Source organism: Pseudomonas sp. 58 R 3 (assembly GCF_900006605.1).
In the GTDB taxonomy this organism is placed as follows: domain Bacteria; phylum Pseudomonadota; class Gammaproteobacteria; order Pseudomonadales; family Pseudomonadaceae; genus Aquipseudomonas; species Aquipseudomonas salomonii.
In genome coordinates, this window is record NZ_CVTT01000032.1 from 55,123 (window position 1) to 106,584 (window position 51,462).

At 60.8% G+C, this 51,462-nt stretch carries 46 protein-coding genes (1 of these 46 only partly in view); 21 read left to right on the forward strand and 25 right to left on the reverse strand.

From position 1 onward, the window contains the following. The 3 genes from BFP92_RS04800 to BFP92_RS04810 all read left to right on the forward strand — a co-directional run. Positions 1-729, forward strand: partial view of a M16 family metallopeptidase gene (locus BFP92_RS04800; RefSeq protein WP_065912228.1) — the final stretch only. Its footprint begins 762 nt before the window's first position; only the last 729 of its 1,491 coding nucleotides appear in the window; its start codon lies beyond the left edge, outside the window; its stop codon occupies positions 727-729. Further along, on the forward strand, positions 729-1,346 hold the full coding sequence (gene rsmD, locus BFP92_RS04805) for a 16S rRNA (guanine(966)-N(2))-methyltransferase RsmD (protein WP_056857682.1): 618 nt from the start codon (positions 729-731) through the stop codon (positions 1,344-1,346). Before BFP92_RS04800 ends, rsmD begins: the two co-directional genes overlap by 1 nt. 99 nt (positions 1,347-1,445) lie before the next feature. Beyond that, on the forward strand, positions 1,446-2,441 hold the full coding sequence (locus tag BFP92_RS04810; RefSeq protein WP_065912229.1) for a hydrolase: 996 nt from the start codon (positions 1,446-1,448) through the stop codon (positions 2,439-2,441). Positions 2,442-2,561: 120 nt separating this feature from the next. On the opposite strand, the gene BFP92_RS04815 is transcribed toward BFP92_RS04810, so the two are convergent. Together BFP92_RS04815 and BFP92_RS04820 are read right to left on the reverse strand one after the other, a co-directional pair. Continuing rightward, entirely contained in the window at positions 2,562-3,416 is an 855-nt protein-coding gene (locus BFP92_RS04815; RefSeq protein WP_065912230.1) for a sulfurtransferase, read from the reverse strand. A gap of 33 nt (positions 3,417-3,449) precedes the next feature. Next, positions 3,450-4,121, reverse strand: coding sequence for a TetR/AcrR family transcriptional regulator (locus BFP92_RS04820; protein ID WP_025859550.1), 672 nt, complete (start codon positions 4,119-4,121; stop codon positions 3,450-3,452). A 146-nt stretch (positions 4,122-4,267) separates the two neighbouring features. Here BFP92_RS04820 and BFP92_RS04825 point away from each other — a divergent pair, with 146 nt between their 5' ends. The 5 genes from BFP92_RS04825 to BFP92_RS04845 all read left to right on the forward strand — a co-directional run bounded on the left by BFP92_RS04825 (position 4,268) and on the right by BFP92_RS04845 (position 8,873). After that, entirely contained in the window at positions 4,268-5,695 is a 1,428-nt protein-coding gene (locus tag BFP92_RS04825; RefSeq protein WP_065912232.1) for a coniferyl aldehyde dehydrogenase, read from the forward strand. 28 nt (positions 5,696-5,723) lie between these two features. After that, on the forward strand, positions 5,724-6,269 hold the full coding sequence (locus tag BFP92_RS04830; protein WP_017139473.1) for a hypothetical protein: 546 nt from the start codon (positions 5,724-5,726) through the stop codon (positions 6,267-6,269). Between the two features lie 71 nt (positions 6,270-6,340). Next, entirely contained in the window at positions 6,341-7,936 is a 1,596-nt protein-coding gene (locus BFP92_RS04835; protein ID WP_065912233.1) for a GMC family oxidoreductase, read from the forward strand. A 103-nt stretch (positions 7,937-8,039) separates the two neighbouring features. Next, entirely contained in the window at positions 8,040-8,519 is a 480-nt protein-coding gene (coaD, locus tag BFP92_RS04840; RefSeq protein WP_003195136.1) for a pantetheine-phosphate adenylyltransferase, read from the forward strand. Between the two features lie 102 nt (positions 8,520-8,621). Beyond that, on the forward strand, positions 8,622-8,873 hold the full coding sequence (locus BFP92_RS04845; protein WP_029300613.1) for a YfhL family 4Fe-4S dicluster ferredoxin: 252 nt from the start codon (positions 8,622-8,624) through the stop codon (positions 8,871-8,873). Positions 8,874-8,918: 45 nt separating this feature from the next. Here BFP92_RS04845 and mutM read toward each other — a convergent pair whose 3' ends face one another. Further along, on the reverse strand, positions 8,919-9,731 hold the full coding sequence (gene mutM / locus BFP92_RS04850) for a bifunctional DNA-formamidopyrimidine glycosylase/DNA-(apurinic or apyrimidinic site) lyase (protein WP_065912235.1): 813 nt from the start codon (positions 9,729-9,731) through the stop codon (positions 8,919-8,921). 21 nt (positions 9,732-9,752) lie between these two features. Further along, the gene (locus tag BFP92_RS04855; RefSeq protein WP_170875820.1) at positions 9,753-10,565 is read right to left on the reverse strand and encodes an HDOD domain-containing protein; all 813 of its coding nucleotides are present in this window, start codon (positions 10,563-10,565) and stop codon (positions 9,753-9,755) included. A gap of 292 nt (positions 10,566-10,857) precedes the next feature. On the opposite strand from BFP92_RS04855, the gene BFP92_RS04860 reads away from it, so the two are divergent. From BFP92_RS04860 to ilvD, 3 genes are all read left to right on the forward strand, one after another. Next, positions 10,858-12,054 (forward strand): class I SAM-dependent rRNA methyltransferase, encoded by a 1,197-nt coding sequence (locus tag BFP92_RS04860; protein ID WP_003213799.1) that lies wholly within the window; start codon positions 10,858-10,860, stop codon positions 12,052-12,054. Positions 12,055-12,196: 142 nt separating this feature from the next. Then, on the forward strand, positions 12,197-13,387 hold the full coding sequence (locus tag BFP92_RS04865; protein WP_065912239.1) for an MFS transporter: 1,191 nt from the start codon (positions 12,197-12,199) through the stop codon (positions 13,385-13,387). Between the two features lie 242 nt (positions 13,388-13,629). Continuing rightward, complete coding sequence (gene ilvD, locus BFP92_RS04870) at positions 13,630-15,471, forward strand: dihydroxy-acid dehydratase (RefSeq protein WP_017139479.1); 1,842 nt, start codon at positions 13,630-13,632, stop codon at positions 15,469-15,471. A gap of 243 nt (positions 15,472-15,714) precedes the next feature. Here the strand turns inward: ilvD and BFP92_RS04875 are convergent, their stop codons facing one another. Beyond that, positions 15,715-16,773 (reverse strand): HAD family hydrolase, encoded by a 1,059-nt coding sequence (locus tag BFP92_RS04875; RefSeq protein WP_065912241.1) that lies wholly within the window; start codon positions 16,771-16,773, stop codon positions 15,715-15,717. A gap of 241 nt (positions 16,774-17,014) precedes the next feature. Here BFP92_RS04875 and BFP92_RS04880 point away from each other — a divergent pair, with 241 nt between their 5' ends. Further along, entirely contained in the window at positions 17,015-18,406 is a 1,392-nt protein-coding gene (locus tag BFP92_RS04880; protein ID WP_065912243.1) for an L-cystine transporter, read from the forward strand. A 95-nt stretch (positions 18,407-18,501) separates the two neighbouring features. On the opposite strand, the gene BFP92_RS04885 is transcribed toward BFP92_RS04880, so the two are convergent. After that, on the reverse strand, positions 18,502-19,014 hold the full coding sequence (locus BFP92_RS04885; RefSeq protein ID WP_065912245.1) for a dihydrofolate reductase: 513 nt from the start codon (positions 19,012-19,014) through the stop codon (positions 18,502-18,504). A gap of 69 nt (positions 19,015-19,083) precedes the next feature. Between BFP92_RS04885 and BFP92_RS04890 the strand changes: the two genes are divergently transcribed. Both BFP92_RS04890 and BFP92_RS04895 read left to right on the forward strand, forming a co-directional pair. Continuing rightward, positions 19,084-20,463: a DUF2868 domain-containing protein gene (locus BFP92_RS04890; RefSeq protein ID WP_065912250.1), complete on the forward strand. Its 1,380-nt coding sequence runs from the start codon at positions 19,084-19,086 to the stop codon at positions 20,461-20,463. A 4-nt stretch (positions 20,464-20,467) separates the two neighbouring features. Then, on the forward strand, positions 20,468-21,850 hold the full coding sequence (locus BFP92_RS04895) for a DUF3482 domain-containing protein (RefSeq protein ID WP_065912286.1): 1,383 nt from the start codon (positions 20,468-20,470) through the stop codon (positions 21,848-21,850). Here the strand turns inward: BFP92_RS04895 and BFP92_RS04900 are convergent. The 9 genes from BFP92_RS04900 to BFP92_RS04940 all read right to left on the reverse strand — a co-directional run bounded on the left by BFP92_RS04900 (position 21,837) and on the right by BFP92_RS04940 (position 32,181). Next, the gene (locus BFP92_RS04900) at positions 21,837-22,388 is read right to left on the reverse strand and encodes a hypothetical protein (protein ID WP_065912252.1); all 552 of its coding nucleotides are present in this window, start codon (positions 22,386-22,388) and stop codon (positions 21,837-21,839) included. The two genes, BFP92_RS04895 and BFP92_RS04900, sit on opposite strands and share 14 nt — an antisense overlap. Positions 22,389-22,495: 107 nt before the next feature. Beyond that, positions 22,496-23,026: a hypothetical protein gene (locus BFP92_RS04905; RefSeq protein WP_065912254.1), complete on the reverse strand. Its 531-nt coding sequence runs from the start codon at positions 23,024-23,026 to the stop codon at positions 22,496-22,498. 97 nt (positions 23,027-23,123) lie between these two features. Then, the gene (locus BFP92_RS04910) at positions 23,124-23,684 is read right to left on the reverse strand and encodes a phosphonate degradation HD-domain oxygenase (RefSeq protein ID WP_065912289.1); all 561 of its coding nucleotides are present in this window, start codon (positions 23,682-23,684) and stop codon (positions 23,124-23,126) included. Next, positions 23,684-24,811, reverse strand: a complete 1,128-nt coding sequence (locus BFP92_RS04915) for a TIGR03364 family FAD-dependent oxidoreductase (protein WP_065912255.1) — start codon at positions 24,809-24,811, stop codon at positions 23,684-23,686. The genes BFP92_RS04910 and BFP92_RS04915 overlap by 1 nt, the downstream gene beginning before the upstream one ends. A 129-nt stretch (positions 24,812-24,940) precedes the next feature. Then, complete coding sequence (locus BFP92_RS04920) at positions 24,941-25,957, reverse strand: putative 2-aminoethylphosphonate ABC transporter substrate-binding protein (protein WP_065912256.1); 1,017 nt, start codon at positions 25,955-25,957, stop codon at positions 24,941-24,943. A 22-nt stretch (positions 25,958-25,979) separates the two neighbouring features. After that, entirely contained in the window at positions 25,980-27,704 is a 1,725-nt protein-coding gene (locus tag BFP92_RS04925; protein ID WP_065912257.1) for a putative 2-aminoethylphosphonate ABC transporter permease subunit, read from the reverse strand. Position 27,705: 1 nt separating this feature from the next. Next, positions 27,706-28,770, reverse strand: coding sequence for a putative 2-aminoethylphosphonate ABC transporter ATP-binding protein (locus BFP92_RS04930; protein WP_058422030.1), 1,065 nt, complete (start codon positions 28,768-28,770; stop codon positions 27,706-27,708). Positions 28,771-28,994: 224 nt separating this feature from the next. Next, positions 28,995-29,858 (reverse strand): LysR family transcriptional regulator, encoded by an 864-nt coding sequence (locus BFP92_RS04935; protein ID WP_065912258.1) that lies wholly within the window; start codon positions 29,856-29,858, stop codon positions 28,995-28,997. A 16-nt stretch (positions 29,859-29,874) separates the two neighbouring features. Then, positions 29,875-32,181 carry a heavy metal translocating P-type ATPase gene (locus tag BFP92_RS04940; RefSeq protein WP_065912263.1) on the reverse strand — a complete coding sequence of 769 codons (2,307 nt, stop codon included), beginning with the start codon at positions 32,179-32,181 and terminating at the stop codon, positions 29,875-29,877. Positions 32,182-32,266: 85 nt separating this feature from the next. Here BFP92_RS04940 and cadR point away from each other — a divergent pair, with 85 nt between their 5' ends. Continuing rightward, positions 32,267-32,716 carry a Cd(II)/Pb(II)-responsive transcriptional regulator gene (cadR, locus tag BFP92_RS04945; RefSeq protein ID WP_053258516.1) on the forward strand — a complete coding sequence of 150 codons (450 nt, stop codon included), beginning with the start codon at positions 32,267-32,269 and terminating at the stop codon, positions 32,714-32,716. Between the two features lie 125 nt (positions 32,717-32,841). Here cadR and BFP92_RS04950 read toward each other — a convergent pair whose 3' ends face one another. Continuing rightward, on the reverse strand, positions 32,842-33,675 hold the full coding sequence (locus tag BFP92_RS04950; protein ID WP_065912266.1) for a thymidylate synthase: 834 nt from the start codon (positions 33,673-33,675) through the stop codon (positions 32,842-32,844). Positions 33,676-33,728: 53 nt separating this feature from the next. Then, on the reverse strand, positions 33,729-34,541 hold the full coding sequence (gene lgt, locus BFP92_RS04955; protein WP_065912267.1) for a prolipoprotein diacylglyceryl transferase: 813 nt from the start codon (positions 34,539-34,541) through the stop codon (positions 33,729-33,731). Positions 34,542-34,771: 230 nt separating this feature from the next. Between lgt and BFP92_RS04960 the strand changes: the two genes are divergently transcribed. Then, a complete protein-coding gene (locus BFP92_RS04960; RefSeq protein ID WP_065912268.1) occupies positions 34,772-35,518 on the forward strand; it encodes an NRDE family protein in 747 nt (248 codons plus the stop codon). Positions 35,519-35,644: 126 nt separating this feature from the next. Here the strand turns inward: BFP92_RS04960 and ptsP are convergent, their stop codons facing one another. Together ptsP and BFP92_RS04970 are read right to left on the reverse strand one after the other, a co-directional pair. Further along, positions 35,645-37,924, reverse strand: a complete 2,280-nt coding sequence (gene ptsP, locus BFP92_RS04965; RefSeq protein WP_065912269.1) for a phosphoenolpyruvate--protein phosphotransferase — start codon at positions 37,922-37,924, stop codon at positions 35,645-35,647. Positions 37,925-37,946: 22 nt separating this feature from the next. Beyond that, positions 37,947-38,426 carry an RNA pyrophosphohydrolase gene (locus BFP92_RS04970; RefSeq protein ID WP_003176750.1) on the reverse strand — a complete coding sequence of 160 codons (480 nt, stop codon included), beginning with the start codon at positions 38,424-38,426 and terminating at the stop codon, positions 37,947-37,949. A 143-nt stretch (positions 38,427-38,569) separates the two neighbouring features. Between BFP92_RS04970 and BFP92_RS04975 the strand changes: the two genes are divergently transcribed. Continuing rightward, complete coding sequence (locus tag BFP92_RS04975) at positions 38,570-39,226, forward strand: histidinol-phosphatase (protein WP_065912270.1); 657 nt, start codon at positions 38,570-38,572, stop codon at positions 39,224-39,226. 112 nt (positions 39,227-39,338) lie between these two features. Here the strand turns inward: BFP92_RS04975 and BFP92_RS04980 are convergent, their stop codons facing one another. After that, entirely contained in the window at positions 39,339-39,752 is a 414-nt protein-coding gene (locus BFP92_RS04980; protein WP_065912271.1) for a DUF2269 family protein, read from the reverse strand. 40 nt (positions 39,753-39,792) lie between these two features. Further along, complete coding sequence (ilvA, locus tag BFP92_RS04985; protein ID WP_065912273.1) at positions 39,793-41,307, reverse strand: threonine ammonia-lyase, biosynthetic; 1,515 nt, start codon at positions 41,305-41,307, stop codon at positions 39,793-39,795. 137 nt (positions 41,308-41,444) lie between these two features. Between ilvA and rpiA the strand changes: the two genes are divergently transcribed. Next, positions 41,445-42,116 carry a ribose-5-phosphate isomerase RpiA gene (gene rpiA, locus BFP92_RS04990; protein ID WP_065912275.1) on the forward strand — a complete coding sequence of 224 codons (672 nt, stop codon included), beginning with the start codon at positions 41,445-41,447 and terminating at the stop codon, positions 42,114-42,116. 302 nt (positions 42,117-42,418) lie between these two features. Beyond that, on the forward strand, positions 42,419-44,365 hold the full coding sequence (locus tag BFP92_RS04995; RefSeq protein ID WP_065912291.1) for an autotransporter domain-containing protein: 1,947 nt from the start codon (positions 42,419-42,421) through the stop codon (positions 44,363-44,365). Here the strand turns inward: BFP92_RS04995 and BFP92_RS05000 are convergent, their stop codons facing one another. The 4 genes from BFP92_RS05000 to BFP92_RS05015 all read right to left on the reverse strand — a co-directional run bounded on the left by BFP92_RS05000 (position 44,366) and on the right by BFP92_RS05015 (position 48,635). Then, positions 44,366-45,274, reverse strand: a complete 909-nt coding sequence (locus tag BFP92_RS05000; protein WP_065912277.1) for an SdiA-regulated domain-containing protein — start codon at positions 45,272-45,274, stop codon at positions 44,366-44,368. A gap of 120 nt (positions 45,275-45,394) precedes the next feature. After that, the gene (locus BFP92_RS05005) at positions 45,395-46,318 is read right to left on the reverse strand and encodes an SdiA-regulated domain-containing protein (protein WP_065912279.1); all 924 of its coding nucleotides are present in this window, start codon (positions 46,316-46,318) and stop codon (positions 45,395-45,397) included. Positions 46,319-46,553: 235 nt separating this feature from the next. After that, positions 46,554-47,219 carry a fumarylacetoacetate hydrolase family protein gene (locus BFP92_RS05010; protein WP_017139509.1) on the reverse strand — a complete coding sequence of 222 codons (666 nt, stop codon included), beginning with the start codon at positions 47,217-47,219 and terminating at the stop codon, positions 46,554-46,556. A 21-nt stretch (positions 47,220-47,240) separates the two neighbouring features. Continuing rightward, on the reverse strand, positions 47,241-48,635 hold the full coding sequence (locus tag BFP92_RS05015; RefSeq protein ID WP_065912281.1) for an FAD-binding oxidoreductase: 1,395 nt from the start codon (positions 48,633-48,635) through the stop codon (positions 47,241-47,243). Positions 48,636-48,861: 226 nt separating this feature from the next. Between BFP92_RS05015 and serA the strand changes: the two genes are divergently transcribed. Beyond that, positions 48,862-50,091 (forward strand): phosphoglycerate dehydrogenase, encoded by a 1,230-nt coding sequence (serA, locus tag BFP92_RS05020; RefSeq protein WP_065902258.1) that lies wholly within the window; start codon positions 48,862-48,864, stop codon positions 50,089-50,091. A gap of 111 nt (positions 50,092-50,202) precedes the next feature. After that, a protein-coding gene (locus BFP92_RS05030; protein WP_122527355.1) for an IS3 family transposase occupies positions 50,203-51,425 on the forward strand; the annotation gives its coding sequence in 2 pieces (ribosomal slippage) (positions 50,203-50,554 and positions 50,554-51,425; 1,224 coding nt in all). Positions 51,426-51,462 lie beyond the last annotated feature (37 nt).

Sequence of the window (51,462 nt, forward strand, 5' to 3'; positions counted from 1 at the left end):
GGCGATCTGACTCGCGCCGAGGCGCAAGCCATGACGGCCAAGGTCTCCGCATCGCTGCCCAAAGGGCCGGCCCTGGCCAAGATCGCCCAGCCGACCGAGCCGAAAGCTGGCCTGAGCCATATCGAGTTCCCGTCCAAGCAAACCCATTTGCTGTTCGCGCAACTGGGCATCGACCGCGCCGACCCGGACTACGCCGCCTTGTCCCTGGGCAACCAGATCCTCGGCGGCGGCGGTTTCGGCACCCGCTTAATGAGCGAAGTGCGTGAGAAGCGCGGCCTGACCTACGGCGTTTACTCCGGTTTCTCGCCGATGCAGGTGCGTGGCCCGTTCATGATCAACCTGCAGACCCGCGCCGAAATGAGCGGCGGCACCCTGCGCCTGGTTGAAGACGTGCTGGCCGATTACCTCAAGACCGGCCCCACGCAAAAGGAACTGGACGACGCCAAGCGTGAGCTGGCCGGCAGCTTCCCGCTGTCCACCGCGAGCAACGCCGATATCGTCGGGCAACTGGGCGCCATGGGTTTCTATAACCTGCCGCTGAGCTATCTTGAGGATTTCATGAAACAATCCCAGGCCCTGACCGTAGAGCAGGTCAAGGCTGCAATGAATAAACACTTGAGCGCCGACAAGATGGTCATCGTGACCGCCGGCCCGACGATTGCGCAAAAGCCACTACCGCCCCCCACTGATAAACCCGCCGAGCAGCCGCTCGGGGTTCCGGAGCATTAATGGCCAGTTCATCTCGCCCGAAAAAACCTGTCCACAACGTGCATAACGGTGTGGGCCAACTACGCATCATTGGCGGTGAATGGGGCAGCCGCAAGCTGAGTTTTCCCGACGTCGTGGGCCTGCGCCCAACGCCGGACCGCGTGCGTGAAACCCTGTTCAACTGGCTCGCGCCGTATATCGGCGGCGCCAAGGTACTGGACCCGTTCGCCGGCAGTGGCGCGCTGTTCCTGGAGGCGCTGTCCCGTGGCGCGGCCCAGGGCCAGGCGCTGGATGCCAGCAATGTGGCGGTATCCAGCCTCAAGGAACACTTGGGCACACTGCGCTGCACCACCGGCCAGGTGCAGACCGCCGATGCACTGCGCTACCTGGAAACCCAGGCGGCCAGCGAATACGACGTGGTGTTCCTCGACCCGCCGTTCAACCAGAACCTGTTGCCGACGGTGTGTGCGTTGCTGGAAGAACGCCAGTGGCTGGCACCCGACGCGTGGATCTACACTGAAAGCGAGACCGCGCCGTCGACCCTCGGCCTGCCGGGCAGCTGGCGCCTGCACCGGGAGCAGAAGTCCGGTCGGGTGTATTACGCGTTGTGGCACCGGTTGGTTGAAAGCGCTGCTTAACCTTAGGTAAATGTTGTAGTGAGCAGGATTGTTGTGGCGAGCAGGCTTGCCACAACAAGCTCGCATGCCACAGTGAGTTCGCTTGCTACCGAGAGTTTCATGATCCCGTCTTCTGAACTGTTCAAACCCGCCTTCGGCCTCGGCAACCCTCACTTGCAGACCTTGTGGGGTCCGCTGTGGCGCCCCACTACCCACATCGAACGCCAACGCGAACGCCTGTGGCTGGATGACGGCGACTTTCTCGACCTCGACTGGCACGGCCCACATGACGCGCAAGCGCCGTTGGTGCTGGTGCTGCACGGGCTGACCGGCTCGTCCAACTCGCCCTACGTGGCCGGGCTGCAAAAAGCCCTCGCCGCCCAAGGCTGGGCCAGCGCCGCCTTGAATTGGCGTGGGTGCTCGGGCGAGCCAAACCTGTTGGCCCGCAGCTATCACTCCGGTGCCAGTGAAGACCTGGCGGCGGCGATTGCCCATCTGCGGGCCAAGCGCCCCTTGGCGCCGCTGTACGCGGTGGGTTATTCGTTGGGCGGTAATGTGCTGCTCAAGCACCTGGGCGAAACCGGCGAGGCATCCGGTCTGCAAGGCGCAGCGGCAGTGTCGGTGCCGTTTCGACTGGACCAGTGCGCCGATCGCATCGGGCTGGGCTTTTCGCGGGTTTATCAGAAGCATTTCATGCGCGAGATGTTGGCGTATATCCGCGTCAAGCAAAGCCGCTTTGTAGAGGATGGCAGGGCCGAAGGGCTGAAAACCCTGGAAGCCCTGGGCTCATTGGAAAAAATGCGTACGTTCTGGGACTTCGACGGCCGGGTGACCGCGCCGTTGCACGGGTTCCTCAGCGCCGAGGACTATTACCGTCGCGCCTCGAGCCGTTACTACCTGGGCGAAATCCGCACGCCAACGCTGATTATCCAGGCCGCCGATGACCCGTTCGTGTTTGCTCATAGCCTGCCCGAGGCCAGTGAACTGTCGGATTGCACCGAGTTTGAGTTGTTGGCCAAGGGTGGGCATGTGGGGTTTGTGGATGGCACGCTCAAGCGCCCCAGTTACTACCTGGAGCGCCGTATTCCGCAATGGTTACTGACACAACACGGTTAAAACTGTGGGAGCTGGCTTGCCTGCGATGAGGGAGTGTCAGTCAGATAACTATTGGCTGACACACCGCTATCGCAGGCAAGCCAGCTCCCACAGTTTGATTGGGGTCACATGGCTGATAAATCAGTCGCCGGTTGCAATTTCCCGCTCTGGATCGGTAATCCACTCACTCCACGACCCCGCATACAACTTGCCCAACGGGTAACCGGCCAAACTCAAGGCAAACAAGTTGTGGCACGCCGTCACGCCCGAACCGCAATACGCCACCAGTTCATCCGGTGAGCGGCCCTGCAACTGCGCGGCGAAGCGCTGTTTAAGCTGATCGGCCGGCAGGAAACGGCCGTCACTGCCCAGGTTTTCGTTGAACGCCGCACATTGCGCACCGGGAATGTGCCCGGCAATCGGGTCAATCGGCTCCACTTCGCCGCGAAAACGCGCCTGGGCGCGGGCGTCGATCAAGGTCAGGCCCGGTTCGCTCAAGCGTTTTTGCAAATGCTCGGCATCCAGCAGCAGGCGGTTGTCCGGCTTACCGGCAAACGTTCCCGGCTCAACCACAGGCGCATCGAGGCTCAACGGGAAACCGGCGGCGTGCCAGGCCTTGAGGCCACCGTCCAGGATAAACACCCCGTCGCGCTTACCCAGCCAGGCCAGCAACCACCAGGCGCGGGCGGCATAGGCGCCGGGGCCGTCGTCGTACAGGACGATGTCGGTGTTGGCATGGATGCCCCAGGCCCGCAGTTGCGCAACCAAAGTGTCCGCTGCCGGTAGCGGGTGGCGACCCGTCACGCCTTTGGTCACCGGCCCACTGAGGTGGCGCTCCAGGTCGGCATATTGCGCGCCTTCGATATGCCCTTCGGCATAGCTGCACAGCCCGTAGTCCGGGTCTTCAAGGGCAAAACGACAATCCAGGATCACCAGCCCTGCGGCCTTCTGGCGTTCGGCCAATTGCTGGGGGCTGATCAGTTGGGCAAGCGGCATGACGGGCTCCTGTAAACAGATTCGGGATAGGTCCTACTTCACTTCTTCCAGTGCCTGGTTCAACGGCACGTAAAACTCTTTGAACAGCGCATCCACTGCCTCTTTCGCCTGAGGCGTGACAAACCCCGCCTCCAGCACCAGCACCTGATACACACCACGCTTGATCGCTTCGGCGCTCAAGTGCGCGGAGTTTTCATTGGTGGTGCACAGAAACCGCACCCACGAGGTGAGGATAATCCAGGCATTGAGGGTCAGGGCCTCGGTTTGCACCGGGTCCATATTGAGGATGCCGGCGTCGACAAACCCTTGGTAAATGGCCCCGCCCTGGATCAGGCAGCGCTGGGAAAACCGCCGGTAACCGGTGGCCAGTTCCGGGTCGCTTTCCAGCAGGTGTTCGAGGTCCCGATGCAGGAAGCGATAACGCCACATGCCGGCCAGCACGGCCTGCAGGTAAAAGCGCTTGTCTTCGACGGTGACGGCGCGGCCCTGGGGCGGGCGCAGAAAACTGTCCACCAACGCTTCGTACTCACGAAACAGCACGGCGATGATCGCCTGCTTGTTGGGGAAGTGGTAGTACAGGTTGCCCGGGGAAATTTCCATATGGGCGGCGATATGGTTGGTACTGACGCTGCGCTCACCCTGCTGGTTAAAAAGCTCCAGGCTGGTTTGCACAATGCGCTCGCTGGTCTTTACTCGTGGTGCCATAGGGGATCAGCTTCTGAACACGGGATGGGGCATCTTACGGCCTATCCTTGTCAGGATAAATCCGCATGTTGCTGCAATGACATTTGACAATTTAGAGCAATGACTCTAAAAATCCAGGCAGACCTATAACAATCGGGAACTGCGCCATGTCTGCCAACGTTGCCTACCTGCAAGATTCCCAGGCGCTGGATCAACTCCAGGACCTGTTCGACGCCCAACGTCACGCCTACGCGGCCAACCCGATGCCGCCCGCTGCACAGCGTCAGCAATGGCTGAAGGCTTTGCGTGATGTGCTCAGCGACGAACGCCAGGCATTGATCAATGCCATCAGCCAGGACTTCAGCCACCGCAGCGCAGACGAAACGCTGTTCGCCGAATTGATGCCCAGCCTGCATGGCATTCACTACGCCAGCAAACACCTCAAAGGCTGGATGAAACCTTCCCGGCGCGCGGTAGGCATTGCCTTCCAACCGGCCTCAGCCAAAGTCATCTACCAGCCGCTGGGTGTAGTCGGGGTGATTGTGCCCTGGAATTACCCGTTGTACCTGGCCATTGGCCCGTTGGTCGGGGCGTTGGCGGCGGGAAACCGGGTGATGCTCAAACTCAGCGAATCCACGCCCGCCACGGGCGAACTGCTTAAGGCGTTGCTGGCGAAGATTTTCCCCGAAGACCTGGTGTGCGTGGTGCTGGGCGAAGCTGAAGTGGGCATGGCATTTTCCAAACTGCGCTTCGACCACCTGCTGTTCACTGGCGCCACCAGCATCGGCAAGCATGTGATGCGCGCGGCCGCCGAGCACCTGACACCGGTCACCCTGGAACTGGGCGGCAAATCGCCGGCTATTGTTTCCGCCGATGTGCCACTCAAGGACGCCGCCGAGCGCATCGCCTTCGGTAAATGCCTGAATGCCGGGCAAACCTGTGTGGCACCCGACTACGTGCTGGTGCCGGAAGACCGCGTTGACGGTTTCGTCGAGGCCTACAGCAACGCCGTTCGCGGGTTTTATCCGACACTGGCCGACAACCCGGACTACACCGCCATCATCAATGAGCGGCAACAGGCCCGGCTCAATGCCTACGTCAAAGACGCCACCGACAAGGGCGCCACCGTGATTGCGCTGTATGACCAAGGCCAGGCACGGCGTATGGCCCATAGCCTGTTGCTGAATGTCAGCGACGAGATGACGGTGATGCAGGATGAAATCTTCGGCCCGCTGCTACCTATCGTGCCTTACCGCGGCCTCGACCAGGCGTTTGCCTACATCAACCAGCGCCCTCGCCCACTGGCTCTGTATTACTTCGGCTACAACAAGGGCGAACAGAACCGCGTGCTCCACGAGACCCATTCCGGCGGTGTTTGCCTTAACGACACGCTGCTGCATGTGGCCCAGGACGACATGCCCTTTGGCGGTATCGGCCCGTCGGGCATGGGCCATTACCACGGCCATGAAGGCTTCCTCACGTTCAGCAAGGCCAAGGGTGTGCTGGTCAAACAGCGCCTGAACGCGGCAAAACTGATCTACCCGCCTTATGGCAAAGCCATCCAGAAGTTGATCCAGAAGCTGTTTATCCGCTGATTCCGCCACCCTCGGGATAACAATAAGAATGAACCCTAGCCTGACTGAAACACCTGCGCTGTCACGGCGCGGCGTCCTGAAAATCGGCCTGTGCGCCAGTGCGTTCCTGGCCACCGCCGGCTTGGGGGCCAGCCTCAGCGGCTGTTCCAGCAGTACTCCGGCCAGTGGCTTTGCGATGCTGCGCAGCAGTGATTTGCCGTTTTTGCGCGCAATCATCCCGGTGCTGCTCGAAGGCGCGGCCAGCGCCCAGGACGTGGTCGCCGGCATCGAAGACACCCTGAAAAAACTCGACTACAGCCTGCAAAACCTGTCACCGGAGATGTTCAAGCTCACCCAGCAGCTGTTCGACGTGCTGAGCATGGGCATCACCCGTGGCCCGTTGACCGGCATTTGGGGCAGTTGGGAAAACGCCAGCAGCGATCAGATCCGCAACTTCCTGCACCGCTGGGAAAACAGCTACCTGAACCTGCTGCGCATGGGCCAGGGCTCGCTGCTCAAGCTGGTGATCATGGCCTGGTACTTCCGGCCGCAATCCTGGGCGCATTGCGGCTACCCCGGCCCGCCAAAGATCTAAGCCTGGCAACCCGCTCCCACATTGACCGTAACTTCGTAGCGTTTAACGCATAAAAATAAGAGTGCACTTCTATGCCCGTACCCGATCTGTTCCGCGATGGCCTGGCCCGTGGCTGGAAAACTCACAATGGCGCCGCCCTCAGCAATGACCTGACCCTGGAAGCCGACGTGGCCATCATCGGCAGTGGCGCGGGTGGCGGCACCACTGCCGAGATCCTCAGTGCCGCGGGCTACAAAGTACTGCTGATCGAAGAAGGCCCGCTCAAGACCAGCAGCGACTTCAAGCTGCTCGAAGACGAAGCCTACGCCAGCCTCTATCAGGAAGGCATCGGCCGCATGAGCAAGGACGGCGCGATTACTATCCTGCAGGGCCGTGCCGTCGGCGGTACCACGCTGATCAACTGGACCTCAAGCTTTCGTACACCCGACGCCACCCTCGCCCACTGGGCCAGTGAATACGCGGTCAAAGGCCACAGCAGCGCCGAAATGGCGCCATGGTTCGAAAAGATGGAACAACGCCTGGGCATCGCCCCCTGGGCCATTCCACCAAATGCCAACAATGATGTGATCCGCAAAGGCTGCGAAAAGCTCGGCTATAGCTGGCACGTGATCCCGCGCAACGTGCGCGGCTGCTTCAACCTGGGTTATTGCGGCATGGGGTGCCCGGTCAACGCCAAGCAATCGATGCTGGTGACCACCATTCCCTCTACGCTGGAAAAGGGCGGCGAACTGCTCTACCTGGCCCGCGCCGAGCACCTGAAATACAGCGGCGACACCATCAGCAGCCTTGAATGCGTGGCCATGGATGAACGTTGCGTGGCGCCTACCGGGCGCAAGATCACGGTCAAGGCCAAGCATTACGTGCTGGCGGGCGGCGGCATCAACAGCCCGGCGCTGTTGATGCGCTCGAGCGCGCCCGACCCGTATTCGCGGTTGGGCAAGCGTACCTTCCTGCACTTGGTGAATTTCTCCGCCGGGCAGTTCGACGAGGTGATCAACCCGTTCTATGGTGCGCCGCAGTCGATCTATTCCGACCACTTCCAGTGGCAGGATGGCACCACCGGCAAAATGTCCTACAAGCTGGAGGCACCGCCGCTGCATCCTGGCCTGGTCAGCACGCTGTTCGGTGGCTACGGCACCGCAAACGCGCTGGACATGAGCCAGTTGCCCCACACCCACGCCATGCTCGCCCTGCTGCGCGACGGTTTTCACCCCGACAGCCCTGGTGGCGCGGTGGAACTACGTGGCGACGGCACGCCGGTGCTCGACTATCAGGTCTCGGATTACGCCTGGGACGGCCTGCGCCGTGCGTTTCATACCATGGCCGAGATTCAGTTCGCGGCGGGCGCCAAGTCGGTCAAGCCGTTGCATCACGATGCACGCTACGTAAATACCCTGGCCGAAGCGCGCAGCCTGATCGACGGGTTGAGCCTGGAACTGCATCGCACCACGCTGGGCAGCGCCCATGTGATGGGCGGTTGCGCCATGGGCGAAGACCCGAAAAACGCGGTGGCCGACAGCCTCGGCCGTCATCATCAATTGCGTAACCTGTCGATCCACGACGGCTCGCTGTTCCCCACCAGCATTGGCGCCAACCCGCAATTATCGGTGTACGGGCTGACTGCGCAACTGGCGACGGCATTGGCCGAACGTCTGAAAACGGCATGAAAAAACCGGGTATTCACGGTATCTATCTACATAAGTCGACTTGGCCCACCGGGCATGCTGCGATACCATCCGGTTCCCCAACGGACTCCGCCAGGACGACGCGATGAACCGAGTGTTGTACCCAGGAACCTTCGACCCGATTACCAAAGGCCATGGCGATCTGGTCGAACGTGCGTCTCGCTTGTTCGACCATGTGATCATCGCGGTCGCGGCCAGCCCCAAGAAAAACCCGTTGTTTCCCCTGGAACAGCGTGTGGAGCTGGCGCAGGAGGTCACCAAGCACCTGCCCAACGTGGAAGTGGTGGGCTTTTCCACGTTGCTCGCGCATTTCGCCAAAGAGCAGAACGCCAATGTGTTCCTGCGTGGTCTGCGCGCAGTGTCGGATTTCGAATACGAATTCCAGCTGGCCAACATGAACCGCCAACTGGCGCCGGACGTGGAAAGTCTGTTCCTCACGCCGTCTGAGCGTTACTCGTTCATTTCCTCGACGTTGGTGCGTGAAATTGCCGCTTTGGGCGGAGATATCACCAAGTTCGTGCACCCGGCCGTGGCCGATGCGCTGACCCTGCGCTTCAAGAAGTAAGACCGCTCAACCGGCGCCCGCTCGCACTGCGGGCGCCAATGCGGCACAATTGCGCGCATTAGTTTTCAGATGCCCTGGCTGACAGCCCTGGCAGGAGTTTCCATGTCCCTGATCATCACCGACGATTGCATCAACTGCGACGTCTGCGAACCCGAGTGCCCGAACGCTGCGATTTCCCAGGGCGAAGAGATCTACGTGATCGACCCCAACCTGTGCACCCAGTGCGTCGGCCACTACGACGAACCTCAGTGCCAGCAAGTGTGCCCGGTGGATTGCATTCCGCTGGATGAAGCACGGCCGGAGACTGAAGAGCAGTTGATGGAGAAGTACCGGTTGATTACCGGCAAGGCCTGAAGTTATTTATTGCCTGCGATGGCGACATCAGCCATCACCCGGCATTCAGCTCTGGCACTTGGGGCAAAACACACTCGCCCGCTGCCCCAGCACCACATTGCGCAACTCGCTCCCGCAGACCTTGCACGCCTCGCCGCCCCGGCCGTAGACGTACAGTTCCTGCTGGAAATACCCCGGTTGCCCGTCGCCGCCGATAAAGTCCCGCAACGTGGTGCCGCCCCGCTCGATGGCCGCTGCCAGCACGCGCTTGATCTCGATCGCGAGCTTCAAGTAGCGCCCGCGTGAGATACCGCCCGCAGCCCGGCGCGGATCGATCCCCGCCGCAAACAACGCTTCCGTCGCGTAGATATTGCCTACGCCCACCACCACCGCGTTGTCCATGATGAACGGCTTCACCGCCATCGACTTGCCACGCGAGAGCTGGAACAGACGCTCGCCATCAAACAGCTCGGTCAACGGCTCCGGCCCCAGGCGCAGCAGCAGTTCGTGGTTGTGCGGGTCCTGGCTCCACAGCATCGCACCGAAACGCCGAGGGTCGGTGTAGCGCAGCGCCAGGCCAGACTCCAACTCGATATCCACGTGCTCATGCTTGAGCGCCGGCAAACCGACTTCCACCAAGCGCAAATTGCCCGACATCCCCAAATGGCTGATCAACGTGCCCACTTCAGCATTGATCAACAGGTACTTGGCCCGCCGCTCCACCAGCACGATGCGCTGCCCCGACAGGCGCACATCCAGGTCTTCCGGGATCGGCCAGCGCAAGCGCCGCTCACGCACCACCACCCGGCTGACACGTTGGCCTTCCAAATGCGGCGCAATCCCGCGGCGGGTCGTTTCGACTTCGGGTAACTCGGGCATGTGTACCTCTTGATTAAAGGGTCAGTGGGCGCCCAGTTCGCGAATGGACAGCTTCAGGCTTTCAAAGTCGTAGTCCGACAAGCCCACGTAATCCAGCACCAGATGGCCGATGGCATCCCACTCATGGTCCGCCGACTGGTTACCCAGCACGCGGCAGGACGAGCAGATGTGCTCGGCCATCTTGAGGATCGCCAGCAGGTTTTTAAGTTGCGGATTGCGCGATGACTCATCGCTGAAAATCGCCAGGGCATTGTGGTGGTTGGCGATCGCGTCGGTCACATGCTCCGGCAGTCGCCAGGATTTGGCGGTGTAGTAACCCACCACGGCATGGTTGGTGTTGAGCGCGTGGTTCTCGGTGTCGACCACCCGACAATCCGGGCCGGCATTGGCATACGCCTGCTCCAGCACCGCCATGTAGTTGGGGAAGCGCTTGAGCATCAGCGGCACGCCGCAATCGTGGAACAGGCCCAAGGCATAGGCCTCGTCGACCGCTTGCGAGCCGGTGCGCTTGGCCAGGGTCAGGCAGGTCATGGCCACGTCCTGGGCGGTGTCCCAGAAGCGGTTGAGCGTAACGATGGTGTCGTCGCTCATCTCGCCCTTGATCGACTGCGCGTTGATCAGGTTGATGACCGAGCGGCTGCCCAGCAGGTTCACCGCGCGCTGGATCGAGGCGATCTTGTTGCTCAGGCCGTAATACGGCGAGTTGACGATCTTCAGCAGCGCGCCGGACAGGCCCGGGTCCTGGGAGATCAACCGCGCGATCACTTCCAGGTCCGGGTCGGGCATGTACTGCTCCATCTGCAAATCCACCATGATTTGCGGTTGAGGCGGCACGCTGATGCCTTGCAGGGCCTGTTGGATCTGCTCGGCGGAAAGCTCTGGGGACATAAATACACACTCTGGACTAGGCGTGAATTCTAACCTTTATGAAGACCCGGCCGACACCCAAAAACCGAACTGGAACCGGATCAAACGTGGGAGCTGGCTTGTCGGGTCGCCGCACCGCTGCGAAAGCATCACCGCCGTACGTCAGATACACCGCGCCGTCCGCATCGCAGGCAAGCCAGCTCCCACAGAACAGCCGCACAACAGGGTATACTCCCGCTCTTTTTTCCGGAGCGACGTCATGTCCCTGCCAAGCCTGCGTCTCAAAGCCAACGCCGATCGTCGTTTGCGCAACGGCCACCTGTGGGTCTACAGCAACGAAATCGACGTGGCCGCCACCCCACTTCACGGCTTCCAGGCAGGCGACCAGGCTATCCTGGAAGCGGCCGGCGGCAAGACTTTGGGCATCGTGGCCATGAGCCCGAACAACCTGATCTGCGCCCGTCTGCTGTCGCGTGACATCAAGTTGCCGCTGGACAAGTCGTTGCTGGTGCACCGCATCAACGTCGCGCTGTCCCTGCGTGACCGCCTGTTCGACAAGCCGTTCTACCGCCTGGTCTACGGTGATTCCGACCTGTTGCCGGGCCTGGTGGTCGACCGTTTCGGCGACATCCTGGTGGTGCAGATCGCCTCGGCAACCATGGAAGCCCATAAGGAAGACGTGATCGCCGCGTTGACCCAAGTGCTCAAGCCAAGCGGCATCCTGTTCAAGAACGACTCCGCCGCGCGCGACGCCGAAGGCCTCAACCGCTACGTCGAAACCGTGTTCGGCCTGGTGCCGGAGTGGGTCGCGCTGGAAGAAAACGGCGTGAAATTCGAAGCCCCGGTGATCCAGGGCCAAAAGACCGGCTGGTTCTACGACCACCGCATGAACCGCGCACGCCTGGCCCCGTACGCCAAAGGCAAACGCGTACTCGACCTGTACAGCTACATCGGCGGTTGGGGCGTGCAAGCTGCGGCCTTTGGTGCCAGTGAAGTGTTCTGCGTCGACGCCTCAGCCTTCGCCCTCGACGGCGTAGAGCGCAACGCTGCGCTGAACGGGGTTGCCGAGAAAATGACCTGCATCGAAGGCGACGTGTTCGAAGCCCTGAAGGAACTCAAAGCCAGCGAAGAACGCTTCGACGTGATCGTCGCCGACCCACCGGCCTTCATTAAACGCAAAAAAGACATGAAGAACGGCGAAGGCGCCTACCGCCGCCTGAACGAGCAAGCCATGCGCCTGCTCAGCAAGGACGGCATCCTGGTCAGCGCCTCGTGCTCCATGCACCTGCCGGAAGACGACCTGCAGAACATCCTGCTGACCAGCGCCCGTCACCTGGACCGCAATATCCAGATGCTCGAACGCGGCGGCCAGGGCCCGGACCATCCGGTGCACCCGGCGATTGCCGAGACGCGTTATATCAAGAGCATTACGTGCCGGTTGTTGCCTAATAGCTGATAACAGGATGGTTCCCGTAGGAACAGTCAACGACTGATCCTACGGGCCTTTCAGCTATTTCCTACTGCCACTTCCATTGACTTCCCTTACCGCCAAACCGACTCTCTCCCCCCCAACAAGGAAGGATAGAGTGGTCCGGTCGATGCCTATTAGTACAGCCACATCAAACAAGTCATATTTCATCGTACTGTTGATGACCATGACGCTGCTCGCCGTCTTCCCCCTCGACGTAGTCCTGCCATCCTTTCCCGCCCTCTCCAATCACTTTGGCCACACGCCTTCAGAAATCGCCCAGTCCGTCAGTATTTTTGCCATTGGCCTGGCCGTCTCGTTGCTGCTGATAGGTCCGTTGTCTGACATGTTCGGCCGCAAAAAACTGCTGCTGGCAGGCATTGCTTTATCGGCGTTGGGTGCAGCCGGTTGTTTGCTGGCTCCGGATTTCAGTTGGTTTATCGGCTTTCGCGTGGTTCAGGCCGTAGGGTGCGGGGCGTTTGCCCTGTCGCAGGCGCTGATCCAGGACTTGTTTACAGGACGGGAACTGCAGCGGATTCGAATCTGGATGACCACTGCCGGCGGAGTGTTCATCTCAAGCTCGCCACTGATGGGCACCTGGCTGCAAATTTATGGCGGCTGGCAGGCAAGTTTTTACGTGTTTATCGTGTTGGCCATAGTGGTGTGGCTCTGGTCCGCACACCTGCTGCACGACTCGCGCAGCAGCCATCGCCCTTCACCGCTACAGTTCTTCAGCGGCTATTGGCTGCTGTTTTCCGACCTCCGTTTCGTCAGCTATTGGCTGATTTCCGCCCTGGCCTTTGCCTGCCATTTCTCGTTTATCGTGATGTCGCCCCTGATCTTCATGGAGCGTTTGAACCTGTCGACCTATCAATTCGCCTGGGCATTGCTGCTGTACGGCGCAGCCTACGTCTGCGGCGGAGTGATTGCCAGTTTCCTGCATCGCAAAATGGACGCCGACCGGCAAATCAACACCGGCCTGTTGCTGATCACTGTGTCAGGCCTGGTCATGCTCTGGCTGGCCTGGCAGTTCGGCCTGTCGGCCGCCACGGTGCTGATCCCGATGTTGATCTGCACAGCCGGCACCACCATCTGTCGACCCATCGCCAACTCCAAGGCCATGAGCCTCTACCCGCAACTGGCTGGCACGGCGACCTCTGCCGGTAGCTTGCTGATTTTCATGTGCGGCGGCCTGATCAGCCTGGTGATCAACCTGGCCACCACCAACCTGACCACCGCGCTAGCCCTGTGCTTTCTAATCCTGAGTGCCGCCGGGCTCGCCCTGAATGCGCTGATCAAACGACGCCCACACGTCCTGTAGCCGCTATCTTCACGGTTTCGATCATTCCCTCCAGCCACCAGCGGTGTAGAATCGGCCTATTCATCGCCAGTCATCCCCCGGCGGGTTTATGAGCTCGAGGCCCAAGCAAGCGGCGATCCCGCGACGCGAGTGGCAACTTTTGGACACCACGGCCATTTTTCGGGTGTTCCAGACGTCAATAGAAGCTCACTCCCCAGTAGTACCTGATTAGTAGTTACCTGATTAGCCGCCCGGAGTGCTCCATGCCAGATTACCGCTCGAAAACATCCACCCACGGCCGCAACATGGCCGGCGCCCGCGCACTGTGGCGTGCCACGGGGATGAAAGATGACGACTTCAAGAAGCCGATCATCGCGATTGCCAACTCGTTCACCCAGTTCGTACCGGGCCACGTCCACCTCAAGGACTTGGGCCAACTGGTCGCCCGCGAAATCGAACGCGCCGGTGGCGTAGCCAAGGAATTCAACACCATCGCCGTGGATGACGGCATCGCCATGGGCCATGACGGCATGCTGTATTCCCTGCCGAGCCGCGAGATCATCGCCGACTCCGTGGAATACATGGTCAACGCCCATTGCGCCGACGCCATCGTGTGCATTTCCAACTGCGACAAGATCACCCCTGGCATGTTGATGGCCGCCCTGCGCCTGAACATCCCGGTGATCTTCGTCTCCGGCGGCCCGATGGAAGCCGGCAAGACCAAGCTCGCCTCCCACGGCCTCGACCTGGTCGACGCCATGGTCATCGCCGCCGATTCCAGCGCTTCTGACGAGAAGGTCGCGGAATACGAGCGCAGCGCCTGCCCGACCTGCGGTTCGTGCTCCGGCATGTTCACCGCCAACTCGATGAACTGCCTGGTCGAAGCCCTGGGCCTGGCCTTGCCGGGCAACGGCTCCACGCTGGCCACCCACAGCGACCGCGAACAGCTGTTCCTGCAGGCCGGCCGCACCATCGTCGAGCTGTGCAAGCGTTACTACACCGAAAACGATGAGTCGGTGCTGCCGCGCAATATCGCCAACTTCAAGGCGTTCGAAAACGCCATGACCCTGGACATCGCCATGGGCGGTTCCACCAACACCATCCTGCACTTGCTGGCCGCCGCGCAAGAAGCCGAGATCGACTTCGACCTGCGCGACATCGACCGCCTGTCCCGTCACGTGCCGCAACTGTGCAAAGTCGCGCCGAACATCCAGAAGTACCACATGGAAGACGTGCACCGCGCCGGCGGGATCTTCTCGATCCTCGGTTCGCTGGCCCGTGGCGGTCTGTTGCACACCGACCTGCCTACCGTGCACAGCAAATCCCTTGCCGAAGGCATCGCCAAGTGGGACATCACCCAGACTGACGACGAAGCGGTGCATCACTTCTTCAAGGCCGGCCCGGCGGGTATCCCGACCCAGACCGCGTTCAGCCAGTCGACCCGCTGGGAAACCCTGGACGACGACCGTGAAAACGGCTGCATCCGCAGTGTCGAGCACGCTTACTCGCAAGAAGGCGGCCTGGCCGTGCTGTACGGCAACATCGCCCTCGACGGCTGCGTGGTGAAAACCGCCGGTGTGGATGAATCCATCCACGTGTTCGAAGGCCGCGCCAAGATCTACGAAAGCCAGGACAGCTCGGTACGCGGCATCCTTGCCGACGAAGTGAAAGAAGGCGACATCGTGATCATCCGCTACGAAGGCCCGAAAGGCGGCCCGGGTATGCAGGAGATGCTCTACCCGACGTCCTACCTGAAGTCCAAGGGCCTGGGCAAAGCCTGCGCCTTGCTGACCGACGGGCGTTTCTCCGGGGGTACTTCGGGGCTGTCCATCGGCCACGCCTCGCCGGAAGCTGCTGCCGGCGGTGCGATTGGTCTGGTACAGGATGGCGACAAGGTGCTGATCGACATTCCGAACCGCTCGATCAACCTGCTGATCAGTGACGAAGAACTGGCTGCACGCCGCGTCGAGCAGGACAAAAAAGGCTGGAAGCCGGTGGAGAAGCGTCCGCGCAAAGTCACCACCGCGCTGAAGGCCTATGCCCTGCTGGCCACCAGTGCCGACAAAGGTGCTGTGCGTAACAAGGCGATGCTTGACGGCCTGTAAGCCCCGCCCATAAAAATGCCCCGCCACGTGCGGGGCATTTTTTTTGCCTGAAGAAAATCCCCCAGACTACAGAGATCAACTGTGGGAGCTGGCTTGCCTGCGATGGCGGTGGGCCAGCCGACTCATGTATGGCCTGGCACACTGCTTTCGCGAGCAAGCCCGCTCCCACACTTGACCGAGTTCCAACATGAGCATGCGGTCGAATGTGGGAGCGGGCTTGCTCGCGAAGCAGGCGCCTCGGTATTACTGAATCTCGTCAGGTTTCACGATCACCCAGTTTTTATCCGCCGTCACCGGCAGCCCTTCCTTGGCCTGCGCCGCCGCGTGCTTGGCCATCATCCCGTTAAGCTGGGTCATGTATTTGTCCTTGCGGTTGATCCACAAGTGAACACCGCCCTTGGCCACGTCCACATCGTGGAACAGCATGTAGCCGTCGCTGGTCGGCGTATCACCGCCGACGATCACCGGCTTTTTCCACTCGTCGATGTAAGTCAGGATCGCTGCGTGCTTACCCGCCATCCACGTCGCCGGCGTCCACAGGTACGGGGTGAGTTCGAGGCCAAGGTTGGCCTTCTCGTCATATTTGCCCGCAGTGATCTGCTTACGCGCCGTGGTCAGCTCGCCAGTCTTGCGGTCTTTGAGCAAGGTGCTCACGCCAATCACGTTCTCGGGTTTGACGTTGTAGCCGTACTTAGGGTCGGCGGCGACCATGCGCACCAGCTCCTCGGAGGCGGCGGTCATCACATACACTTCGATGCCGTTTTCCATCAGCTTGTTGTACAGCTCGGCCTGGCCGGTGAAGACTTTTGGCGGCTGCACCTCGGATTTCTTCACCACGTCGCCTTCAAAATAGGTGACCGGCACCGGCTTGCCGGAAGCCATCAACTCGTCCACCTGGACCTTGAGTTCCTTGAGGGTGAAGCCCGAGAAAATCTGCGCAACCCACGGGTAGCAAACCATGTCGTCGACTTCGCAGAGGCGATAGTAGTAGCTGAACAAGCTTTCCTTGTGGTCGGCGGTGTCCTTGAACGGCATCAGCTTCAGGGACGGGTCCATGCTCTCGCGGGTGATCAGGCCCTTGTTTTCCATGTAGGGCAGCAAGGACTCTTCGAGGTCGTAGCGGTAACTGGTGTTGTCCATGTCGAACACCGCGAAGTTACCCTTGTTGGCATTCGCGGCGATCATCTTGTTCAGTTGCTCGGCGGCGGGCGCCGGCCAGTGTTTCAACTCGGTGGCGGCAAATGCCTGGCTGACGAGGCCGAGGCAGAAGGCAGCGGCAAGTAGTTTTGGCGCGAGCTTCATAAGCGTTTTATCCCTGAGTGAAAGACATCGACGCTAACAAATCTGTATGACAGTTATCGCCCGAGCACGACCGCTTGCGTCGTGATAACGCCAAGGGCATGTGCCTGAGCGCCAAATGCTTATTCCAAAAACGACAGTCGACATTCCATATTGGTATTAAATCAATATATTTCAAACTGTTAGGCTTCCCGGTTCGCAATCGCAGGCTCGCGCGATTGGCTGCCTTCTCAACGGAGCTTCAATGAATCTGCCCCTGATTCTCAACTTACTGGTGTTCGTGGCCCTGTTGCTGGGCCTGGCACAAACCCGTCGCACCAACTGGAGCCTCGCCAAGAAGGTGCTGTTTGCCCTCGTCTTGGGCGTGGTGTTCGGTACGGTGCTGCACACCCTTTATGGCGACGGCAACCCGGTGCTCAAGGCCTCGATCAGCTGGTTTGATCTGGTCGGCAATGGCTACGTGCAATTGCTGCAAATGATCGTGATCCCGCTGGTGTTCGCCTCAATCCTCAGTGCCGTGGCGCGCCTGCATAACGCCTCGTCCCTGGGCAAGATCAGCTTCCTGACCATCGGCACGCTGCTGTTCACCACCGCGATTGCGGCGCTGATCGGTATAGGCCTGACCAACCTGTTCGGCCTCACCGCCGAGGGCCTGGTGGCCGGCACCCAGGAAATGGCACGCCTGCAAGTGATCCAGAGCGATTACGCCGGCAAGGTGGCCGACCTGAATATCCCGCAGCTGCTGCTGTCGTTCGTGCCGGCCAACCCGTTTGCAGATCTTGCCCGCGCCAAGCCGACGTCGATCATCAGCGTGGTGATTTTCGCCGCATTCCTGGGGGTTGCCGCGCTGCAACTGCTCAAGGATGACGTGGAAAAGGGCCAGAAAGTGCTTAACGCCATCGACACTCTGCAAGCCTGGGTAATGCGTCTGGTGCGCCTGGTCATGAAGCTGACGCCTTACGGTGTGTTGGCACTGATGACCAAAGTGGTCGCCGGCTCCAACCTGCAAGACATCATCAAGCTCGGCAGCTTTGTGGTGGTCTCGTACCTGGCACTGGGCCTGATGTTTGTGGTGCATGGCCTGTTGCTGTCGCTGGCCGGGATCAACCCGCTGCGGTTTTTCCGCAAGGTCTGGCCGGTGCTGACGTTTGCCTTCACCAGCCGCTCCAGCGCAGCCGCCATTCCGCTGAGCATTGAAGCGCAGACTCGTCGCCTGGGTATCCCGCAGTCCATCGCCGGGTTTGCCGCCTCGTTTGGCGCGACCATCGGCCAGAACGGTTGCGCCGGTCTCTATCCGGCCATGCTGGCGGTGATGGTTGCACCGACCGTGGGCATCAACCCGCTGGACCCACTGTGGATCGCAACATTGGTGGCGATTGTGACCCTGAGTTCGGCCGGTGTGGCAGGCGTGGGCGGCGGTGCGACCTTCGCCGCGCTGATCGTGCTGCCGGCGATGGGCTTGCCGGTGTCACTGGTGGCGCTGCTGATTTCCGTGGAACCGTTGATCGACATGGGCCGCACGGCGTTGAACGTGAATGGTTCGATGACCGCCGGGGCGATTACCAGCCAGATCATGGGGCAGACGGATAAAGCGCTGCTGGATGCTGATGAGCATGCTGAATTAGCGCAGGTCTGATAGACCGCTATCGCAGGCAAGCCAGCTCCCACAGTTGAATCGGTTTCCTCAGGAGAACTCGGTCAACTGTGGGAGCTGGCTTGCCTGCGATGCTTTTAAGCTTTTTCCCAGACTTCGAAGTTGTACGCCGGCTTATCACCTTCAGCTGGATTCTCCAGGTTTGAAACCAGCTTCCATTGGTTCAAATCAAACTCCGGAAACCAGGCATCGCCTGCCGGGCTCAACGCCACCCGCGTCAAATACAGGCGATCCGCCTGCTCCAGCCCTTGCGCATACAACTGCGCACCGCCGATCAGCATCAGCTCATCCACGCCCTGTTCCAGCGCCCAGGCTTCTGCCCGCTCAACCGCCGCGTCCAGTGACGGAAAAACTTCCGCACCTTCCAGCGCCAAGCCGGTCTGACGGCTGACCACAATGTTCAGGCGCCCCGGCAACGGTCGGCCCAGGGAATCCCAGGTCTTGCGCCCCATAATGATCGGCTTGCCCAGCGTGGTGGCCTTGAAATATTTGAAATCCCCCGGCAAATGCCAGGGCATGCTGTTGTCGACGCCGATCACGCGGTTTTCACCGAGGGCTGCGATCAGGCTTAAAGGGAGAGTTTTTTTCATGCCGACGAGAATACCAGAGCCACGAGTCTGCGGTTATGCTCCAAGCTCACTTGCTCAACAGGACGGCGCGTGACTGCTCTGAACCCGCTGCATACACTTTGGCTGACCGAAACCGTACGCCTGCGCGAAGAACACGCAGGCCCATTGGAAGACCTGGAAGCCAACCGCCTGGCCCGCACGGCCGGTGGCGATTTGCCCACGCGCATCCAACAGCGCGCCCTGCACCTGGCCGAGCGCGATGGGCTGACGGCCGCCCTCACCCGCTGGCTGCAAGGCGCGCGTTTGGCGTTAGTGCTGCTGGCGGTAGTCGCCGTGATCAGTGGTGCCGGGCTGGCCTTTGCCGCCTTGGGCAACGGCCTGACGCCGGTGAATGTGTTCTGGGCCTTGGGCAGCCTGCTCGGCTTGAACCTGATCCTGTTAATCAGCTGGGCCTTGGGCTTGCTGTTTGCCGGTGAACACGGCGCCAGCCTCGGGCGGCTGTGGTTGTGGCTCAGCGAAAAACTTGCCCGCGATGCCAGGGCCGCACAATTAGCCCCTGCGCTGCTGTTGTTGTTGCAGCGCCAGAAACTCAATCGTTGGGCCGTGGGTGTGCTGGTCAACAGCCTGTGGTTGCTGGCGCTGCTCAGCGCCATGGTGATTCTGCTGACACTGCTGGCCACGCGGCGCTACGGTTTTGTGTGGGAAACCACCATCCTCGGCGCCGATACTTTTGTCGCCGTGACCCAAGCCCTCGGCAGCCTGCCCGCCTTGCTCGGTTTTAATGTGCCGACGGTGGAGATGATCCGCGCCAGTGGCGACTCGGCCCTGAATATCGAAAGCGCCCGCCAGGCCTGGGCCGCTTGGCTGGTAGGCGTGCTGCTGGTGTATGGCCTGCTGCCCCGATTGCTCCTCGCGCTGCTGTGTTTGTGGCGCTGGAAGCACGGCCGCGCTGCGTTGCGCCTGGACCTCAACCTGCCCGGCTACAGCCAACTGCGTGAACGCCTGATGCCCAGCAGTGAACGGCTGGGCGTCAACGACGCCGCGCCCGAACAACTGCACCACGTCACTGGCGGCATCAGCGAACTGGAAAGCGACGGCGCCCTGCTGGTGGCCATCGAACTCGACGGTCAGCACCCGTGGCCGCCCAAGCTGCCGAACAGCGTCAAGAACGCCGGCATCCTCGACAGCCGCGAATCGCGCAACAAACTGCTGGAACAACTCACGCGCTTCCCGCCCGCACGCCTGGCCATTGCCTGTGACCCGCGCCGCTCGCCGGATCGCGGCAGCCTGGCGCTGATCGCCGAGCTGGCCCGCAGCGCCACCGCCACCCGCGTATGGCTGTTGCAAGCGCCACCCGGCCAAGCGCTGGACGCCGAGCGCCTGGGCGACTGGCACGCCGCGCTGCAACAGTTGGAGCTGCCGTTCGCCGACTGTGCGCCGCTGAACTGGCTGGAGACCGGTCATGACTAAACCGCTGACTAACCCCCTGAAGCTCGCCGTGGTCGGCCACACCAATGTCGGCAAGACCTCGCTGCTGCGCACGCTGACCCGCGATGTGGGCTTTGGTGAAGTCTCCCATCGCCCCAGCACCACGCGGCATGTCGAAGGCGCGCGCTTGTCGGTAGACGGCGAAGCCTTGCTGGAGCTGTACGACACGCCCGGCCTGGAAGATGCCATCGCCCTGCTCGATTACCTCGAACGCCTGGACCGACCCGGCGAACGCCTCGATGGCCCGGCTCGATTGGTGCGGTTCCTGGAAGGCAGCGAAGCCCGCCAGCGTTTCGAACAGGAAGCCAAGGTGCTGCGCCAACTGCTGGCCTCGGACGCCGGTTTGTACGTGATCGACGCCCGCGAACCGGTGCTGGCCAAGTACCGCGACGAGCTGCAAGTGCTGGCCAGTTGCGGCAAGCCGTTGCTGCCGGTGCTCAACTTCGTCAGCAGCAGCGACCACCGCGAGCCGGACTGGCGCGAAGCCTTGGCCCGCCTCGGCCTGCATGCGCTGGTGCGCTTCGACAGCGTGGCGCCGCCGGAAGACGGCGAACGCCGCTTGTATGAAAGCCTGGCCCTGTTGCTGGAAAACGCACGGCCGCAGTTGGAACGCCTGATCCTCGATCAGCAAGCCCAACGCCAGGCCCGCCAGCAAAGCGCTGCACGCTTGATCGCCGAGCTGTTGATCGACTGCGCAGCGTGCCGACGCAGCGTGGCCACAGAGGATGAACAGCAAGCTATCAGCGACTTGCGCAAGGCTGTGCGCCAGCGCGAGCAAAAGTGTGTGCAAGCGTTGCTCAAACTGTTCGGCTTCCGCCCACAGGACGCCGCCGCCAGCGACTTGCCACTGCTGGACGGGCGCTGGGGCGATGATTTGTTCAACCCGCAAACCCTCAAGCAACTCGGCGTGCGCGTCGGTGGCGGGATCGCCGCAGGTGCCGCCGCCGGCGCGGGCGTGGATTTATTGGTCGGCGGCCTGACCCTCGGCGCCGCCGCCCTCGCCGGTGCGATCGCCGGTGGTGCGCTGCAAACCGCACGCAGCTACGGCAGTCGTCTGCTGGGCAAGATCAAGGGCCAGCGCGAGCTGACCGTTGACGACAGCGTGCTGCGCCTGCTCGCCCTGCGCCAACGTCAATTGCTCAAAGCCCTGAACCTGCGCGGCCATGCGGCGACGCACAGCATCAAAGTCGACACACCCCAGGACAAAACCTGGCGCGAAGGCAAGTTGCCGGAGGCCCTGCACAAGGCCCGTGCCCACCCGCAGTGGTCGTCGCTCAACCCTCACGCCAAACTCAGCCAGGCCGAGCGCCAGGACCAGCTTGAGGTGTTGGCAAACACACTCAATGACGCGGCGTTCAAGGCGTCGTGATGGACGGCGCGTGCCAATTGAACTTCAAGAACGTATCGGCGAGTTCTTGCACCAAGCCCTGGTCGACGTCATTGATGACGCCGTCATGGTTAATATCGAAGTGAATGTTCCACTCCAGTGCCCCATCATTATCAAAGTCATACGCAGCGTTCCACATGACCTGGGTTTTATCGCAAGGGGTGCCTTCGCCCTCATGCACGTGCAGGCGGACCGTATCGGGCGTGCCATCTTTATAAAAATCTTCGGTATAGACCTGCAGGTAGCGCGATGAGGCCAACCCACTGTTGAACCAGTTGAGCTTCAGATACGCACCGGCAAACTGATACAGCAGCGTATGGTCTGCATCGCTTTCCACCCCATCCTGGGTGACGTCCCCCAGGTGAAAATCAGTGCAGCCGTCTTCGATGAGGTCGAGCGCAACAGCGCGGTTAACGACAATGTCCTTGTTGTCGGCGCCGACTTCACAAAAGTGCAGCAAGACCGTATCCGGCCTGCCACTGCCAAAACGGTCTTGAGCAATCACCTTCAAATAGCGCATGGCGGCTTCCTAAAAAAGAATGAACCACCACGCTAATTCATGCCTCGCGCCCTCACCAGCGCACACAATCGATGCGCGCTGTAAGAAAGCTCGACAAAGGTCGCCCCTTAACGCCAGTTGAACTTCAGATACAGATTGGCCATTGATTGCAGCGCCTTTAGATCCATGGTGTCGAACAGTTCAAGGGGCAGCGCTTCGTCGTCCAGTTGCATCACGCCTTTACCAAGGCCATCGCAGGCGGTGACGCTGAATTTCAGACGTTGTTTTTCAATCATGGGTTTGTCGTTCTGATAGAGATCCAGGCGGACTTCGGCGGGGTCGCCTGCGACGGTGAAACGACTCACATAAAAGTTGATCGAGCGGTTGGGCATGGGTGGACGGCAGAGCCAATTCACTCTCAATACGGCATTGGCAAAATCCTTGAGTAACTCCCTGTCCTTCTCCCCCGAGACACCGTTGCCATCGATGTCACCGGTGATCTGGTAATCGACCCGGCCATCCGCCGATACATCGACGGCTGTGGCCTGGCGCACCCGCTCATCCGGCAACTTTGGCGTGCGTAGAAAAAACAGAAGCTCCACGGTATCCGCCAAAGCATTGGCACTTTGATCCTTCACGGCAACTCTCAAATAACGCATCTAAATCGCTCCCTTAATCAGAGGGCGTACTTTACTGAGTGCGCGGACGTTGACTCCATGCGCTGCGTCCGTGTCCTCGGTCGGAATTACGTCATTCTTATGCAGGCAACGTCAGTAGCCGCTGAGCCTTGAACTTCAATACCTCCAGGTTCAGTAACGGCACGTGGATTTCCTTGGCCTGTTCATCCCAGTGGCGCATGCGCAGGCTGACCTCACACAGCGGGTCTTGTTCAAAAGCCCGGGCCTCTTCGGCCGTCATCACGCCGCCCTGATAACCCAGGGTGCGTCGGCTGGCCTCGCTCAGGCGGGCGTAGTAGTCCGGCTGGCTGAAGGTCAGGTAGCGCTTGGCCTGCACGTGATACTCCACCAGCCTGGCCATGCGCTCGCTGAAACCTGCGCGGCGCAGATAATCCGCGCCGAGCCGCTCGTGGCTGACCACTCCATAACCGCCCATGTTCTCGCCGCCCTGCCCGCAGAGATGCCCGATGTCGTGGAAAAACGCTGCCAATACCACCTCATCGTCGAAGCCTTCGGCCATGGCCAACTGCGCGGCCTGGGACATGTGCTCGATCTGCGACACCGGCTCACCGATGTAATCGGCCGCGCCGTGCTGTTCGTACAAGCCGAAGACTTCGGCGATTACCTGGTCCGGGTTCATCATGCGCGCCCCCACAATGCTGTGATATTTCGCTCGGCCATCGCCGGCCCCACGCTCATGCCCACGCCGGAATGCATCAACGCCGCGCTCACGCCCGGCGCCGCACGCAGAAAGGAAAACGGTGCCGAGCCGCGTGAGCCATAAACACCCTGCCAGCGTTCCACCACCTGGATTTTGCAGCCCAGCGTCTGCTCCGCCAGCTCGATCAGCCAGTCATCAACTTGCTCGGCATTGAACGGCGATGCATCGCTGCCGTAGTCATGGGAGTCGCCGATGATCAACTCGCCATGGGGCGTCGGGCTGATCAGCAAGTGAATGCCGTGTTCTTGTAAATGCGGCGCTTCGCGCAGGATCTGTGCCTGCACTGGCGCGGCTTCCGGCAAGTCGGCAAACGCGCCGTAATGCACGCAACTAAGGCCCGTGAGCAATGCGTGTTGCAGGTTCAGGTTGACCGCCGGCCGGGCCCGCAGCATTTGCAGGCGGCAAATGCTCGGGTTGAGCTCGGCCATCGGTTCCGCCAGCAAAGTCTGGTAGTCATGGCCGGAGCACACGACCACCTGCTCGCCGCGAAAACTGCCTGCGGTGGTGTGCACTTGACCAGGCTCAACGTCACGCACCAGGGTGGAGAAGTAAAACCGCACGTTCAGTTCCTGGGCCAGGTAATTGATCAGCGCCGGGATCGCCTCGCGCGAATACAGTTGCTGATCATCCTTGCCATGCAGCGCCGCGCGGTGATGGCGGAACTGGCCGCCATACAGGTCTTTCATCGCCGCGCCTTGCAGCAGCTCGACGGTGTAGCCGTGCTCCTGCGCCCGGCCGCCGCAGAAGGCTTCCAGCAGATGCTCTTCGGCTTCGGTGCGGGCGAACAGGTAAGAGCCGTTGCGCTTGAGCTGGATACCGGCCACCTGTGCCCAGTGCGCCCAGATATCGCGGCTTTCCAGCGCCAGGTCGAGCATTTGGCCAGGGGGTTGGCCGGTGACCAGTGCCTGGCCGAAGTTGCGCACGGAGGCGCCCAGCGGTGTGGCGCTGCGTTCGAAGACCTTGACCTTGAGGCCGCGTTTGGCGGCGGCGTAGGCGTGGGACAGGCCGAGGATGCCGGCGCCGATGATCAGCAGATCGCTACTCATGTGTTCCTCTCGTTCCCACGCTCTGCGTGGGAATGCATCCAGTGACGCTTTGCGTCACGACTTCCAAGAGCGGACGCGGAGCGTCCAGGGCGGCATTCCCACGCGGAGCGTGGGAACGATCATCATCAGTTACTGCTTCTCGGACTTGCCGTCATAGCGCTTGCGCCATTCGGTCAGGATGCTGTCGCGGTTTTTCGAGGCCCAGGCGAAGTCGTTCTTGATCAGACGTTGTTCGTAGTCAGCCGGCAATTCGGTCTGCGGCTTGGCGATACCCGGCTGGGCGAGAACGGCGAAGTTGTCTTTGTACAGCTCCATCGCCGCGGGGCTGGCGGAGAAGTCGGCCAGTTTTTTCGCGGCGTCGGCGTGGCTGGTGCCCTTGATCACGGCAGTCGCTTCGATGTCCCAGCCCAAGCCTTCCTTGGGCAGGATGATGTCCAGCGGCGCGCCTTGGCGTTTAAGCTGCACGGCCGGGTATTCAAACGAAATACCAATCGGGAATTCCCCGGAAGCCGCCAGTTTGCAAGGCTTGGAGCCGGAGTGAACGTACTGGCCGATGTTCTGGTGCAGGTCGTCCATGTACTGCCAGCCCTGCTTCTCGCCGAAGGTCTGCAGCCAGGCGCTCACATCCAGGAAGCCGGTGCCGGACGACGCCGGGTTGGGCATCACGATCTTGCCCTTGTACTCAGGCTTGGTCAGGTCTTGCCAGCTCACTGGCTTGGTCAGGCCCTGTTTCTCGGCTTCGACGGTGTTGAAGCAGATGGTCGCAGCCCACACGTCCATGCCGACCCAGGCCGGTGGGTTGGCGGCGTCGCGGTAGTTTTTGCCGATCTTGTCCAGATCCTTGGGCGCGTAGCTATCCAGCATGCCTTGCTGGTCGAGGATCGCCAGGCTGGACGCCGCCAGCCCCCACACCACATCCGCCTGGGGCCGGGCTTTTTCGGCCAGCAGCTTGGCGGTGATGATGCCGGTGGAGTCACGCACCCACTTGATGTCGATATCCGGGTTGGCTTTTTCGAAGGCCTGCTTGTAGGTCTTCAACTGCTCGGCTTCGAGGGCCGTGTACACCGTCAACTCGGTTTTGGCGGCAAAGGCATTCAGGCTGAATGCGCTGAGCAGAGCAGCGGCCAGGGCCAAGGGCTTGAACATGGAGCACCTCCTTCAGGGATTTTTATTGGCCGGGCGCGGTTTGGCGCCAGGCTTGGGAGCGGCGCAAGGCGCCACGTGAAGCCCACGCCAGCAGCAGCGAGACGCCGGCCGACGTGAACAGGATCAGGGTCGACATGGCCGCAGCGCCGCCCACATTGCCGGCGTCGTCCATGTTCAACACGGCGACGGCGGCGAGGATGGTGTCGGGGCTGTAGAGGAAGATCGCGGCGGACACGGTGGTCATCGCCGACACAAACAGGTAGCGCACAATGTCCAGCAACGCGGGCAGGCAGATCGGCACGGTGACACGCAGATAGTGGCGGTACAGCGGCGCCTTGAGGGACAGCGCGGCGGCTTCGAACTCGGCATCCAACTGGCGCAGCGCCGTGGTTGCGGTCATTTGCGCGGTGGTCAGGTAGTGCGCAATGGTGCACACCACCAGCAAGGTCATGGTGCCGTAGAACACATGCAGCGGGTTGCCGTTGAGGTTGAAGAAGAACACGTAACCCAGGCCCAGCACCAAGCCCGGCACAGCCATCGGCACAAAGCTGAGCATACGCAGCGCCAGGTTCAGGCCTTTCTGGCCCTTGGTCTTTTCCATCAGGTAGGCGCCGGTGAAGATCAGCACACTGCCGATCAGCGCAGTGCACAGGGCCATGGTCAGGCTGTTGCGATAGGCCAGCCAGCCGCCGCCGGCCGTGTCTTCAAACTGGTAGTGATTGAGCGATAACGACAGGTTGTAGGGCCAGAACTTCACCAGCGAGGAGTACACCGCCATGCCGAACACCAGCAGCAACACGGCGCAAATCAACAGCACAATCGCCAGGTAGCAGCCATCCCTTAGGCGCGATGGCGCCGGCTGGAACACTTGGGCGCGGCCGCTCATGGCATCACCCTGACGGCGGCGCAGCCAGGCATCCACAGCAAAGCTGAACAGCGCCGGCAACAGCAACACCATGCCGATCAACGCGCCGCGACCGAACTGTTGCTGGCCGACCACCGCCTTGTAGGCTTCCAGCGCCAGCACCTGATAGTCGCCACCCACTACCACGGGCACGCCGAAGTCGGTGATGGTCAGCGTAAACACCAGGCAAAACGCCGCGAATACCGCCTGACGCGTGGCCGGCCAGGTAATGCTGCGAAACGCCCGGGCGGAGCTTGCGCCCATGCTGGAGGCGGCATCGAACAGGCGCGCATCCGCCAGGGACAGCGCCGACAGCAAAATCATCAAGGCGTGTGGGAAGGTGTAGATCACTTCACCCAGCACAATGCCCCAGAAGCCGTAGATATTGTCCGAAAGCAAACCACGCAACATGCCCTGGTTGCCGAACAGATAGACCAGCGCAATACCCGGCAACATCGACGGGGCCATCAATGGCAGCAGTGACAGGCCGCGCCAGATCGGCTTGCCGGGGATCAGCGTGCGTTGCAGCGCGTAGGCAAACAGGTAGGCCAGCGGTACGACGATGGCCGCCACGCTCAGGGACACTTTCAGGCTATTGCCCAACAACCAATGGAAGTTTTCACTGGTCACCAGTTCCCGTGCCGCGACCAGCCCGCCGCCCTGCCCGGCTTCGCTGCTGAAGCCGCGCCAGAAGATCGCCAGCAACGGCAACAACACCGCGATGCCCAACAGGAGTAACCAAAGCAGCTTGCCGCCGACCACAAAAATGCGGTCGCCAAGCTCAGCGCGGGAAACCTGACGAGCCACGTGGTCGGGTATCGGCAGACTCATATCGGCAGCCATCTCAGGCAAACACCTGCAGGCTGCGTGGCGGCAACGCCACCCAGATATCCTGGGCGCCCAGGCGCGGCATGGCTTCGGGGGCCAGTTCGGCCAACAGCGGGTGACCAGGCAATTGCTCCAGCTCAAAGCTCATGCGGCAGCGGTTGCCGAGAAAGGTGATCTCGCGGACCTTGGCCGGGAACAGGTTTTCTTCATGCACCAGCGGGTTGACGCTGATGGCTTCCGGGCGGCAGAACAAGCGGCCGGACCTGGCTTTGCTGGCGCTGTCATCCAGGCGCATGTGCAGGCCGCCGACCTGGGCATGGCTGTCACTGCTGCGACTGAACGGCAGCCAGTTGCCCTGGCCGACAAACTCCGCCACAAACGGCGTGGCCGGGCGGTCGTAGATTTCCTGGGGCGTGGCGTACTGCTCGACCTTGCCGTTGTTCATCACGGCGATGCGGTCGGCCATCAGCATGGCCTCGTCCTGGTTGTGGGTGACCATCAGCGTGGTGATGCCCAGGCGCCGTTGCAGTTGACGCAGCTCGGTGCACAGATGCTCACGCACACGGGCGTCGAGGGCCGACATGGGTTCGTCCAGCAGCAGCAATGACGGCGCAGGCGCCAGGGCACGGGCCAGGGCCACGCGCTGTTGCTGGCCGCCGGAGAGTTGGCCGGGGTACTTTTTTTCGCTGCCGACCAGGCCAACCAGTTCGAGCATCTGCCCGACGCGCTTGCGCACTTCGTCGCGACCACTGCCGGTGAGGCCGTAGCCGATGTTCGCTTCGACGGTCAGGTTGGGAAACAGCGCGTAGGACTGGAACAGAATGCCGTAGTCCCGCGCCTGCGGCGGCAGCAGGGAAACATCGCGATTGCCCAGGTAAAGCTCACCGCTGTCCTGGCGCTCCAGGCCGGCGATGCAGCGCAGCAAGGTGGTCTTGCCGCAGCCGGACGGGCCCAGCAGGCACACCAGCTCGCCGGCGGCGACTTCCAGGGAGACGTTGTCCAGCGCGGTGAAGGCGCCGAAGCGTTTCTGGATACCGCGCACCTTCATTGGCGCGCCGGGTTGGGTCAGGGCTGTGTTCATGCATGGCACCTCATCAAACTGATGAAGGCCATGCTAGGCGGGCAATGCGTCCCTCTTGTGGCAGAAAGGCAAAAGGCAGTGATAGTGGTATTGGTGGATTTGGGTGTAAGGCGATCGTTCCCACGCTCTGCGTGGGAATGCATCTTGTGACGCTCCGCGTCACCACACCCAAGAGCAGACGCGGAGCGTCCAGGGCGGCATTCCCACGCGGAGCGTGGGAACGATCAGAGTGGCGACATTTCCTGCGCCAACCCCAGAAACGCCGCCGGCAACCGTGCGCCTTTGCGCTCCTTGAGGCAGTACAAATACTCGGGAATCTGCGGTGCATTCTCGATGGTCAGCACCCGCAGTTGCGGGTCATGGGGCACTTCCTGGCGGGCAATGATGCTGATGCCGATATTGCGCAACACCGCCTCGCGAATCGACTCACGGCTGCCGATTTCCAGCAATGGTCCGTAACTCACGCCGGCGCTCTGCAACATCTCTTCAGTCAACCGCCGCGTGGTGGAGCCGGCTTCGCGCATCAGCAAGGTATGCCCGGCCAGCGCGCTCAGCGGCACATGTTCAAGCTTGGCCAGGGGATGATTGCGATGCACCGCCAGCACCAGCGGGTCGGTGCCCAGCACGCGGCGGATCAGGCGTGGGTCTTCGAGCAGTTGCGAGGAGGCCGCGACGTCGACGCGGTAATCGTCCAGTGCTTCGAGCACCTGTTGGGAATTGCCGATTTCCACCGAGACGTCCACATGGGGCAGGCGTTCGCGAAAGGCTTTGACCAGATCGAGGATGTAGTACGGCGCCGTGGCGGCAATCCTTAAGGCGCCCTGAACCTGGCCGGTATTGCGCAGGAAAAACTCGATATCGGCTTCCTGTTGCAACAGCGTCTTGACCATCGGCAGCAAGCGCGCGCCGTCGTCGCTGACGGTGAGGCGGCGCCCGCCGCGGTAGAACAGTTCAACGCCGTATTGGCTTTCCAGGTTGCGAATCTGGGTGGTGACGGTGGGCTGGCTCAAGCCGAGTTTTTTCGCCGCCTGGGTAATGCTGCCCAGGCGGGCGACCATAAAAAACGCCTTTAACTCAGCACTCAGCACACCGCCCTCTCATCGTCTATTTGCGCAACAGGCGCAGACCATTGAACACCACCAGCAGGCTTACGCCCATGTCCGCGAACACCGCCATCCACATGGTGGCCATGCCCAGGAAAGTCACTGCCAGGAAGATCGCCTTGATCACCAACGCCAGGGCGATGTTCTGCTTGAGGATACTCGACGTTTGCCGCGACAGACGAATGAATGCCGGAATCTTGCGCAGGTCATCGTCCATCAACGCCACGTCGGCGGTCTCGATCGCCGTATCGGTGCCCGCTGCGGCCATGGCGAAACCAATTTCGGCACGGGCCAGCGCCGGAGCATCGTTGATGCCGTCGCCGACCATGCCTACCCGGCGGCCTTGGCCGTAGAGGGTTTCGATCGCTTGCAGTTTGTCGGTGGGCAACAGGTCGCCCTGGGCCTGATCGATGCCAACCTGCGCCGCAATCGCCTGGGCGGTGTGGGTGTTGTCGCCGGTGAGCATCAGGGTCTTGATGCCCAGTTCATGCAGTTGCTGGATGGCTTCGCGGCTGCTGTCTTTTACCGTGTCAGCCACGGCGAACAACGCCAGCGGACCGGACTTGTCGAGCAGCAGCACCACGGACTTGCCTTGTTTTTCCAGGGCGAACAGCTTTTCTTCCAGCGCGGGCGAGCACAGGCCCAGGTCCTCCACCAGACGGTGGTTGCCCAGGTGGTAGGTTTCGCCGTTGATGTCGCCACGCACGCCACGACCTGGCAGCGCCTCGAAGTTATCCACAACGTGGCTTGGCAGGTTTTTATCCACAGCTGCCTTGGCGATGGCCAGCGACACCGGGTGGTCGGAGCGCCCGGCCAGGCTGGCCGCCAGGGCGGGCGCGCTGTCTTCAACGTTGGGGAACAGCGCCAGGTAATCGGTTTGCACCGGTTTGCCGTGGGTGATGGTGCCGGTCTTGTCGAGGGCCAGGTAGTCGAGTTTGTAACCGCCCTCCAGGTACACGCCGCCCTTGATCAGGATGCCTTTGCGCGCCGCAGCCGCCAGGCCGCTGACGATGGTCACCGGGGTGGAAATCACCAGGGCGCAGGGGCACGCGACCACCAGCAATACGAGGGCGCGGTAGATCCAGTCGAACCACACACCGGCCATGAACAGCGGCGGGATAATCGCCACGCCCAAGGCAAACAGGAAGACTGCCGGGGTGTAGACCTTCGAGAAGCTGTCGACAAAGCGCTGGGTCGGCGCCCGTGCGCCCTGGGCCTGCTCCACCGCGTGAATGATGCGCGCCAGGGTGGAATTGTTGGCCGCTGCGGTGACCCTGTACTCAAGGGAACCAGCCTGATTGATGGTGCCGGCGAAGACTTTATCGCCCACGGTCTTTTCAATCGGCAGGCTTTCACCGGTAATCGGCGCCTGATCGATGGAGGATTGGCCGGCGGTGACTTCACCGTCCAGGCCAATGCGCTCGCCGGGCTTTACCCGCACGATAGCGCCCAACTCAATGCTTTTTACTTCCTGTTCAAGCCACGAACCATCGGCCTGCTGCACCGTGGCCTGTTCCGGCGTCATTTGCATCAGGCCACTGATGGCATTACGTGCACGGTCCAGGGACTTGGCCTCGATCAGCTCGGCTACCGTGAACAGGAACATCACCATGGCCGCTTCCGGCCACTGGCCGATCAGGATCGCGCCCGTCACCGCGATGCTCATCAGCGCGTTGATGTTCAGGTTGAGGTTTTTCAGGGCGATCCAGCCCTTTTTATAGGTGGTGAGGCCGCCGCTGAGGATCGATACCAGTGCCACCAGGGCAATCACCCAGGTCGGCGCCACGCCGGTGAAATGCAGCACTTCGGCGCCCAGCGCACCTACGCCGGACACCGCCAACGGCCACCAATGCTTCTTGGCAGGCGGCGCGGCGGCAGGCGTGCCCTCTTCAATAGGGTCGGCCTGCATGCCGATGGATTTGATCGCCGCGATGATCGGCGCAGTGCTCGGCAGGTCGTGGGTGACGCCGAGGATGCGGTTGATCAGGTTGAATTCCAGCCGCTGCACACCGGCGAGCTTGCCCAGTTTGTTCTGGATCAGCGTCTGTTCGGTGGGGCAGTCCATGGCTTCGATGCGGAAAGTGCTCAGGCGCGAGCCGGCTGTCGGCGCTTCGCTCAGCGCGACCACAGCGGGCGCTGCCTTGCTGGAACAGCAGGAATCGACATGACTGCCATGCTCATGCTGTTTGACCGGGGTCAGCTTGGCGCCGTGGTCGTGGCTATGTTCGGGGCTATGTTCGGGGCTATGGTCATGATCATGGTCGTGGGGGTGATCATGTTTTTTCGGGGTGTGGATGGAATCGCTCATTCTGTCGCGTCCGTAAAGGTGCCTGTTGCCAAGTAAAGACCCTGTAGCCACTATAGGGTCAAGCACCCATTTGGAGATTGCTGCGATGAAGATCGGCGAATTGGCCAAACTGACCGATTGTCAGGTGGAAACCATCCGTTATTACGAGAAAGAAGGCCTGCTGCCGCCCCCGGCGCGCACCGATGCCAACTATCGCGTGTACACCCAGGCGCACACCGAGCGGCTGATCTTTATCCGCAACTGCCGCAGCCTGGACATGACGCTTGAAGAAATCCGCAGCCTGCTGGGGCTGCGCGACAGCCCTCAGGACCAGTGCGAGAGTGTGAATGCGTTGATCGACGAGCATATCCACCATGTAAAAGCGCGGATCGATGGGCTGTTGGCGTTGCAGGTGCAATTGCTCGACCTGCGCCAACGCTGCGGCGGCGGGCCGGATCTGGACCAGTGCGGGATTTTGCAGCGGCTGGAAGTCAGCGGCAGTGTGGCGGCCAGCGAGGCGGAGCCTTCACATGTGGGCAGAAGCCACGGGCATTAAGGTGCATACAGAACAACTGTGGGAGCTGGCTTGCCTGCGATAGCGGTGGATCAGAGGCATTTGTATCGCCTGACACTCCGCTATCGCAGGCAAGCCAGCTCCCACATTTTTAACCGAGACAGACTTTAGATGGCGACGTCAGCCTTGATGCTCGGATCGGCGTCGTAGCCCACAATCTCGAAGTCTTCGAACTTGTAGTCATAGATCGACGCAGGCTTACGCTTGATCACCAGTTCCGGCAGCTTCTTCGGCGTGCGCGCCAGCTGAGTACGGATCTGTTCCATATGGTTGCTATAGGCGTGGGTGTCGCCGGTGGTGACAATGATCTCGTGCGGGATCAGGTCGCATTGCTGGGCCAGCATATGGGTCAGCAACGCCAGGGCGGCGGTGTTGTACGGCAGGCCGAGGAATACATCGGAGCTGCGGATGTACAACTGCATCGACAGATGGCCGTCATGCACAAACGCCTGGTACAGCAGGTGGCACGGCGGCAGGGCCTGCTTGCCGTTGCGCGCGTTTTCCTGCGGGCTCTTGGTTTCGTCCGGCAGGTATTCGACGTTCCAGCCGTGGAACAGGATGCGACGGCTGTTGGGGTTGTTCTTCAACGTGTCGACCATGTAGTCGATCTGGTTGATGGTGCCGCCGTCCCTGGTGGGCCAGGCGGTCCACTGCTCGCCGTACACCGGGCCAAGGTCGCCGTCTTCGGTGGCCCATTCGTCCCAGATTTTCACGCCGTTTTCGTTCAGCCACTTGATGTTGGTATTGCCACTCAACATCCAGATCAATTCGTTGGCGATGCTTTTGAAATGAAGCTTCTTGGTGGTCAGCAGCGGGAAGCCGTCGGCCAAGTTATGCCGATACTGACGAGCAAACACGGCTTTGGTGCCGGTGCCGGTGCGATCGCCCTTGGTCAATCCATTGGTCACGACGTCGTTCAGTAGTTCGAGATATTGCTTCATGTTTTTACCCGTATCAAAGAAGCCGAGGCTCGCAAAAGCCTCGGCATTCGAATTTAAAGCGCGGCGTTCTTGATGCCTTGGGGGCGATTGTAAGCCCACCACAGCAGGCCCAGGCCGGCGATGATCATCGGCAGGCTGAGAATCTGACCCATGGTCACCCAGCCCCACGCCAGGTAGCCCAGCTGCGCATCCGGCACGCGGACGAACTCGACGATGAAGCGGAAGATCCCGTAGAACAACGCAAACATGCCGGAAACCGCCATGGTTGGGCGTGGCTTGCGCGAGAAGATATAAAGAATCAGGAACAGCGCCACACCTTCCAGGGCGAACTGGTAGAGCTGCGACGGATGGCGCGGCAGTTGTGCCGGGTCGCTGAAGGGTGGAAACACCATGGCCCATGGCACGTCGGTCGGCTTGCCCCACAACTCGGCGTTGATGAAGTTACCGATACGCCCGGCACCCAGGCCGATCGGCACGAACGGTGCGACGAAGTCCATCAACTGGAAGAACGACTTGCCGTTGCGGCGGCCGAACCACCACGCGGCGATCATCACGCCGACAAAGCCGCCATGGAACGCCATGCCGCCCTTCCACACCTCGAAAATCAGTGTCGGGTTGGCGATATAGGCCGGAAGATCGTAGAACAGCACATACCCGAGGCGTCCGCCGACGATGACGCCCATCGACATCCAGAACACCATGTCGGAGAGCTTCTCCTTGGTCCAGGTCGGGTCAAACCGGTTCAGGCGCCGGGAAGCCAGCAGCCAGGCACCGCCGATGCCGATCAGGTACATCAACCCGTACCAATGGATTTGCAGCGGACCGATGGCCACGGCCACCGGGTTGATCTGCGGGTAAGGCAGCATTGCGACTCCTCGTTAAATCATTAGTCATGGCGCACCGGACCATGCCGGTGTGGGATTAAGCCTGCGTTACAGCCGCAATTTCAAATTAAGCCGACGTTTCAAAATTAAAAAGTCAACACGCGCCCAATAGCCCGGCATGTTAACGGATGGAAGGCGCTCGGCCCAACTTCGATACGATGGATAGCCATCCGTTGTATGGGTAGAGTGAGCAAAACACAAAGGGAACGCCTATGTGCCTGATTGTTTTCGCCTGGCGGCCGGGCCACGCCCAGCCGCTGATCGTCGCGGCCAACCGTGATGAATTCTATGCCCGCCCCAGCCTGCCGCTGGCTCAGTGGCCGGATGCGCCGCACGTCTACGCCGGTCGCGACCAGGAAGCCGGGGGCACCTGGCTTGGCGTAAACGCCGACGGGCGCTTTGCCGCGCTGACCAATATTCGTGACCCGCACCAACCGCCTGCCCGCAAATCCCGCGGGGAGTTGGTGGCGCGCTTTCTCAGTGGATCGCTGCCAATTGACGACTATCTGGCCGATGTTAACGGCCGTTCGATCGAATATTCCGGCTTTAACCTGCTGGTAGGCACACGGGATGAGCTGTGGCATTACAACGCCAACGAGACCAGGGCTACGCGGTTGGAGGCTGGGGTTTATGGGCTGTCGAATGCCGGGCTGAATACGCCCTGGCCCAAATTGCTCAAGGCCAGGGCGGCGTTGAGTGACTTGTTGGAGAACCCACAGCCGCAGGCCTTGCTGGAAATCTTGAGCGACCCGCAGACTGCGCCGTTTGCCGACTTGCCGGATACCGGCGTGGGGTTGGCGACCGAGAGCCTGCTCTCCAGCGTGTTTATCGCCAGCCCCAGTTATGGGACGCGGGCGAGTACGGCGCTGATTGTGAATGCCGATGGGACGCGGCAGATGGTGGAGCGTAGTTTTGGGCCACTGGGTGGGCGGCTGGGTGAGGTCGAACTGAACATTTGATGGCGCTTATTGATCGTTCCCACGCTCTGCGTGGGAATGCCGCCCTGGACGCTCTGCGTCCGCTCTTGAGGGCGTGACGCGGAGCGTCACTGGATGCATTCCCACGCAGAGCGTGGGAACGATCAGTTAGAGGGTTTTCGCCGAAGCCGGGTTGATCATCCGCGTCAGCCCCAGGTTCTTCAGCGCCAGTTGCAGCGAGCTGTGGATAACCTGCGGGTTGTCGATGGTCATCAACTCCGCCAGCAAGTCCTTGGCCATGCTCAGTTCCACCTGGCGCAGCATCCACTTCACCTTCGGCAAGTTGGTGGCGTTCATCGACAAGCTGTCAAAGCCCATTGCCATCAACAGCACCGCCGCCGCCGGGTCACCGGCCATTTCGCCGCAGATGCTCACCGGCTTGCCTTCGGCATGGGCGTCGCGCACCACATGCTGCAAGGCTTGCAGCACGGCGGGGTGCAGGTAATCGTAGAGATCAGCCACACGTGGGTTGTTGCGGTCCACGGCCAGCAGGTACTGGGTCAAGTCATTGGAGCCGACCGACAGGAAGTCCACCTGCCGCGCCAGTTCTTTGGCCTGGTACACCGCCGCCGGGATTTCGATCATCACGCCAATCGGTGGCATCGGCACGTCGGCGCCTTCGTCGCGCACTTCGCCCCAGGCGCGGTGGATAAGATGCAGCGCTTCTTCCAGCTCGTGCGTGCCGGAGATCATCGGCAGCAGGATGCGCAGGTTGTTCAGGCCTTCGCTGGCCTTGAGCATGGCGCGGGTCTGGACGAGGAAAATTTCAGGATGGTCGAGGGTTACACGAATACCGCGCCAGCCAAGGAAGGGGTTGTCTTCCTTGATCGGGAAATACGACAGTGACTTGTCGCCGCCGATGTCCAGGCTGCGCATCGTCACCGGCAACGGGTGGAAGGCGGACAATTGCTCGCGATAAATCGCCAGCTGCTCCTTCTCGCTCGGGAACCGTTGGTTGATCATGAACGGCACTTCGGTGCGGTACAGGCCCACGCCTTCAGCGCCGCGCTGTTGCGCACGGGCCACATCGGCCAGCAAGCCGGTGTTGACCAGCAGCGGCACACGGTGGCCATCGAGGGTGACGCACGGCAGCTCGCGCAGCGAGTCGAGGCCCAGCGCCAGTTGTTTCTCTTCTTCCACCACCTCGGCGTATTGCTTGCGCAGCAGCTCGCTGGGGTTGGTAAAGACTTCGCCACGATGGCCGTCGACGATCATGTCGATGCCGTCGACCTTGGAATACGGCAGGTCCACCAGGCCCATCACCGTCGGAATACCCATGGCTCGAGCCAGGATCGCGACGTGGGAGTTACCCGAACCCAGTACCGACACCAAACCCACCAGTTTGCCTTCGGGCACTTCGCCGAGCATGGTGGCAGTCAGTTCTTCACTGATCAGGATGGTGTTGTCCGGGTAGACCAGGTTGGTGGTGCGGTCTTCCTGCAGGTAGGCCAGCAGGCGGCGGCCGAGGTCGCGCACATCCGAGGCGCGCTCACGCAGGTAGGCGTCGTCCATCAGTTCGAAACGGTTGACGTGATCGGTGACCACCTGGCGCAGCGCGCCCTGGGCCCACTGGCCGGTCTTGATCACGGTTTTGACTTCGTTACCCAGGGACGCGTCGTCGAGCATCATCTGGTACACGTCGAACAGCGCGCGCTCTTCGGGGCGCAGTTGCGTGGCCAGCTTGGTCGACAGGTTGCGCATGTCGGCGCGCACGCCTTCCAGGGCGGTCTTGAACAGTTTGATTTCAGCGTCGATGTCATCGACGGTCTTGTCCGGCACCACATCGAGGTCGGCCGGTGGCAGCATGACCACGGCCGTACCGACCGCAGCGCCCGGCGAACCTGGCACGCCGACGAACTTGGCTTCCTGGATGCCCTTGCCCTGACGGCCCAGGCCACGGATCGAACCCGTCGCTTCGGCGTGGGCAATAACCCCGGCAAGCTGCGCGCTCATGGTCACGAGGAAGGCTTCTTCACCTTCGTCGAACTGGCGACGCTCTTTTTGCTGGATGACCAACACGCCAACAACGCGGCGGTGGTGAATAATCGGCGCGCCGAGGAACGAGGCGTAGCGCTCTTCGCCGGTTTCGGCAAAGTAGCGATAACGCGGGTGATCGGCCGCGTTTTCAAGGTTCAGGGGTTCTTCACGCGTCCCCACCAGGCCCACCAGACCTTCATTGGGCGCCATGCTGACCTTGCCGATGGAGCGCTTGTTCAAGCCCTCGGTGGCCATCAGCACAAAACGGTTGGTATCTGGGTCCAGCAGGTAAACCGAGCAGACCTGGCTGCCCATGGCTTCCTTGACGCGCAACACAATAATCCCCAACGCCGCCTTGAGATCCTTGGCGGAGTTAACTTCCTGGACGATCTTGCGCAGCGTATTGAGCATGGCTCGGGGTCGAACTCCGTCGTCAGTCGCGCGCTAAAAGGCGCGGGGCAAGCTCTTTGAGAGCGCGACGATAAACCTCGCGCTTGAATGTCACCACCTGGCCCAACGGGTACCAATAGCTGACCCAGCGCCAGCCATCGAACTCCGGTTTACCGGTCAAATCCATCCGCACCCGCTGCTCGTTGGAGATCAGGCGCAAAAGAAACCATTTCTGCTTCTGGCCGATGCACAGCGGTTGGCTGTGGGTACGCACCAGGCGTTGCGGCAAACGATAGCGCAACCAGCCACGGGTACAGGCCAGAATTTGCACATCTTCGCGCTCAAGGCCGACTTCTTCATTCAACTCACGGTACAAGGCGTCTTCAGGGGTTTCGTCGGGGTTGATTCCACCTTGAGGAAACTGCCAGGCATCTTGGTTGATTCGGCGAGCCCATAGCACCTGTCCGGCATCATTCGTAAGAATAATCCCGACATTAGGACGGAAACCATCGGGGTCGATCACGGCAACAACCTCGCAAACGCATGTCGCCGCATTGTTCCACAAAGGTTGTTCCAGCGGCAACGAGGCTTCTTACCTTATGTGCACTCTTGTGAAAAGACCGTATTCTGGACGCCTTTTTACAGACTTTTCAGCGAGTAACTGCAATGCGCCTGGCTTTATTCGACTTGGACAACACGCTTCTCGGCGGTGACAGCGATCACGCGTGGGGCGATTACCTCTGTGAGCGTGGGATTCTTGACCCGGTGGCCTACAAAGCCCGCAACGACGAGTTCTACCAGGATTACCTGGCCGGCAAACTCGACAACGCCGCCTACCTGAACTTCAGCCTGGAAATACTCGGCCGCACCGAGATGGCCCAACTGGACGAATGGCACCGCGACTTCATGCGCGACTGCATCACCCCACTGATGCTGCCGCTCGCCGTGGAACTGCTGGCCAAACACCGCGCCGCCGGCGACAAGCTGGTGATCATCACCGCCACCAACCGCTTCGTGACCGCGCCAATTGCCGAGTTGCTGGGGGTTGAAACCCTGATCGCCACCGAGTGCGAGATGGAAAACGGCCGGTATACCGGGCGCAGCACTGATATCCCGTGCTTTCGCGAAGGCAAAGTGACGCGCTTGAACCGCTGGCTGGAAGAAACCGGGTACAGCCTGGAAGACAGCTACTTCTATAGCGATTCGATGAATGACTTGCCGTTGCTGGAGCAGGTGACGCATGCGGTGGCGGTGGACCCGGACCCGAATTTGCGTGCCGAAGCCGTGAAGCGTGGCTGGCCGGTGATTACCCTGCGCGGCTGATAAAGCCTTCGCAGGCAAGCCAGCTCCCACATTTGACCGAGTTCCAACATGAGAATGTGGTCAAAATGTGGGAGCTGGCTTGCCTGCGATGAAGCCGACGCGGTCTAAAGCCTTAAACCGGCTTGGCGCCCATCAACCCGGCAATCGCCACAAACCCCACCAGGCTGACCACCGCCAGCACCAGGGTGAAATTCAGGCTACCGCCCTCGCCCTTACGCAGGCGATTAAGCCGCGCCACCAGCCAGCACCACGCCAGTGCCGCCACGGTGTAGAGAATGCTGGAACCCAAAATCCAGGTTTGCCCCAGCGGCCAGCCGAGCAGGTGCAACAGCCACCAGCCGGTGAACGGCATGCTGACCACGCAAACCCCCATCAGCAACCACACGAACGCCCACGGGCGCTGCACGGTAACCGTCGGGCCGGCGCTGCGTTTGCGCCAGGCCAGTACCGCCAGCCCGAGGCCGCTGAGCAACAGCAACACGGTGGCGGTGATGTGGATAACCTTGAGGGTGGTCAGTGTTTCCATGGTCTTGATTCCTTAAAGGCCGCCCAGTCAGCGTAGTCGCTCAACCGAGGAACAGCTGGTAAGCCGGGTTTTCGCTCTCATCCCAGTACGGGTAGCCGATTTCTGCCAACGCGGCCGGCACCAGGTGGCGCTCGTCCGCCGGCACTTGCAGGCCTGCAACCACACGGCCGTCGGCCGCGCCGTGGTTGCGATAGTGAAACATCGAGATGTTCCAGCGCCCGCCTAATTTGTTAAGAAAGTTGAACAGCGCGCCGGGACGCTCGGGGAATTCGAAGCGAAACACCAGCTCGTCGCTGACTTTGGCCGCATGCCCGCCCACCATATGGCGAATGTGCAACTTGGCCAGCTCGTTTTCGGTCAGGTCCAGCACCGGGAAGCCCTGGCTGGTGAGGCTGGCGATCAAGGCGCTGCGCGGGTCGTTTTCCGGATGAGTCTGCACACCCACGAAGATGTGCGCCTCGCGGCCAGAGTGGTAGCGGTAATTGAATTCGGTGATCTGGCGCTTGCCCACGGCCTCGCAGAACGCCTTGAAGCTGCCGGGCTGCTCGGGGATGGTCACGGCGATGATGGCTTCGCGGCCTTCACCCAGCTCGGCGCGCTCGGCCACATGGCGCAGGCGGTCGAAGTTGACGTTGGCGCCGGAGTCGATGGCCACCAGGGTCTGCCCGGTCACGCCACGGGTTTCCACGTATTTCTTGATGCCCGCCACGCCCAGCGCGCCCGCAGGCTCGGTGATGGAGCGGGTGTCGTCGTAGATGTCCTTGATGGCCGCGCAGATTTCGTCGGTGCTGACGGTGATCACTTCGTCTACATAGTCTTTGCAGATATCAAAGGTGTGCTGGCCGATCTGCGCTACCGCCACGCCATCAGCAAAGATGCCGACGGCCGGTAGCACCACGCGCTCGCCTGCGGCCATGGCGGCTTGCAGGCAGTTGGAGTCGTCCGGCTCGACGCCGATGATCTTGATTTCCGGGCGCAGGTATTTCACGTACGCCGCAATCCCGGCGATCAGGCCGCCGCCGCCCACGGGTACGAAAATCGCGTCCAAAGGCCCAGGGTGCTGGCGCAGAATCTCCATCGCCACGGTGCCCTGCCCGGCAATGGTGTGTGGATCATCGTAAGGGTGAATGTAAACGTAGCCTTTTTCGTCGACCAGTTTGAGCGAGTAGGCCAGGGCTTCCGGGAAGGAATCACCGTGCAGCACCACTTTGCCGCCCCTGGAGCGCACGCCTTCAACCTTGATCTCCGGGGTGGTCTTGGGCATCACGATGGTGGCCTTGACCCCCAGCACCTTGGCCGCCAGGGCCAAGCCCTGGGCGTGGTTGCCCGCAGAAGCCGTGACCACACCGCGCGCGCGTTCTTCGGCGCTCAGCTGGGTGAGCTTGTTGTAGGCGCCGCGAATCTTGAACGAGAACACCGGCTGCAAGTCTTCACGCTTGAGCCAGACCTTGTTGCCCAGCCGCTCGGAGAGCTGGCGAGCGGTCTGCAAGGGGGTTTCTACGGCAACGTCGTAAACGCGCGAGGTAAGGATCTTTTTGACGTACTGTTCAAGCATCGGCGGGAATCACTGGGCGAGTTGGGCGGGGCCAAGGAGTCTAACCCGGCTTTTGGCCGGGCGACCACACGAATCCCGAGGTTTTGTTGGGTTATACTCGCCGCCCTCGATAACTCCCCGCCCGTTCCGGAGCCCGCATGACCCAGGATCAACTCAAACAGGCAGTGGCCCAAGCCGCCGTCGATTTAATCCTTCCTAAACTCGACGATAAAAGCATCGTCGGTGTCGGCACCGGCTCCACCGCCAACTGCTTTATCGACGCGCTGGCCCAGCACAAGGGTGCATTCGATGGCGCCGTGGCCAGCTCCGAAGCCACCGCCGCGCGCCTCAAAGGCCATGGCATTCCAGTGTACGAGCTCAATACCGTGAGCGACCTGGAGTTCTACGTCGACGGCGCCGATGAAAGCGATGAGCACTTGAACCTGATCAAAGGCGGCGGCGCAGCCCTGACCCGCGAGAAAATCGTCGCGGCCGTGGCCAAGACCTTTATCTGCATCGCCGACGCCAGCAAGCTGGTGCCGGTACTCGGCGCCTTCCCGCTGCCGGTGGAAGTGATCCCGATGGCCCGCAGCCACGTGGCCCGCGAGCTGGTGAAACTGGGCGGCGACCCGGTGTACCGCGAAGGCGTGCTGACCGACAACGGCAATATCATCATTGATGTGTTCAACATGCAGATCACCAACCCGGTGGAGCTGGAGACGCGGATCAATGCGATCGTTGGCGTGGTGACCAATGGCCTGTTCGCGGCGCGTCCGGCGGATGTGTTGCTGTTGGGTACTTCTGAAGGCGTCAAAACCCTCAAGGCCTAAAACTCAGCGCTAATTTCCTGTGAAGACAGGGCTTGTGTGGGAGCAAGCCCGCTCCCACATTTTGATTTGTGCTCGACTCGGACTCCATGTAACAAAACCGCTACTTTTCGCAGCACCCCTCGCCAAAACCGTGCGCCACGTCACGGCATCCCACGCCTTTATTGGTATCAAATCCGTTACAAATTACAGCCAGGCGACCCACGCGTTTAACAATGCGCCACTTCGCGCTCGCCCAGGGAATGAGGCGCGCATTGTGCAAAGGGTCTGGGCTGGAAAACCTCAATCACCTCAAGGAAGACCTTGTGATAAAGCCCCTAGTCCTCGCGATCAGCGTGGTCGGCAGCCTGCTGTCGGCGCAAACCCAGGCCTATGATTACGGCCAGCACGCCAATACCACCCTGGAAAAGCTGATCAACGATTACCCCGGCCGGTATCGCGGCACGGCCAATTTCGCCGGCGCGGCGGATTGGATGCAAAGCCGGATGGGGTCGGCCTACAGCCTCAGTCGCCAGAACTTCACCTGGAACAACGGCACCCGCGCCTCGCAAAACGTGGTGGCCTATGCTGCCGGCACTAAAGCGCAATACGTGGTGATTGGCGCGCACTTCGACACCTACTTTGGCCGCCCGACCTTGCAAGGCCTGGACGACAACGGCTCCGGCGCCAGCGTGCTGACCGAAGTGGCGAAGAACCTTGGCGGTTTGCAGCTGGAAAACGGCCTGCAAGTGGTCGCCTTCGGCGCCGAAGAAGAAGGCCTGCGCGGCTCCAAGGCCTTTGTCGACTCACTCAGCGCCAGCCAACGCGCGAATATGCTGGCGATGATCAACCTCGACAGCCTGATCACCGGCGACATGATGTACGCCCACGCCGGCCAGAACAGCACCGCCAACCCCGCGCTGACATCGCTGCGCGAACACACCTTCCAGATCGCCAGGGAATTGAACATCCCATTGTTCACCAACCCCGGCCTGGACCCGCAATACCCCAAAGGCACCGGCTGCTGCAGTGATGGCGAGCCGTTCGAACCGCTGAAGATCCCGATTTTGTACGTCGAAGCCACCAACTGGGAGCTGGGCGATCTGGACGGCTACACCCAGACCAACAACCCGAAAATCCCCGGCGGTTCCACCTGGCACGACCCGGCAGAAGACAACAAGACCGTGCTCACCAACGCTTTCGGCCAGGCACGCATCGACCAGCGCCTGCGCGACTACTCGCGCCTGCTCAGCCGCCTGGTGCTGGAGCTGACCAACGCCGACCTGCTGGCCTCGACCGCCTCGGGCGGCGCCGTTGCGCGCAATATGCAGGACAACCTGCAACGCCAGCATCAGGCCATGGTGCGCCTGCATGATCGCCGTTGGTTGACCTTGCAAGCGGCCAGCCGTGAGGTCGGAAGCTTCGACGGCGAAATCGGCATGGACGGCGAATACACCCCGGACAGCGGCTTCGACAGCTCGCTCAACCGTGACGCCCGACGCCTGGGCGTGCACGCCTTGGGTGACTATCAGCTCACCTCCAGCCTGAACATCGGCGCCAGCCTCAGCTACCTCAATGGTCGTGACAAGCTGGAGCAACGCGGCAAACTCGACAGCGACACCTGGCAGGCCGCGGTCTATGCCTTGCTCAACGATGGCGGGCCAAGCTGGCTGGCGGGTGACCTGAGCGTCGGCCATACGCGTTTCGAGGCCAAGCGCAACCTGCTGATCCAGGCCAACGGCGGGCCGGTGCTGCTCAATCAGCAACTGAGCGGCAACACCGACGCGCTGTCCTTGGGCGCGCGCGTACTCGGCGGTTATGACTTCGACTTCGGCGCGATCAAGAGCGGGCCGTTTGCCGGAGTGGATTACAGCCACTCGCGCATCGACAAGTTCCACGAGAAACAGAACCTGCGCACGGCGCTGGAGTACGAAGAACAGTCTTTCGACTCTCTGGAAGCCAGCCTCGGCTGGCGCGTGCGCGGCGCCGTCGCCCTGCCCTATGGCTTGAGCCTGCTGCCTTACGGCGACATCGTCTGGGTCAAGGAACTGGCTGACGGGCGCCTCGATGACCTGCAATTGACCGCCCGCGCCGATGGCCAGGCGCGCACCGCCAAGCTGGGTTCCGTGGACAAAAGCTTTGGCCGCGCACAAATCGGCAGCCAGTTGGCGATCACCCCGCAGTTGGGTGTGTACGCCGAGGTCAACAGCCGCCTTGGGCATGCCGAGGGCAGCCAGACCGGCTACTCCCTGGGCGTGCAATGGATGTTTTGATCAGGGCTTTTTGAACACGTAAAACAGGTTCGGCTCGCTGACCAGGTACAGCGAGCCCTCGTCATCCATGGCGATCCCTTCGGCCTGAGGCACGCGTTTTTTCAGGCCATGGCGCCCATTAAGCAGGGAAAGACTGCTCAACGGGCGACCGTCGATGTCCAGCTCCAGCACCAGGAACGACTCATCCGACAGCGCCAGCAAATGCCCGCTGCGCTCGTCGTACTGCAGGCTCGACAGGTCACGCACAAACAGCCCGGCATCGCGCTTGGGGTTGTTGATCACATGCACCGAGTAGGTTTTTTCCGGTTTGAAATGGGGAAACCCGTGCACCTCGTAAATCAGCATCGGGTCGCGCTCCTTGGCCACGAACAGGCGCTTGCCCACCGAGTCGTAAGCCAGCCCCTCGAAACCTTTGTTGCCCCCGATATGCACGCCCAAGGTCATTTGCTCCGCATCGGCAGCATCGAGAAATTGGGTGTCGTCATTCACGTGTACCTTGATCAGCCGCTGCTGGGCTTCATCGCTGATCACATAAATGTTGTCACTGATGAACTCCACCGCCTCGGCATCGCCAAAGCCCACCAACGGGATACGCCGCAGAATCCTGCCGTCCAGCGACAGCTCGATCAGCTCGGCGTTTTTGTTGGTCACCGTAAACAGGCTTTTGCGTATCGGGTCGTACGTGAGGGCCGAGACATCATCGTCGAGCCCTTCGATGACCTTGGCTTCCAGGCTGACCCGGTAATCATTCAAGCCAATGGAGCGCTCATCGGCGGGATGGCGCCAGTTTTGAAGGTTGAACCAGGCCCGCTCGAACAAGCGAAAGTTCTGAGCGACCGCCCCGGCAATCACCAGGGCGAGCAGCAACAGGATAAAAAACGCGGGTTTGGGGCGGGCGAGTCGACGCATCAGGCAAGCTCAAAGTCAAAAAGTGGCGAATAAGTATCACGCCCGTCTGAATTTAAACTTAAACGCAGTCGACTGTCTGGCGAATGCCGCTGATAGCGAAGTATCCGACGTAATCGTCGGCTATTTCTGCTTCTCGAAACGATAGAACAGGTTCGGCTCACTGACCATGTACAAGGTGCCGGCTTCGTCCATGGTCACGCCTTCCGCACGCGGGATGGTGTTTTTCAGGCCATTGAAGCCGCCGAGCAGGGTCATGAAGCTGACTTGCTCGCCGTGCTCGTCCAGCTCCAGCAGCAGGTGGGAATCGGCCGACAACACCAGCAAATGCCCGGTGCGCGGGTCGACGGCCAGGGCCGAGAGATTGCGCATGTCCAGCTCGGTGCTGGCGATCTTCTGCTTATCTCCGTTCAGCGTGGCGCCATCGCTTTTCCAGGTGAACAACGCCGGTGGGCGCTCTTCGCCAAGCACGATCTGCTGGTTGCGCTTGTCCCAGGTCACACCTTCAAACGCCTTGTTCTGGTCCTTGGAGGGGCCCAGGTCATAGTGCTTGACGTCGGCATAGTTCAGTTGCTGAGTGCTGGCGTCGACGTTCACCACACTCAGGGTGTGCATGCGCTCGTCGACAATGGCCATCAGGCCGTTTTCCATCACGGTGACGCCTTCCGGGTTGCTCCAGCCGTTGAGCGGCATCTTGCGCAGCACATCGCCTTGCAGGTTCAGCTCAACCAGGAAGGGGTTTTTGCCCATCACGGAAAACAGGGTTTTGGTCTGCGGGTTGTAGGACAGGTCCGAAGCCTCATCCTTTTCCATGCCCGGAAGCAATTTGCCATCGATCGCCGCCTGGTAATCCGGCAGCCAGACGCTGGCCTGGCGTTCGGCCGGGGTTTCGAAGCGCTCAGCGATCCACAGCACCCCACGGTCGTCCCAGTGCATCGCCCAGGCAATGCCGTAAACAATGGCCCCGACCAGAAACAGCCAGGAATACCAACGCAGGGCAAAACGTGAACGGGGCTTGGAAGTCAGGGTAGGCAGGGACACGGCCATTGAGCGCTTTTCCGCAGAGTCAGCTTTAGGTGATAGCACAGGATCAACAAGCCCGCGCGCAGGAGGCTGGTGATTATCCGGATGGCGTGTGAAAAAAATGCAAAACCACAGCTGTCAAATGATCGTTCCCACGCTCCGCGTGGGAATGCCTCTTGTGACGCTCCGCGTCACGACCTCAAGAGCAGACGCAGAGCGTCCAGGGCTGCATTCCCACGCAGAGCGTGGGAACGATCTGTTAGCGAACGACGCTTTCGAAGCGGCTACCGCCACCCAATTCCAGCACCAGCTCATCGCCCACATTCAACGGACCTACACCCGCCGGGGTGCCGGTGAGGATCACATCACCCGCCTGCAGCGAAAAGCAGCCGGCCATGTGCTGGATCATCGGGACGATCGGGTTGAGCATCTGCGAGCTGTTGCCGTCCTGGCGCACTTCGCCATTGATGGTCAGGCGAATGCCGATGTCGGTCACGTCGGCAAAGGTGCTGCTGACCACAAAGGGGGCAATCACGGCGGCGCCATCGAAGGACTTGGCGATTTCCCACGGCAGGCCCTTGGCCTTCAGCTCGGCCTGCTTGTCGCGCAGGGTCAAATCCAGCGCCGGAGCGAAACCGGAAATGGCATCCAGCACTTCTTCACGGCTGGGTTTGGTCGACAAGGGTTTGCCGATCAGCACCGCGATTTCCGCTTCGTAGTGGACCGATCCGCGTTCGGTTGGAATGGCGAAACCGCCTTCCAGCGCAACCACGCAACTGCCCGGCTTGATGAACAGCAACGGCTCGGTCGGCACCGGGTTGTCCAGTTCCTTGGCGTGTTCGGCGTAGTTACGCCCGATGCACACCACTTTGCCCAGGGGAAAGTGGATGTTGGTGCCGTCGACATACTTGTGCTGGTAGCTCATGAAACGACTCCTTCAGGGCGGTTAAACAGCGAAGATCTTGCCAGGGTTCATGATCCCGTTCGGGTCGAACACCGCTTTCACTGCTTTCATGTATTCGATTTCAACCGGGGAACGGCTGTAAGTCAGGTAATCGCGCTTGGTCATGCCCACGCCGTGTTCAGCGGAGATCGAGCCGTTGTACTTCTGGACGGTCTCGAACACCCACTTGTTGACGGTAGCGCACTTGGCGAAGAACTCGTCCTTGCTCAGGTTTTCCGGCTTGAGGATGTTCAGGTGCAGGTTGCCGTCGCCGATGTGGCCGAACCAGACGATTTCGAAGTCCGGGTAGTGTTCGCCGACGATCGCATCAATTTCCTTCAAGAACGCCGGCACTTTGGAGACAGTGACCGAAATGTCGTTCTTGTACGGCGTCCAGTGGGAAATGGTCTCGGAGATGTACTCGCGCAGTTTCCACAGGTTGTGCAGTTGGGTTTCGCTCTGGCTCATCACGCCGTCCAGCACCCAGCCCTGCTCCACGCAGTGCTCGAAGGTTTCCAGGGCGTGGTTGGCAACTTCTTCGGTGGTGGCTTCGAACTCCAGCAGCGCGTAGAACGGGCAGTCGGTTTCAAACGGCGCCGGCACGTCGCCACGGCCCATGACCTTGGCCAGGGCTTTGTCGGAGAAGAATTCGAAGGCGGTCAGGTCCAGTTTGCTCTGGAACGCGTGCAATACCGGCATGATCGAGTCGAAATCGGTGGTACCGAGCACCATCGCAGTGAGGTTTTTCGGCGCACGGTCCAGGCGCATGGTGGCTTCGACCACAAAGCCCAGGGTGCCTTCGGCGCCTATAAACAGCTGGCGCATGTCGTAGCCGGTGGCGTTCTTGATCAGGTCGCGGTTCAGTTCCAGCACGTCACCCTTGCCGGTGACCACTTTCATGCCGGCCACCCAGTTGCGGGTCATGCCGTAGCGAATCACCTTGATCCCGCCGGCATTGGTGCCGATGTTGCCGCCAATCTGGCTCGAACCCGAGGAAGCGAAGTCCACCGGGTAGTATAGGCCTTTTTCTTCGGCGACGTTCTGCAGTTGCTTGGTGACCACGCCCGGCTGGCACACGGCGGTGCGGTCGGTGAGGTTCACGTCGAGGATCTGGTTCATGTAGTCGAACGAGACGACCACTTCGCCATTGGCCGCCACCGCAGCAGCCGACAGGCCGGTACGCCCGCCCGATGGCACCAGCGCCACCTTGTGTTCATTGGCCCAACGGACGATGGCCTGCACCTGCTCGATGGTCTTGGGGAACACGATAGCGGTCGGCGCGGGGGCGAAGTGCTTGGTCCAATCCTTGCCGTAAGCCTCCAGGGAGTCTGCATCGGTCAGCACTTTGCCGGGCTCAACCAGGGTCTTCAGCTCATCAATCAGGGCAGGATGGGTCATCGACGGAACTCTCGAACAATTCATGGTCATCCTGAGAACGCTTCACGTCGCAGGAATGGGTGTTTAGCGGGGCACGTATGCTAGCATACCGCCCCCGCAGGACAGAGCCCAAGGGCGTTTCTGCGGTGACGGCTTTCCTGCCGTCCGGGTCAGCTCTTGTGCACTGATTCAAGGCACTAACTGCTCGATTCCCTGCCATTTTTCTCCGGGATACAGGTTTACGCAGATGAGCAAGACTTCTCTCGATAAGAGCAAGATCAAGTTCCTTCTTCTGGAAGGCGTCCACCCATCGGCTGTCGACGTACTGAAAGCCGCTGGGTACTCCAGCATTGAGTACATCACCAGTTCTCTGCCGGAAGCCCAGTTAAAGGAAAAGATCGCCGACGCGCACTTTATCGGCATTCGCTCCCGCACTCAGCTGACCGAAGAGATCTTCGACCACGCCAAGAAACTCGTGGCCGTCGGCTGTTTCTGCATCGGCACCAACCAGGTCGACCTTAACGCTGCGCGCGAGCGCGGCATCGCGGTGTTCAACGCACCGTACTCCAACACCCGTTCCGTTGCGGAACTGGTGCTGGCCGAGGCGATCCTGCTGCTGCGCGGCATTCCTGAGAAAAACGCTTCCTGCCACCGTGGCGGCTGGATCAAAAGTGCGGCCAACTCCTTCGAAATCCGTGGCAAGAAGCTGGGTATCGTCGGTTACGGCTCGATCGGCACGCAGCTGTCGGTATTGGCCGAAGGCTTAGGCATGCAGGTGTTCTTCTACGACACCTTGACCAAGCTGCCATTGGGCAACGCCACCCAGGTGGCGAGCCTGACCGAGCTGCTGGGCATGTCCGACATCGTCACCCTGCACGTACCGGAAACCGCTGAGACCCAGTGGATGATCGGCGAGAAGGAAATCCGCGCCATCAAGAAAGGCGGCATCCTGATCAACGCGGCACGCGGCACTGTGGTTGAGCTGGACGCCCTGGCTGACGCGATCAAGGACAAGCACCTGATCGGCGCCGCTATCGACGTGTTCCCGGTAGAGCCCCGCTCTAACGACGACATCTTCGAAAGCCCGCTGCGTGGCCTGGACAACGTGATCCTGACCCCGCACATCGGCGGCTCCACCGCTGAAGCCCAAGCCAACATCGGCCTGGAAGTGTCGGAAAAGCTGGTCAAGTACAGCGACAACGGTACCTCGGTGTCTTCGGTCAACTTCCCCGAAGTGGCGCTGCCGGCTCACCCTGGCAAGCACCGTCTGCTGCACATCCACCAGAACATTCCTGGCGTGATGATGGAGATCAACAAGGTCTTCGCGGAAAACGGCATCAACATCTCCGGTCAGTTCCTGCAGACCAACGAAAAGGTCGGCTACGTGGTGATCGACGTCGACGCCGAGTACTCGGACCTGGCGCAAGAGAAGCTGCAGCACATCAACGGCACCATTCGTAGCCGCGTGTTGTTCTAACGCTTTGAACGCTGCACAAAAAAGGGAGCCTTTCGGGGCTCCCTTTTTTTGTCTGAACTGTCCCGTCCTGAATAAGGTTTACACCTTCTGACCCAATCTCAGGAAGGCGTAATGAATTCAGGAAAAAGGCGCAGTCAGCGTGACTACTCGCTGACCTTTAAATTGTCAGTCGTCGATCAGGTCGAAAAAGGCGAGTTGAGTTATAAAGAGGCTCAAGAGCGCTACGGCATCCAGGGCAAATCTACGGTGTTGAACTGGCTACGCAGGCATGGTCGACAGAACTGGAGTCAAAGCGCGTCCATTCGTACCAAGAGATCCCGTTCCATGGATGAGCCCGACAAGCCGCTGACGCCCGAACAGCGAATCAAAGAGCTTGAAGAGCAACTCGCTCAAGCCAATCAGAAAGCTCAGTTTTTCGAAGCCGTTGTTGATGTACTCAAGAATGACTTTGGTGTCTCTGTCGTAAAAAAGCGATCCGGCAAGCCCTCTCCCAAAGGAAAGTCCAAGACCTGAGTATCAGCCGGGCTTGCCAGTTCATCGGGATATCCCGCCAGGCATATTACAAACGCATTCGAGCATGTAATGCTCGAGCCCTCCAGGCTCAGAAGGTTATGGGGTTCGTGCACGAAAAGCGCCTCAGACAACCTAGGCTTGGAACCCGAAAGCTTCATAACCTCATGCATAGCGAGCCCGAAGCCCCGGTAAAGGTTGGTCGAGACTGCCTTTTCGACATTTTGCGGGATCGCAGAGAGTTGGTTCCTCGAAAGCGGGCCTATCACAAAACGACAAACAGTCATCATCGCTTTCACAGGCACCCCAACCTGCTCAAAGAAGGGCCATCACAGGTAGTTGCTACGGCGCCAGAACAAGTTTGGGTAGCCGATATCACCTACTTGCCCACTCAAACGGGCGTGGCCTATCTGAGCTTGGTGACTGACGCCTACTCTCGGAAGATCGTGGGGCATCATGTTCACGAAAGCTTGCACACGGAGTCTGTGATTCAGGCATTCAGTAAAGCCCTCAAGTGCAGAAAAACAGAGCAAAACCTTGTTCATCACTCAGATCGAGGCATCCAATACTGCTCCGAGCTTTATCAGCGGCTGCATGTAAAGCACGGTATCCGGTGTTCTATGACCGATGGTTACGACTGCTACCAAAATGCTTTGGCCGAACGAGTGAACGGGATTTTGAAAACCGAGTTTCTCTTGCATCGGCCCAAAGATGCGGCTGAAGCCGCGCGAATGGTGGATCAATCCGTGCATATCTATAACAGTGAGCGGCCACATCTATCGCTGAAATACAAAACGCCCGATGCGGTGCATCGGGCGTTTTGAGGCTGAAATAGGTGTAAACCTATGTCAGGACTGGACA

Coding starts and splice junctions, on each gene's coding strand:
- coaD (WP_003195136.1), top strand. CDS start 8,040: ATGAACCGAGTGTTGTACCCAGGAACCTTCGACCCGATTACCAAAGGC.
- BFP92_RS04980 (WP_065912271.1), bottom strand. CDS start 39,752: ATGGAAACACTGACCACCCTCAAGGTTATCCACATCACCGCCACCGTG.
- BFP92_RS04930 (WP_058422030.1), bottom strand. CDS start 28,770: ATGAACACAGCCCTGACCCAACCCGGCGCGCCAATGAAGGTGCGCGGT.
- BFP92_RS04835 (WP_065912233.1), top strand. CDS start 6,341: ATGCCCGTACCCGATCTGTTCCGCGATGGCCTGGCCCGTGGCTGGAAA.
- BFP92_RS04880 (WP_065912243.1), top strand. CDS start 17,015: ATGAATCTGCCCCTGATTCTCAACTTACTGGTGTTCGTGGCCCTGTTG.
- BFP92_RS04830 (WP_017139473.1), top strand. CDS start 5,724: ATGAACCCTAGCCTGACTGAAACACCTGCGCTGTCACGGCGCGGCGTC.
- serA (WP_065902258.1), top strand. CDS start 48,862: ATGAGCAAGACTTCTCTCGATAAGAGCAAGATCAAGTTCCTTCTTCTG.
- BFP92_RS04900 (WP_065912252.1), bottom strand. CDS start 22,388: ATGCGCTATTTGAAGGTGATTGCTCAAGACCGTTTTGGCAGTGGCAGG.
- BFP92_RS04910 (WP_065912289.1), bottom strand. CDS start 23,684: ATGAACCCGGACCAGGTAATCGCCGAAGTCTTCGGCTTGTACGAACAG.
- BFP92_RS04915 (WP_065912255.1), bottom strand. CDS start 24,811: ATGAGTAGCGATCTGCTGATCATCGGCGCCGGCATCCTCGGCCTGTCC.
- BFP92_RS05000 (WP_065912277.1), bottom strand. CDS start 45,274: ATGCGTCGACTCGCCCGCCCCAAACCCGCGTTTTTTATCCTGTTGCTG.
- BFP92_RS04820 (WP_025859550.1), bottom strand. CDS start 4,121: ATGGCACCACGAGTAAAGACCAGCGAGCGCATTGTGCAAACCAGCCTG.
- BFP92_RS04925 (WP_065912257.1), bottom strand. CDS start 27,704: ATGGCTGCCGATATGAGTCTGCCGATACCCGACCACGTGGCTCGTCAG.
- BFP92_RS04920 (WP_065912256.1), bottom strand. CDS start 25,957: ATGTTCAAGCCCTTGGCCCTGGCCGCTGCTCTGCTCAGCGCATTCAGC.
- BFP92_RS04860 (WP_003213799.1), top strand. CDS start 10,858: ATGTCCCTGCCAAGCCTGCGTCTCAAAGCCAACGCCGATCGTCGTTTG.
- BFP92_RS05010 (WP_017139509.1), bottom strand. CDS start 47,219: ATGAGCTACCAGCACAAGTATGTCGACGGCACCAACATCCACTTTCCC.
- BFP92_RS04885 (WP_065912245.1), bottom strand. CDS start 19,014: ATGAAAAAAACTCTCCCTTTAAGCCTGATCGCAGCCCTCGGTGAAAAC.
- rsmD (WP_056857682.1), top strand. CDS start 729: ATGGCCAGTTCATCTCGCCCGAAAAAACCTGTCCACAACGTGCATAAC.
- BFP92_RS04825 (WP_065912232.1), top strand. CDS start 4,268: ATGTCTGCCAACGTTGCCTACCTGCAAGATTCCCAGGCGCTGGATCAA.
- BFP92_RS04975 (WP_065912270.1), top strand. CDS start 38,570: ATGCGCCTGGCTTTATTCGACTTGGACAACACGCTTCTCGGCGGTGAC.
- BFP92_RS05015 (WP_065912281.1), bottom strand. CDS start 48,635: ATGACCCATCCTGCCCTGATTGATGAGCTGAAGACCCTGGTTGAGCCC.
- BFP92_RS04865 (WP_065912239.1), top strand. CDS start 12,197: ATGCCTATTAGTACAGCCACATCAAACAAGTCATATTTCATCGTACTG.
- ilvA (WP_065912273.1), bottom strand. CDS start 41,307: ATGCTTGAACAGTACGTCAAAAAGATCCTTACCTCGCGCGTTTACGAC.
- BFP92_RS04845 (WP_029300613.1), top strand. CDS start 8,622: ATGTCCCTGATCATCACCGACGATTGCATCAACTGCGACGTCTGCGAA.
- rpiA (WP_065912275.1), top strand. CDS start 41,445: ATGACCCAGGATCAACTCAAACAGGCAGTGGCCCAAGCCGCCGTCGAT.
- ilvD (WP_017139479.1), top strand. CDS start 13,630: ATGCCAGATTACCGCTCGAAAACATCCACCCACGGCCGCAACATGGCC.
- lgt (WP_065912267.1), bottom strand. CDS start 34,541: ATGCTGCCTTACCCGCAGATCAACCCGGTGGCCGTGGCCATCGGTCCG.
- BFP92_RS04815 (WP_065912230.1), bottom strand. CDS start 3,416: ATGCCGCTTGCCCAACTGATCAGCCCCCAGCAATTGGCCGAACGCCAG.
- ptsP (WP_065912269.1), bottom strand. CDS start 37,924: ATGCTCAATACGCTGCGCAAGATCGTCCAGGAAGTTAACTCCGCCAAG.
- BFP92_RS04875 (WP_065912241.1), bottom strand. CDS start 16,773: ATGAAGCTCGCGCCAAAACTACTTGCCGCTGCCTTCTGCCTCGGCCTC.
- BFP92_RS04960 (WP_065912268.1), top strand. CDS start 34,772: ATGTGCCTGATTGTTTTCGCCTGGCGGCCGGGCCACGCCCAGCCGCTG.
- cadR (WP_053258516.1), top strand. CDS start 32,267: ATGAAGATCGGCGAATTGGCCAAACTGACCGATTGTCAGGTGGAAACC.
- BFP92_RS04940 (WP_065912263.1), bottom strand. CDS start 32,181: ATGAGCGATTCCATCCACACCCCGAAAAAACATGATCACCCCCACGAC.
- mutM (WP_065912235.1), bottom strand. CDS start 9,731: ATGCCCGAGTTACCCGAAGTCGAAACGACCCGCCGCGGGATTGCGCCG.
- BFP92_RS05005 (WP_065912279.1), bottom strand. CDS start 46,318: ATGGCCGTGTCCCTGCCTACCCTGACTTCCAAGCCCCGTTCACGTTTT.
- BFP92_RS04810 (WP_065912229.1), top strand. CDS start 1,446: ATGATCCCGTCTTCTGAACTGTTCAAACCCGCCTTCGGCCTCGGCAAC.
- BFP92_RS04950 (WP_065912266.1), bottom strand. CDS start 33,675: ATGAAGCAATATCTCGAACTACTGAACGACGTCGTGACCAATGGATTG.
- BFP92_RS04905 (WP_065912254.1), bottom strand. CDS start 23,026: ATGCGTTATTTGAGAGTTGCCGTGAAGGATCAAAGTGCCAATGCTTTG.